Genomic DNA, 57,671 nt, shown 5'->3' with positions numbered 1-57,671 from the left:
CTTGAACGCGACCTTGAAAGTGAACTGGGTCGGCTGGGCCGATTACGGCACGCAATATCCGCTGCTTCTGGCTTCCGGCGAACCGATCGACTTGATTTACGCTTCGACGTGGACGAACTTCTATCAGAATGCCCGGAAGGGCGCGTTCATGGATATTAAAGACCTGGCGAAGAAATACGCGCCGAAGAGTCTTGCCCAGATCACTCCGGATTTCTACAAGCAGACGGAAGTGGACGGCCATCTCTTTGCGATGCCTTCGGAGTTCTATCAGTATGGCGATATGGGCTATATCGTCCGAGGCGATTTAATGAAGAAATACGGACTGACATCCATCGACAGCATCGATGATTACGGGAAATTCATGGATGCGGTCGTGAAGAACGATCCGCAGCTCGATCCAAGCGGCGATATCAGCTCATCCGGCGGTCTGGAGTCGTATTATGCGAATGCGCAAGGCTATTACGGGATCCTGTCGAGCCAGTTTTCCCCGTTCTATATCAACATGGACGATGCCAATCCGAAGATCTTTAACTTGTACGAGACGGACGGCATCCTGGATTACTTCAAGAAAATGAAAGAGTGGGGAGACAAGGGCTACTGGTCGAAATCGATTCTCTCCAACAAAGACGATAAAATGTTAACGGAAGGGAAGGCCGCGTCCAAACTGCACAATCAAGATTCCTGGAGCGGCGTATACATGGAGCATCCGGATTGGGACGTCCAATTCTATCTGAACAGCAAGTACACGTATAAAACGCAAGCGATGCAGGACGGCATGGCGGTACCGGCTTCGTCCAAAAATCCGGAACGCGCGCTGATGCTCCTTGAATTGCTGCGCACGGATCGCAGCTACAACAATCTCCTGACGTACGGCATCGAGGGCAAGCATTATGAAATTACGGCCGACAATAAGCTGAAACCGCTGGATCTGGACGGCTTCGCGCCGGATGGCTATTGCTCGTGGGGCTTTAAGGCGCCGGAGCTCCGCTATGATGTCGTCGGTACGCCGCCGACCAACGCCGAAGTGCGTCAGAAGCTGGCGGACCGGGCGAGAGAGAACCCGTACGCGCTCTTCACGCCGGACTTCGAGCCGGTCAAGAACGAGATGGCCGCCGTCACCAATATCGTGCAGCAGTATTCGTTCCCGCTCAACTACGGGTACGTGAAGAATCCGGAAGAAGGACTGAAGACGCTCCAATCCAAAGTCAAAGCCGCGGGCTCGGAGAAGATCATGGCCGAAATGCAGAAGCAGCTGGACGCGTTCCTGGCGGCCAACAAGTAAATCCGTTCAACCGATCGGAAGGTTCAGGAGGGATGACATCCCTCCTGAGCCTTTTGTTTACCGGAAGCGATCCGGGATCCGGATCTCGACGGACGTGCCGTTGCCCGGCGACGAGCGGTAGGCAAGCCCGTATTCCTGGCCGTAGCAGAGCTTGATCCGGTGGTCGACGTTGCGGACGCCGTAGCCTTGGACTTCCTCGCCGGCGTTCCCGTTCGCAAGCAGGCGCTCGGCCTGTTCCGAAGGCATGCCCACGCCGTCGTCCGCGACCGTCAAGACGATCTCGCCCATCTCGGGATAGCCGGTAATCGCAATGGTGCCTTCCTTGCCGTCCCTGGCCTCGAGGATGCCGTGGATGATGGCATTTTCAACGAGGGGCTGGAGGATCAGCTTCAGGATATCGCGGCCGTACAAGGCGGGGTCGATCTGAACGTCCAGCTTGATTTTATTGTCGAACCGCAAATTCTGAATTTGCACATAGGCGCGAATATGATTGATTTCGTCTTCGATGCTGACGATGTCCCTGCCCTTGTTCAGGCTGAGCTTATAGAACTTGGCGAGCGATTGCGAGATGACCGCGATGTCGGGCACGCCGTTGTCGATGGCTTTCCAGTTGATCATCTCGAGCGTGTTGTACAGAAAATGCGGGTTGATCTGCGCCTGGAGCGCTTTGAGCTCGAGATTCTTGATTTCCTTGCCGTTCTGGTACTGCTCTTCGACGAGCAGCCGGATGCGTTTGACCATGTGGTTGAAGCTGTCGGTGAGCTCGCCGATCTCGTCCCGACTCGCGGACTGCGCTTCCACGTTCAGCACGCCTTCTTGCACCAAGCGCATTTTTTTCTTGAGCAGCAGGATGCGCTTGACCGTCGCGCCGGCAATCAAGTAGGCCAATCCGTAGGAGATCAGGCCGCAGACGAGCATCAAGACGAGCATAAGGTCCCGGATTCGGATGCTTTGCGTCAGGATATCGGTCATTGGAATCGCCGTCACCATCGTCCAATCCGTATTCTCGACCGCTCTGGTCTTGATGACGTAATCGCTGCCGCCGATGGCGGCGTTTCTCCATGCCGGGCCGTCGGTTTGCGCGTCTTGAATCAGCGCCGGATCCGGGTTGATCCGCCGGAAATTGTCCATGTTGGAGCAGCTTACGATCGCGCCGTTCGCGTTTTGAAGATAGACGGCGCCGTCATTCGCGATATTCGCTTTCCGCAGGATATCTTCGATCAATTCCTTGAGAATGTTCAGTTCGATAATGCCGATGATTTCCGTCGTCTGCTCGCTGTTGCGGATCTTGCGGAGCAGCGAGATGACCGGTACCGGGTCGAGATTGCTGTTGTTGTTGGTGATCGCATGTTCCGGCAGCCAGCTGACCTTATCCTTGGAAGCCAGCAGCGCCCGGTAGCTCCCGGTTTGGGAGAAGGCGTCCATGTCGAAGAAGTTGAAGTTCTGTCCCGCGTACATCAGCCACCCCGGCACGTACAGACTGGCCCGGTAGACGTCTTCCGCATTCTGAAAGCTGTTCAAGAATGATTCCAGCTTCTGTCTGTCGATATTCTGCTGGACGTAATCGTCTCCGAACGCCTGCTTGTCCCGGGTCAGCATCGTCTGCACGTCGGCGTTGAAGTAGATGACGTCGGAGGCTTTGATCAGCGTGTTCACCTTATAGCTCAGGAACGTGTAGGCCTGGTCGAACGACAGATCGGCGGAGTGAAGGATCTGCTTCTCGTAATCGCGGGATACGTTCTTGTACGAGAACGAAGTCATCAGCGCAAGCGGCAGGAAGATGAGGATGAAATAGGAGATCAGGAGCTTGCCCCGAATATGCAGGTTCGTGAACAAGCCGGTTATCGTCCGCAGCGGGTTTCTCACGGCTTATGTTTTCTCCTGAATTGCGTAGGCGTCATGCCGGTGATTTTCTTGAAGGCCTTCGCGAAATAATTGGCGTCGTTGTAGCCCGACAGATCCGCGACCTCGTACAGCTTGGATTGCGGCTCCATCAGCAAGTCCGCGGAACGCGCGATGCGGACCTCCGCGATATATTCGCTGATCGTCTTGCCCGTCTCTTTCCGAAACAGCGACGACAGATAGGTCGGCGTCAGGTGGACGTGATCGGCCAGCATATGCACGGTAATTTCCTTGTCGCTGTAGTTGCCCCGGATATACTTCTTCACGTCCAGCACGGCTCTGCAGTTGGATTCCAGATTCGCGATGCGGTCGAGGAGAACGGCCGCCCTGCGCAGAAAGTAGTCCTTCAGCTGCTTGAACGTGCCGATCTTGGACATGACCGCCCAGTCGTATTCCTCCTGCCCGGCGCCGGACGGGCTCAGGAGCAGGCCACGCTTCTCGCCTTGCTCCGCGAGCAGGCGCAGCATGCGGTAGAACAGGCTTCTGACATCGTCGGCCGGCGTGCCGGTCTTGGTTCGCATGGCCTGATACAGCTGCTCCGCAAACGACAGGATCGCCTCTTTGTTCAGCTCCTGCAGCAGCTTCTCGTACGCATGAAGGAGTTCGAGCGTGATCGGGTACGCGGCGGTCGGCTTCTCCATGGCATCGACCATCGTGCCGAAGCCGTAGTAGAACAGCCGGCTCAGAAACCCGGCCGCCGTCTCGTAGGAAGCGCGGATTCCCGCCCAACCGGGAGAAGTCATGCCGACGATCCAGGACACCTTGGGGGAAGGCGGGTACTGGCTCAGATGCTCCGCAAGCAGCGGGTAGACCGCCGCCAGCTCGTTCCGGCGTTCCGGCCGATGGGCGGAGATCACGACGATGCGGGCGGAATCCTGGATGGCCGCCAGGTGCGTGAAGCCGTTCGAAGCCCGATGCAGATAGTCGACGATCCGGTTGAGGCCGCGCAGGTCGATCGCGTTCGGTTCGCCGTCCTCATGGGCGGGGACGAGGATGGAAACCGTATAGGAGCTGCCGGGGGCAAAGGTGACGCCGGCAAGCTGCAGGCTGCGTTTCAGTTCGTCGTCGTCGATCGGGCCGCGAATGAGCCCGCTAACGATCGTCTGCCTGATGAACGGCAGGCTCTCGGACAATGCCAGGTTCAGATGGTCGGCTTTCAGATGCTCCAGGCACAGCTGCACGGCCTTGGCGATCACCTCCTGCAGCTCGTCGAGATTGATCGGTTTCTCCACGTAACTGACCGCGTTGATGCGAATGGCGGCTTTCAGGTATTCCTTGTCGGAATGCCCGCTCAAATAAATGATTTTGCAGGCGGGAAACCGTTCGCGGACCGAGGCGGTAAAGTCGATGCCGTTCATGCCGGGCATGCGGATATCCGATACGACGATATCGGGCCGCAGGCGGCTCGCCGCTTCGAGCCCTTCAATGCCGTCCTTGGCCTCTTCGACGACCCCGATGCCCAGCTCATGCCACTTGATATGTTTCATCAGGCCTTGCCGAGTAGCGGTCTCGTCTTCGACGAGCAGAAGCTTAATCATGCGATTTCACTCCCGATTAGGTAGTAGCGGCCGGACGCCTGCCGCGCGAGGGAACCATGCCGCGGCGAACGACGCGGTATTCCGCATTGTCGTCCCCTCATTTGAAAACGATTACATCTAAGGAAATTATACGTGATCCCGTCGGATATTCACAGGGACGGGGAAGGGCAATCCGCAAGATTCGAAGAAGTAGAGGAGTAAGAGGTGATGACGATGGAAGAATCGCTTGCGCGCATGAAGCATAAGCACGGAAGATTAATCGACGGAAGGCGGCATTACTGGGACGTGGAGAAGCTGTGGGCGCTATCGAAGGACCTGCCCGTTCAGAGGGTCAAGCTTGAATCCATCCGGGAGCTCGATCAGGATTGTTGGTTTGCGGATAGCGGGAGCAGACCGGTCCCGACGATTCGCAACGTCGCGTTTCATTGCGCTCGGATTATCGGCGCGAACCTGGCGTACCCCGTCTTGTTATGCGCCGAGGGCCAATTGATTGACGGGGGACATCGGATCGCAAAGGCGTTGATCGAAGAAAAAAGCGAGATCGAGGCCGTCTATCTGACGCTGCCGCCGGCGGATGCGATTCTATGATCGGGTAAGGCGTGTTGATGCAGTTTTGTCTTATCGTTGTTTGGCGTGCGAGGGATAATAGAAGGCCAGCCGGTCGCTCGCGACCGGCTGGCCTTCTTCGTTTGATTGTTTGAATAGCCCCGTGCGAACGGTCCGCCGGCGCGGCGTCTACACGAGTCCGCGTTCCATGGCCTTGACGATGAGGGCGGCGAACAGACTGTTGGACCACGCGAACCAGGGCCGGGTGAAGACGGCCGGGTCATCCGGGTGGAAGCCCTCGTGCATGTAGCCGGTGTCGGCGTCGGTATTCGCCAGCATGTCGATCAGCTCGCGGATCTCGTCGTCGTCGTCGGAGGTCAGGGCCTGCATGGACAATGCCATATGCCAGACGTAGCCTTTCGGCGTGTGCGGGCTGCCGATGCCGCGCGCATGCGTCCCTTGGAAGTAATACGGATTGTCGCCGCTTAGCGCGAAGCGCCTGGTGTTCCGGTAGACGGGATCGTCGGGTCCGGCATACCCGATATACGGGATGGAGACGAGCCCCGGCGTGCCGGCATCGTCCATGAGGCAGTAGTTGCCGAAGCCGTCCGTCTCGTACGCGTAGATGCGCCCGTACGCGGGATGGTTCACGATCCCGTAGGCCCGGATGCCGAAGTCGATCTCCCGGCGCAGCTTCTCGGCCCGCTCGGCCAGCCGCTTGTCCTTGTAGATGTCGCGGGCGATGGTGCGGATATGGCCGAGTACGACGACGGCGAACATGTTGTTCGGGATGTTGTAGCCGAACAGGCAGGCGTCGTCGCTCGGACGGAAGCCGGACCATGTCATGCCGGTGTAGTTGACGGGAAGTCCGCGGCCGTCGTTCTGAAGCGTCTCGGTTTCCTTGTCGGTGTCGCGGACGAACCGGTACGGCGACCGCTCCATATGCCGCTGCTCGGTTATCATGACGTTCACGATCGACGTGAGCGCGCGGTAGCAGGTGTCGGTGAACGCGTCGACGCGGCCGGTCTCCTGCCAATAGCTATACAGCAGCTGCACCGGGAAACAGAGGGAGTCGAGCTCGTATTTGCGCTCCCACATCCACGGATTGAGGCCGCAATCGTCGCTTGCGCGGTAGTGGGCGTCGCTGGGCGTCTCGTTGAACGCATTGGTATACGGGTCGATCGTCAGATAGAACATCTGCCGGGCGATCAGGCCGCTTAAGAGGCGCTGGAGCTCCTCGTCGTCTTTGGCGAGGAGCAAATAGTGGCGCACTTGCTCGGTGGAGTCGCGCAGCCACATCGCCGGGATGTCGCCGGTGAAGACGAAGGTCGTGCCGTCCTCGAGCGGCTTGGTCGTGGTCTCCAAGGTATTGGGAAAGCAGTTGCGGAACAGCCGCTGAAGCTTGGGCCGGTGGGCCAGGCGGCGATCGGCCTCATCCAGGAAACGGGATACGGAAGCAGGGACGGTCATGGGATGGACAAACCTCCTGTGGCGATGGATTCAAACTGCAGCAAGAATGTCACACCCGGCGGCCCTGCGCAATATGTATCCTTTGCGCGCGGATCGGCAGGTCAAATCCGACACATGCGCGACGACGAACGCTCGTCCAACCGCGGCCGTCGGCCCGCCGAAAGCCTTGTCATGCCTGGCGTGACGGGCTTTTCGGCGTGACAATTCAGATTCGACATATTTACGGTCGTCCGCCGAATTTCTTAGAATGTGTCGTATGAAGAGGGCAAGGCGAAAATGAATACGCTTGCTTAACGGAACATAACGGCCTTCCTGCGATACGGCGGAAGAGCCACGGAAAGGAGACGGTGCATATGAAAGCAAGCGAGGCGCTGACGTCCCGGACGCGGACGACCGGGCTCGAGAAGATCAAGAAAGGCTCCCTGCGAAAAAGAATCCTGCACAACTGGGAGCTGTACCTGTTTATGGTACCGTGCCTGCTGTATTTCATCGTATTTCATTATGTGCCCATGTACGGGGTTCAGATCGCGTTCAAAAACTTCCTGCCCTCCAAGGGCATCGCCGGCAGCAGCTGGGTCGGCTTCGACAACTTCGAACGGTTCTTCAATTCCTATTACTTCTGGGATCTCTTATGGAACACGTTCAGCCTCAGCCTGTACGAGCTGGCGGTCGGCTTCCCGCTGCCGATCCTGCTCGCGCTGGCGTTCAACGAGATCAAGAACGGGTTCTTCAAGCGCAGCGTGCAAACCGTCACCTATGCGCCGCACTTTATCTCCATCGTCGTCATGGCGGGCATGATCATCACGTTTTTGAGCCCGTCCTCCGGGATTCTGATTCGCATGATCGAGTGGGTCGGCCTGCAGCCGGCGTCCTTCCTGGAGGATCCGCGCTGGTTCAAGACGGTCTACGTGCTCTCGGGCGTGTGGCAGAGCGCCGGCTGGGGAACGATCATCTACCTGGCCGCGTTGTCCGGCGTCGACCCGCAGCTGCACGAAGCGGCGATCGTCGACGGCGCGAGCCGCCTGAAGCGCGTGATCCACATCAACATCCCGACGATCGTCCCGACGATCGCCATTCTCTTGATCTTGAACGTCGGCAACATCCTCGGCATCGGGTACGAGAAAATCCTGCTGCTGCAAAACTCGCTGAATATCGAATCCTCCGACGTAATATCGACCTTTGTCTATAAGTCGGGCTTGCTGAACAATCAGCTCAGCTTCTCGACGGCCGTCGGCTTGTTCAACTCCGCGATCAACGCCATTCTGCTTCTGACGGTTAACCGCATCGCCAAAAAAACCAGCGACAACAGTCTTTGGTAACGAGGAGGTCACAGCGATGGTATCGGCAATCAAAGAATCCAAAGGGGACAAGCTCTTTCTCGTCCTGGTTTATCTCTTTTTGGCGGCGGCGCTCGTCATCGTGCTCTATCCGCTCGTTTATATGATCAGCGCCTCGATCAGCACGCCGAAGTACGTGAACTCCGGGGAGATGTGGCTGCTGCCGAAGGGGATCACGCTCGAAGGCTACAAGCTCGTGTTCGGAAATTCCAAGATTTGGATGGGCTACCGCAACACGATTCTTTACACCTGCATCGGCACCTTGATCAATCTGGCGGTGACCCTGCCGGCTGCGTACGCGCTCAGCCGCGGCGATTTCGTCGGCCGGCAGTTCTTCATGATCCTGCTCTTAATTACGATGTTTTTCGGCGGCGGCTTGGTGCCGACGTATCTGGTCGTCAAGAATCTGGGCTTGATCAATTCGATGTGGGCGCTGATCCTGCCGGTCTCCGCATCCGTGTGGAACATCATCGTGGCGCGGACGTTCTTCCAGTCGACGATTCCGAAGGAGCTGCAGGAGGCGGCGCATATCGACGGCTGCACGAATTTGCGGCTGTTCGCCCGCATCGTGCTGCCGCTGTCGGCGCCGATTATCGCGGTCATGGCGCTGTTCTACGGCGTGGGGCACTGGAACAGCTATTTCTCCGCGCTGATCTACCTGAACGACGATACCAAGTTTCCGCTGCAGATGGTGCTTCGGCAGATCCTCGTGCTTCAGCAGATGGGCGCCGAGACGAACGGAGCGGTACTGAGCGGGGAAGCGGCCAGTCTGGCGGCCTCCAAGGCGGAGATCGCCTCCATGGTGAAGTACGCCGTGATCATCGTCTCCACGCTGCCCATCATCGCCGTCTATCCGTTCCTGCAGCGCTACTTCGTGCAAGGCGTCATGATCGGCTCGGTGAAAGGGTAACGGCGGGGGAATCGGCATGAATAACCGAAGCGCCGGCCCTTCCCCGGACGTTATGAACGGATTGACGCAGGCTTGCAGGGGCATTTCGTTTCAGGGAACCGGTCGTCTTCGTTTATTATAAATAACAACGGTAGGTTAACTAAGGGAGGAGCGCGTTATGAAGACAGGAAGAAAGAAGTTGAATTTGCTGCTTGCGGGCACCATGCTGGCGGGGGCGCTGGCCGGCTGCAGCTCGGCGGAAAAAGAGACGGAAAACAAGCCGAGCGCCGCCGCCGACAACGTGAACAAGGAAGGCTTCCCCGTGGTCAAGGAGCCGTTGACGCTCACCATGATGGGACCCGACGTGGGCATTCAGAATTGGGACAAGATGCCGCTGTTCCAAGAGATGGAGAAGAAGACGGGCATTCACATGACCTTCCAAAACGCGCCGAAGGATGCCTTCGAGACGAAGAAAAACCTGGTGTTCGTCAGCGGCACGTATCCCGACATTTTCTACGCGGCCGGATTGACGCCGGCGGAGCAAATGAATTACGGCGAGCAGGGCATTCTGCTCCCGCTCGAGGACCTGATCGAGGGCTACGCGCCGAACGTCAAGAAAATTCTCGACGACAATCCCGAGATTCGCAAATCGATCACCGCGCCCGACGGTCATATCTACGCGCTGCCGGTCATTGAATTCAACCAGCCGTGGTACCGGAACCCGCTGTGGTACAACGGCGATTACCTGAAAGCGCTCGGCGTGACCAAGCTGCCGGAGACGACCGAGGAGCTGTACGCGTACCTGAAGCGGGTCAAGACCGAAGACCCGAACAAGAACGGCCAGGCCGACGAAATTCCGCTGTCCTCCGCTTCGCCCGGCAACAGCCTGCGCGATATCCGGACGTGGCTGCTCGGCGCCTTCGGCATCTACGAGGAAGAGATTTACGTGGACGACAGCGACAAGGTGCACTATACCCCCATCGAAGCGGGATACAAGGACTATTTGACGTACCTGAACCGGCTGTGGAAGGAAGACCTGCTGGACCACGAGAGCTTCTCGCAAACGAGCGAGCAGCGCGAGGCGAAAGCGCGCAACAACCAGCTCGGCTTGTTCTCGGCTTGGACGGCGTTCCAGATGATGGGCGAAGAGCCGAACACCGACGATCCGATGTTCAGCCCGGTGAAGAGCGATTCCGTCGATAAGCCGGCCATCGCCAAGAACAAAGGCATCAACACCGGTGCCTTCGCCATCTCGAAGACGAATCCGTCGCCGGAAGCGTCCATGCGCTGGGTCGATTACGCCTACTCCGTGGAAGGCGCGACCATGTTCAACAAAGGACCGGAAGGCATTCTGTGGAAGTACACGGACAAGGCCAACTTCGTGAAGGAATACCTGCCCGTGCCGGACGGCGGCGACCGCGAGGAATACCGCTCGAGAATTACGCCGAACTACGGGATTCCCGCGCCGACGATCAACCTGCCGGAGATCGACAAGGGGCTGCTGGGCGACGTGGATGCCTGGGTCGCCAACGAGACCAAGACGAAGCTGCTCGACCGCGGCGCCCGCATTCCGTTCCCGGTGCTGTTCCTGACGCCGGAAGAGCAGGCGGACGTGACGGCGATGACGTCCGACCTCAATACGTACGTGCGTCAGATGGAAGCCAAGTTCGTGACCGGCGCCGAGCCGCTGACGAACTGGGACGGTTATGTCGCGACCATTAAGAAGATGGGCGGCGAACGCATGGCCGAAATCTACCAAACCGCCTATGACCGCTGGAAAAGCAACTAATTGAATTCGCACCCGGCGCGCGGCCGACGAGGCCGCGGCGCCGGCAACGGAAGGGACGGGCCTGCGGCGGAATCGCGGCAGGCCGTGCTTTCTTCCCGCGTTGCAACGACAAGCAATCATTAATCGCAGACGCCTGCATTGGAGGAAGAGTCCCATGAAAATCACCCGGCATCCCGCCAATCCCATCGTGGTTCCCGGCAAATACGAATGGCGGAAAGCGACGGTCTTCAATCCGGCTGTCATTCTCGAAGACGATACCTTCTACATGATCGAGCGGACCGCCGGTTCGCTGACCCCTTGCAAAAACTACCTCGGTCTGCTGCGCAGCGACGACGGGGTGCATTTCACCCACGTGAAGGACGAACCCGTGCTGACGCCGGACGAGCTGGGCTTCCCGTACGGCAGCGTCCAGGATCCGCGCGTCGTCAAGCTCGACGGCGTGTTCTACATGAACTACGCGCTGCGTCCCTGCGCGATGAACTACTATCCGACGAACACGGGCGTCCCGGAACGCTCCCTTCCGAAGTACCCGGACGGCTGGGGCGAACAGGAAGGGCATTGGCTGACCCGCTCGTCCATCGCGAAATCGCAGAACCTCGTCGACTGGGAATTCGTCGCGGATACGACGGAATTGACGATTAACGACCGGGACAACATCTTGTTCCCGGAGAAGATCAACGGCAAGTATGTCCTGCTGCGGCGCCCGGAGGAGTATGTGGGCGAAGCGTACGGTACGGACAAGGCGGCGATGTGGATCGCCTACTCCGAGGACCTGATCCACTGGGAAGCGCCGAAGCTCTTGGCCAAAGCCGAGAACATGGCCTGGGAATCCCGCAAGATCGGGGGCTCGACGCCGCCGATCAAGACGGACAAGGGCTGGCTCGTGCTGTACCACGGCGTGGACGACCGGATCGTCTACCGGGTCGGCGCGCTGCTGCTCGACCTCGAGAATCCGGAGAAGGTGATTGCCCGGACGCATCGCTTCATCATGGAGCCGGAGACGTATTACGAGAAGTTCGGCTATCAGATCCCGAACGTCATCTTCCCGACCGGCAACGTGGTGAAGGACGGGCTGCTGTACATCTATTACGGCGTGACGGATACGGCGATCGCTCTGGCGACCGTCCCGCTCGACGAGCTGGTGGATTACGTCCTGAATGAGCCGAGGGAGTAGACGAGGCGGATCTTACCGCGGCAAGGAAAGCGGATAGGAAAGCCGATAGGAACGCGGCAAGGAGCTGTATAACGTCCTCCATACGTTAAACAGCTCCTTGCGCGCGGTTGCCGATCCGTTACGAGTCCAGGGAGACGGGGCCGCCCGCGCCGTGCAGCTTGCGGTATTGGCCGGGCGTAACGCCGGTTTCCTTCTTGAATTTGCGGATGAAGTTCGGCGCGTCCAGATAGCCGACGCGCTCGATGATATCCTTGAGCGGCGCGCTGGTGTGCAGGAGCTGGCGCACCACTTCCTTGAGCCGGCATTGCCAGATGTATTCCGTGAAATTCGCGCCGATTTTCTCTTTGAAGCTGCGGCTGAGATAGGACGTGGAGGTGCCGTACTTGAGCGCGACATGCTCCAGGCTGAGCGTATAGTCGGCGTAGTTCTCTTCGACGTAGGCGACGATCTCGTCCATCAGCGTCGGCTGCGCCTCTTCGGTCCGGTTCGTAGCCGCGAGGCAGATGCGCATGGCGAGGGAGCGCAGCTTGCTCGCCAGTCCCTCGAGCGTCTCGAACGCGTGCAGCGACGAGATGTCGCCGTGCATGTCGTCGATGCCGAGCTCGGCGGCGGTCCGCAGCAAGGAGTTCAGGACGTCGAAGCACAGGCAGCGCAGCAGGCCGACCGGCAGCGCTTCCTGCTTGATCTTCTCCATCATGCTCGCGATCAGCTGGAGCGCCGTCGCTTCGTTGCCCTGCTTGAGGCTCTGCTCCAGCTTGAGCAGCCACTTCTTCGGAATCCAGTAGCTCTCGCCGGATACGGCCGAAGCGGACGGCTCCGCGAGCTCCTCGAAGTAAGCGATGCGCCCGCTGACCGTCAGCATCCGCTGCTCCAGCGCCGAAGCCGCTTCGAGGAACGACTGGTTCAGCCCGGACAAGCCGCCGTACACGGTGCCGACGCCCAGATTGGGCTGCCGGGGCAATTGGTCCGCGAGGCGGTTGTCGAGCTCGCCGAGGATGCCCCTTACGCGCTGCTCCTCGTCGTCTTCCTCCGTCGGCAGCAGCATGACCATGAGGGCGAGCCGGTGGGCGACGGAGAACTCGACGCCGTAGATGCGGGCATGCAGCTCCGGCAGATCCAGCCGATGGAGCAAAGCGCGCAGCGCTTGCTGGCGGGTCCACGACCGCTCGTCGCGCTGCTGCTCGTCCAAGCTGAGGATGATCGTGAAGCAGCGGGCGTTCTCGGGCAGCTCCAGCCCGGACTGGACGATCATCCGCTCGATCTCGGGATCGTCGGGCTTCCCGTGCTTGAACAGCAGCATGAGGCATTGGTTGCGCACGAACGGCTCCTGCATGTCGATGCGCGCGTTGTAGTCGTGGATGGTCTGCTTGATCCAGTCCCATTCGTTCCGGCTCCGGGGCGCGTCCTTCGCGCCGCGCTGCAGCGAAGCGAACTCCAGCAAATCGCGAATCGGGTGATACTGCCTTCTGGCGAGCAGCATGGCCACGATAATGCCGGTCAGCGCCGTGAAGGCGAAGACCAGCAGGATGATCGTGCGGATCTGGGCGACCTGTTCGAAGAACTGGTAGCTGGGAATGGCGGTCGCGTACGTCCAGCCGTTGATCTTGGACTTGACCGTGACGACCGAATAGCGTTCGCCGCCGAGCGCCATGCCGTGGATGCCGGGAGCGAGCGCGGTCAAGGAGGCCAAATCCTGCCCGCGAAGGGTGTCGCCCCGGTTGTTGGCCGTCAGCACTTCGCCCGTGCCCGAGAAGATGTAGCTGCTCCCGGAGAAATCGTTCAGGATGGAATCCATCACGCCGGTCAGCTGCGCTTCTTTAATGAGATACAGGATCGTCCCGTACGGGTAGGGATCGTTGGGCTTGATCGGCACGAGCATCGCCAGCATGGATTCGCTCCGCGAACGCACGACGACCGTCTCGGCCGGCCGAACGGTGTTGAACGCCGTTTGGTTCAGCGCCTGCTTGATCTCGCCCGGCTGCCAGCGTTCGAACCGGTAGATGTTCTTGAAGACGAGATCGAAATTCGACATCCCGAGACTGGAATACACGCGATCCTCGCCGCGGTAATAGAGAAACAAATCCTCGAGGACCGTGTTGTTGGTCTTGTAGCGCGCGAGCGAGGCGATAGCGTCGCGGCTGTAGTACGGGTGCGAGACCATGTACTTGGTGAGATGCTCGTCGAAGGAGATGTTGTTGGCCGTCTCGAGCAAATTGCTCATCTGATTGTCGATGGACAGCCGTACCTGGTTGAGCTGGTTGACATTCGACTGCTCGATCTCCGAGCGCAGGTTGCCCGTCGCGTTATGGTAGATGACGAAGGTGACGCCTGAAAGCGGAATCAAAAAAATCAAAATGTAAGACAGCGTATAAGTGAGGAGCAATTTGGATTTAAAGCGGTTCCAAGTGAAGCGAAAGCCCGACTTCTCGCGGGATGACTTAAGAAATGCGTTCACGGCGACCTCCCGGGGATAGCGATTCGATGAATGCGGATGATGAGTGCCATCGGCATGCCCTTTTTTATTTGTATGAACATTATAACGTTATGTTCAATTTATTGCTAGGATGTGTTAAGCTTTACTCGATTAAGCCGGGCATGCAGCCCGCCGGCACGGAAAGGAAGGATGCTCGGACCCATGGGAATTGTACTGCGCAGCATGAAACGGTTGAATGGACAAGTATCCGACATTGTCATCGACGAAGGCAAGATCGCCGCGATCGTTCCGCCGGGGACGGGCGAAGGCGAGGTCGTCGCCGAAGGCGGCTATATCTCCAGCGGCTGGATCGACATGCACGTGCATGCCTTTCCGACATTCAAGCCGTACGGAGACGCGATCGACGAGATCGGGGTGAAGCAAGGCGTGACGACGATCGTCGACGCCGGGAGCTGCGGCGCGGACCGGATCGGCGAGCTGCGGGAAGCCGGGAGCCGGTCGGTCACGCGGCTGCTGGCCTTCCTGAACGTCTCCCGGATCGGCCTCTCGCGCATCGACGAGCTGTCCCGGCCGGAGTGGATCGACGGGGCGGCGGTCCGGGAGGCGGCGCGGGCTTACCCGGACTTCATCGTCGGGCTCAAGGCGCGCATCAGTCGCAGCGTGGTGAAGGAGCTGGGCATCGAGCCGTTAAGGCTAGCCCGCCGGTTCTCCGCGGCGACGGGGCTGCCCCTCATGGTGCATATCGGCTCCGGGCCGCCGGCCATCGGCGACGTGATGGCGCTGCTTGCGCGCGGCGATATCGTCACGCACTATCTGAACGGCAAGGCCAACAACCTGTTCGACGCGCAAGGACGGCCCCTCCCCGCGCTGACGGACGCGGTGGCGCGCGGCGTGCATCTGGACGTCGGCCACGGGTCGGCGAGCTTCTCGTTCCGCGTGGCGGAGCAGGCCCGGGCGGCCGGCTTGGCGCCGCATACCATCAGCACGGACATTTACGAGCGCAATCGGCTCGAGGGGCCGGTCTTCAGCTTGGCCGACGTCATGAGCAAGTTTCTCGATCTCGGCTACGGCTTGCGGGAGATCGTCGATGCGGTGACGGTGAACGCGGCCGCCTGGCTGGGCCGGCCCGAGCTCGCCGAGCTGGGCGTCGGCGGGAACGCGAACCTGACGGTGTTCGAGGTCAAGCAGGGCGGCAAGACGCTGACGGATTCCGAAGGGGAGACGCGAACGGCGAACGCCTATATTCAAGCCAAGGGAGCAGTGATCCATGGATCGTACTTTGCATGCTAAATACGGATTGAAACGGGTCGTCAACGCCAGCGGGCGCATGAGCATTCTCGGCGTCTCCGCGCCGACCGACGGCGTCATGGCGGCGATGAAGACGGGCGGCCAAAGCTACGTCGAAATGGCGGATCTGGCGGACAAGTCCGGCGCGTACGCCGCGAAGCTGCTGAACGCCGAAGACGCGGTCATCGTCAACTCCGCCTCCAGCGGGATCGCGATGGCCGTCGCGGCCGTCGTCACCCGGGGCGACGAGCGGGCGAGCCTCAAGCTCCATCAGGAGCTGCCGGAGCGCAACGAGATCGTCCTCTTCAAGGGGCACAACGTCCAATACGGCGCCCCGGTCGAGACGATGGTCGCGCTCGGCGGCGGGAAGCTCGTCGAGGCCGGCTACGCCAACGAGGGGCGCAAAGCGCATCTCGAGATGGCGCTGGGCGCGCGGACGGCGGCCATTCTGTTCGTGCAATCGCATCATTGCGTCCAGAAGAACATGATCAAGGTCGAGGAGGCCTGGGAAGTGGCGCGGCGCCGCGGGGTGCCGCTGATCGTCGACGCCGCGGCCGAGGAGGATCTGCGCAAGTACCCGGCCTGCTCGGACCTGGTCATCTACAGCGGCTCCAAGGCGATCGAAGGCCCGACCTCCGGCATCGTGGCGGGCAAGGCGGACTGCGTGAGCTGGGTGAAGACGCAGCTGCACGGCATCGGACGGAGCATGAAGGTGGGGAAGGAGTCGATCTTCGGCCTGCTGCGGGCGCTGGACGAGTACTTCGAGAAGGGCGACGCAAGCGAGCAAGAGCGCGCCGCGCTCGCGGCGCTGGACGCGCTGGGCGCGCTTCCGGGCGTTGACGTTCGCATCGTCCAAGACGAGGCCGGCCGGGCGATCTTCCGCGGCCGGGTCAACATCGACGAAGCGGTGGCGGGCTTGTCCGCGCGGGCGGTCAACGACGCGCTTCGCGGCGGCGATATTGCCGTGTATACGCGGGATTACGGCGTGGCGCAGGGGTATTTCGACATCGATCCGCGCTCGCTGCAAGGCGACGATTTGGCGGTCATTATCGGCCGCATTCAAGACATTATCGGAGGGAAGCACTAATGGCGGACATTCGTTCCCGGTTATACAGAAACAAAGCGGCGCTTAACGTGCTGGCGGGCAGCATCGACAACGCGCGCGAGATCTACGAAGCGGCGGAAGGCCACGTGATCGTCGGCGTGCTCTCCAAGGCCTATCCCGACGCGCCGTCCGCCGTGGCGGCGATGAAGCAGTACGGCGCGGCCATCGACGACGCGGTATCGATCGGTCTAGGCGCGGGCGACAACCGCCAGGGCGCGGTCGTGGCCGAGATCGTCAAGTCGTACGCGGGCAGCCACGTCAATCAGATCTTTCCGGCCGTCGGCGCCACCAGCGCCAACCTGGGCGGCTGGGCGGGCTGGATCAACGCGCTGGTGTCGCCTTGCGGCCGGCCCGGTTACGTGAACGTCTCGACGGGCGTGTTCAGCGCGGCCGCCGCGGATCAAGCCGTCGTACCGGTCAAGGCCGCGATCGCGCTGGTCCGGGACATGGGCGGGCATGCGCTGAAATACTTCCCGATGCAGGGCTTGAAGCTGGAGGAGGAATACCGCGCCGTCGCCAAAGCCTGCGGAGAGGAAGGCTTCGCGCTGGAGCCTACCGGCGGCATCGACCCGGCCAACTTCGCGAGGATCTTGGAGATTGCCTTGGAAGCGGGCGTGCCGCAGGTCATTCCCCACGTCTATTCCTCGATTATCGATCCGGCGAGCGGCGATACGCGCGTGGAGGACGTGCGGACGCTGCTCGGCGAGCTGAAAGCGCTGGTCGACCGGCATGTCTAGCATCGCCGCGTTCGGCGAAGTGATGATGCGCCTGGAGACGCCCGGCTTCGCGACGCTGTCCCAGAGCGGCAGCCTGGCGTATTCGTTCTCGGGAACCGGGGTCAACGTCGCCTCGGCGCTGTCGCGCTTCGGCCATGAGACGTACCTGGCCAGCACGCTGCCGGACAATTCGCTCGGCGACGCCGCGCTGGCGCAGCTGCGCAAGCTGGGCATCGGGACGGCGTTCGTGAGCCGGGGAGGCCGGTACATCGGCATGTATTTCCTGGAGCACGGCTTCGGCCTCCGTCCGAGCCAGGTGACCTATACGGACCGGCTCGGCAGCAGCTTCAATACCGTTCCGCGCGACGCGGGGGATTGGGAGCGGATTGCCGACGCGGTAGACGCGGCGCATTTTTGCGGCATCACGCTGGCGATGAACGACCTCGCGCGCTCGCAAATGAAGCAATTGGCCACCGCGGTCAAGCGCCGCGGCGGCAAGGTGATTTTCGACTGCAATTACCGGCCGTCGCTCTGGGGCGAAGGCGGGCACGCGGCGGCCGCGCCGCATTATCGCGAGATGCTGGAGCTGGCGGATCTCGTCTTCATGAACGAGAAGGACGCGCTGCTCACGCTCGGCATGCCGAGCGGCGGCGCCGACCGCCTGGCGCAGCTGCGCGATTTGATCCCGCAAGTCGCGAAGACATACGGGATCGAAGCGATCGCCGGCACGCACCGGCAGGTAAACGGGGACAACACGCATACGCTGGCCGGTTATCTTTACCGGGAAGGGACGTTCCGGTTCGCCCGGCCGTCGACGTTCTCGGTGTACGACCGGGTCGGCGCCGGCGATGCGTACGCGAGCGGCATCATTCACGCGTGGCTGCGCGGCGACGATCCACAATACGCGGTCGATTTCGCGACCGCCGCGGCCGCGCTCGCGCACACGGTGCACGGGGATACGCCGCTGGCGTCGGAGGCGGACGTGGTGAAGGCGCTGGCCCGTACGGCCGGCGATATCGTGCGGTAACCAGGATGACGAAGAAAGAGGAGCCGGGATGACCATCACGCGCAAGAAGGGCCCGCTGTATTTGCAAATCAAGAAGATCGTCAAGGACCGCATCCTTCACGGGGTCTATCCGCTGGGCGGCCATATCCCGCCGGAGCCGCAGCTCGAGAAGGAATTCAACGTCAGCAAAATGACGGTGCGCAACGCGATCCGGGAACTGGCGGAGGAAGGCTACGTCGCGAAGAAAAGCGGCGTCGGCACCATCGTGCTCACCAACGTGTCGGTCTCCCGGCTCTCCAAGGGCAAGCGGTTCACCGAGCTGCTGGTGGAGGAGGGGCACCGCTTGGAGAAGCGGATGCTGTCCATGACCCGCGCGCGGCTGGAGCCGGGGACCGAGCTGCACGGCCTGCTGGGGCCGGAATCGATCCGCATCGAGCGGCTGTACGTGCTGGACGACCGCCCGTATCTTCACATCCGGCACGAGGTGGCCGCTGCCCTGCTGCCGAAGGCGGAGCGGGACGCCGGCGAGCCGGCGTTCGAATCGCTGTACGATTTGCTGGAGGAGCAGGGCGTCGCGCTGGACAACTTCCGCGACGCGTTCTCGGTCGGCACGGCCTCGGCGGAGACCGCGAGTCTGCTCGGGATTCCGGAGGGGTCGCCGCTGCTCGTGCGGCAGCGGCGCACGTACGACCTCGAAGGGCGGCTCATCGAGTACAGCATGGGCTATTACCAGACGGAGCTGCAGCCGTATCTGGTCCGTTACGACGCGTAAAGCCGGCACGGGGCCCCGTTTCCGCGCGCATGAAGAAGGACCGTCGGAGTTCGAGCTCCGACGGTCCTTCTTTTTCGTTAAATTACGCTATTCGAGCGATTGCGGCACGCGGCAATTCCGCGCGGTCAGTCGATCCGGTTTCCCGCTTGGAGCAAGCGGTACATGACTTTGGCGGCCGCTTCGCGCGTCGTCGCTTCGGCCGGCCGGAAGAAGCGGCCGTCTTGTGCTTCGACGCCGTTCATCAGGCCGGCTTCGGTGACGGCCCGGATCGCGTCGGCCGCATAGGCGCCGAACGTCCCCGCATCGGCGTAAACGATGCCGCCGCCCGCCGGCTTCGCATGCAGCAGCGTAAGCGAGCGGTTCAGCATGACGGCCATGTCTTGACGGCTCACGGGCGCGTTCGGAAGGAAGCGTCCGTTGTCGCCGGTTACCAATCCTGCCGCGTGCGCGGCGGCAACCTCGGCGGCGAACCAGTCGTTCTCGCGCACGTCCGCGAACGGCGCCGCTGCGTCAGAGATCTTCAGGCCGAGCGCTCTGACCAGCATCGAGGCGAGCTCGGCCCGCGTCACGCTGCGTTTCGGCGCGAAGGCGCCGGCGGACGTGCCGTTCATCACGAACTTGGCGGCGAGCTTCGAGATCTCGTCCTTCGCCCACGAAGACCCGATATCCGAGAACGCGACGCCGCGCACCGCCGCCGCATAGGTCGAGAAGCCCGGACGCGCCACGGTCACGATCGTGCCGCCGTGCTTGCCGGCCTTGAAGGTTGCGGCCGCCGGTCGTACGGCGCCGTCTTCTTCGTACAGAGCGCCGGCCGTCGCGGCGGGGACGTCTCCGTCGATCAGGAAGGCGCGCGTCACCGTGTCTTGGACGGAGAGCGGAATCGGTGTCTCGCGGCCGTCCTCGACGCCGCCCGCTTCGAAGGCGATCGGCGTGCCGACGACGCGGGCATCCGGATAAGCCGCCTCGAAGCGCTTGACGGCATCGCCGTCCTTCTCGATTCGAATGACAAGACCCGCGTCCTCCGAGAGGCCGCCGAGAGCGGAAAGCGGAAGCGCGACGGATGCGCCGTCCAATGCGAACACGACCGAGCTGCCCGTCGGCGCGGCTTTCAACCGCTGCGCTTGGGCCGGCGTGAAGCGCAGCGCCGCTTCGCCCTCGTCCGCGGAGGAGGCCGAGGCGACGAGCGCGACCGGTTTCGCCGCGTCTTCAAGCGCGCGGTCCAACGCGGCATCGTCAACGGTCGCGGTCAGCACGCCGTTAGCCGCGCTTGTTTTCGCGGCCAGCGATACCGGCGTTTGCGCGGCGCCGATAACCGATGCCGCGACGTCCACGCCGCTATCCGCCGGCGCCGCGTCCGGCGTTTGCGGCGTACCGGAGCCAGGCTGACCGCCGCCTCCCGGATTGCCGCCTCCCGGCTGACCGTCTCCCGGATTGCCGCCCCCCGGCTGACCGCCGCCGGCATAATCGTTGTCCACGTTGATCGTGATATTCGAGAAATGGACGGCCGATGTGAAGCCGTAGACGGAAAACGCCGTAACGGCGGAGAGCACGTACTGTCCGTCGGGCAGCGAAGGCAGATCGAAGATGCCGTTCGCGCCGCTTGATCCGTCCAGATAGCTTCCGTTAAAGTCTTCGATGACGTAATCGCCCTTCGACATATAGGAATCGAAGCCGTTCTTGGCGCTCCTCCAGTCCGCGAGCAGCCCGTAATACCGGCCGTCGTTGTCGAGCAGGGCGAGCTGCAGGACATTATAGCCGCCGCCGTTGTAATGCAAGGTAATGTCGATCGGCGATTGCGGAGATACGATCCTGTTCGTGACGTCGATGCCTCCGAACGCGTTCTCGTTATCGAGCGACTTCTTCCCGACGTGGAAGACGAACGGGAGGCGGAGGGTCGGAACGCCGTCGCTTTCCAGCACGACGGTCCCTTCGTACACGCCCGGCTTGGCGTCCGGCTTCGCTTCGACGGACAAGCCGAAGGTGCGGGCTTTCCCGGCGCCGACGGCGAGTTTGCCGTCCGCATCCAGTCCGGTCAGCTTGACGGAGACGCCGTCCCAGTCCGGGGTGCTGACGTATCCGGGCTTATTGGTGAACGTTTGGTGAAGCTCCGTCTTGGCGGCGTAAGTCACCGTCTTGCCGGTCACGCTCTTCAGCTGAAGCGTGCTCGCGGCTTTCGCGTCGCCGGCCGGATCCACGACGCCGAAAGCGACGCTGCTGGCTTCGCTCGGGAGCGTGACCGGCTTCATGTCCTTGTCCATGATCGTAATTTCGTCCAGCGATTTCAACAATGCCGCCGTATGCAGGGCATGGGTCAGATCGGCGCGCCCGGCGCCTTGCGAATAAGCATCGTACGGCGTGCCGTTCTCGTCCGCCAAGGGATCGGACGTATTCGCGAGCGCCGCCCGGATGTCCGAAGGCGTCCAATCCGGAAATTTATCCTTCAGCAGCAGCGCGAGGCCGGCGATATGCGGCGTCGCCATGCTGGTCCCGCTGTAACGCTCGTAAGCCTCGGAATAATCGGCATCCGGGTGCGCCGCGCCGTAGGCGGGGACCGACGACCGGATGAGGTGGCCGGGCGCGACGACGTCCGGTTTGATGCCCAATCTTCCATCCTGGTTCGGCCCGCGCGAGCTGAATTCCGCCATGGTATCGCCGGGCAGGGAGACGCTCTTGAAGGGCTTGCCGAACGTCAGGGTAACCGGCGCGTCCGGCTGCCGCAGCATGGCCCGAACCAAGGCGCGGCCTTCCTTGCCCGCGAGGTCGAAGGCGGGGATGAAGCCGTCGTATTCGCCTTGGAAGCCCATGTACCCGATCGGGCCGTCCCGTCCCGGAATCGATTCCGATAGATCGACGGTATTCGGCTGAAAGACGTCGCGGGAATCGTTGGTCGTGCCGTTGAAGATGACGACCGCCTTGGCGCCGTGCTGCTTGGCGGTGACGATTTGCCGGCCGTAAGGGAGGTGTTGGCTGTCGTGCGTCCGCGTGACGATGACGATTTTGCCCGCCACGTCTTTCCCCTCGTAATCGGCGTCCAAGCCGAAGCCGAGATAGACCGCCTCAATCGGATCCGTTCCGAGGATGGAGGCGAAATCCGTGCTTCCGGGCGCCCAGGCCATCGCGCGAAGCGCGTACCCCTGCCCCGTCAAGGAGCTGGCGGCGGCCGTCTCGTACGTGTCGATCCGGCTGGTGGCCGCGCCGACCGTAATGCCGAGCTCCGCCGTCGACGGGGAGCCGAGCGAATAATAGTAAGGCGCGTCCATGGCGGCGTTGCCTGCCGCGATGACGGGGACGACGCCGGCGAGCGCCGCGTTGTTGATGGCAACCGCCTCCGCGGAATACGGATCCTTCGTCGCATCGTCTCCGAGCGACAGGTTGATCACGTCCATGCCGTCCTTGACGGCGTGTTCGATGCCGTCAACGATCATGGCCGAGGTGCCGGTGCCCAGCACGCCGCCCAACACTTTATACGCGTATAAGTCCGCTTCGTAGGCGACGCCCTTCTGCAGGAAATGGCCGTCGGCGTTCGCCGCGCGTCCCGCGATCGTGCCGGAGACGTGGGTGCCATGGGCCGTACCCGCGACCAGCTCTTCCGGAATGGCAATGTCTTCATAAGGGTCGTCGTCGTTGTAGAAGGAATCGTGCCCGCCTTTGAACGCGTCCTTCAGGTCGGGATGCAAGTAATCGATGCCGGTATCGATGACGCCCACTTTGAGCCCTTTGCCGGTGTAGCCTTCCGCCCAGGCTTCGTCAACGCCCAATTGCCGCAGGGGCGTCATATCGATCCGCGGATCCTCCGCGTTCGCCTCGTAGGCTGGCGCCGGCTCCGATGCATAGGTCAAGTTCGGGTAGATCGCGCTCACGCCCGGAAGCTTCGCCAGTTGGGCGATGCGGGTGCCCGGCAGCGTGATCGCCATCCCGTTCAGCACCTGATTGTACCGATAGCCGACGTCAAGGGATAAGCCGCCGGCTTTGGCGGATTTCAAGAATGCGGCTTGCTCGGTCTGCACCGCTTTCGCGGTCGCTTCGGCCGCCAGCGTTTTATTCCCCTTGCCCGCGGCGTACTTGCCGATGGCGGCGGGCGGAGCGCTCAATTGCACGATGACGCTGACCGGCCCCGCGGAGGACGTGTCGATCTCCGGCGATATTAGGAGGTTGGCCGAAGCGCCGGGAGCGGAAGCCAAGCTGCGCTTCCAATCGTCCGCGAAGGTCTCGAACAGATTCAGGTCCGGGTCCGCCGAGGCGGAGGCCGGGATCAAGCCGTTCGGCGAAGCGCCGGCGGACGCGGAGTAGGCGGGCTGGAACAGGGAAGCCGCCAAGACGGTCGTGGAGATCACGATGGACGATACCTTAGGAATTCGCTTCTGCATGCTCTTCAAATCCAGGTCCCCATTTCTTAAAAGTTGTCGCTCTCGCATGGATGATTCACGATTCGATCTCGAAGGCGTCGATCGGGACGGCGGTGCCGGCGGAGCTCGCGTGCTTCCGGCCGCTGTTCACGACGCGCACGGTGTGCGTGCCCTCGGAGAGCGCCTCCGATTCGAAGACGACGGCTTCGTATTGGCGGGCCGGCCGGTACAGGTCCGCCGATGCCGCCAATTGCCCGTCGATGTAGATATCCGCGATGCCGCGGTTGCCGCCGACCGGCGCGAGGAGACGAACCTTCGTCCCGGCGAAGACGAACTCGGCATAGTCGTCTTTCGTGATGGACGTCGTCACGGACTGGCCCGAGTAAACCGTGCTGAAGCTTGTCGCCCACGTGCCTTCATAGCGCACCTCGGAGAAGTCGGCGTCTTGGACGAGATGTTTGACGAGGAACGCATCGACGTTCACGAACGCGGGATCGTCCTTCCGGGCTCTTGGGTCGGTCTTGCCCGTCCATTCGATCCGGATCGTATGCTTGTCGTAGGAGACCGTCTTCTTGAAGAGCGACTGACGCTTCGATTCGGCTTCGCCGTACAAGGACACGGCCGCGGCCAGCTTGCCGTCGAGGTAGACGTTGGCGATGCCTTGCCGCGGATTCTTGGTTCCGATCCATTCGACGTAGCTGCCCTCGAAGGCGAGCTCGGCGTGGCCCGGGGCGTCGATGCGTTTCGCGGTTCCGCCGGACAGCGCGTCGTCCGGTACGTTCTCCCAATCGCCGGCGTACGTCACGGCTTCCGAATCGTCCTCGTAGGTGCCGGAGGCGTTGGCGTGCCGCAGGCGCAGGGTGTAGCCGCCCGATCCCGCGAACGCGTAGACGTTCACGTAATAGGTGCCGGTTTGCTTCGCGAAATAGGAGAAGCCTTCGCCGGACGTTCCCGGATGCTCGGAAGCGGCGACGATGCCGGCCTTGCCGTGGACGGTAACGGCGGAAGGCGAGTAGAGGTAGAGATCGAAGTCGGTGCCATCGTCCCCGGTCAGCTCCGCCTGGATCGTTTCGCCGGCGTTCAGTTCGACGGCGTACACGCGGTCCGGATCGGACGCTTCGTCGAGACGCTCGCTCACTTCCGGCGCCTGGAGCGGAGTGCCGGGGATATCCTTGTCGGATACGGCCCGATAGACGTCGATCATCTTGCCGGACATGTTCTTGTCCGCCAGGGAGCTCACTTTCTTTCCGCTGTTCATCAGGCGTTGAATCGTCAGCTTCGCGTCGTAGCCCGGATTGACGCCAAGCACCACGGCAGCCGCGCCGGCGGCGTGCGCGATGGCCGGCGTACCGTAGTTTCCGGGAATATCGTAGTCCGGCTTATCCAGGAACAGGTTGGGTTGGGCGAAGGAATCCCGGGCAACGATGACGTCGCCGAGCGATTCATCCGGCATCGGAACGGATTGTCCGGCAAAGATGGTCCCGTCCGCGCCTTGCAAATCGTAATAGCCGAAATAGCCTTCGGTCACATAATCCAAGTGGAGCACGTCCTTCGCGAAAGGCGACGCTTCGCTTCCGAAGAGCGCGTCCCTGCCCGTAAGGAGCAGTCCCCCGCCCGCTTGCAGGTAATTCGTTAGATTTGCCTTGTCGGACTCGGTCAGCACCGAAGGGGCATCCGGATCCGGATTCATGCTCGCGTTGGCGTGACCGGTGAACCATACGACGATGTCGTAGGCTTGCATGGCTTCAAGCGAAGGGCCATCCCCGTTCTTGGCGACGGTCGCGACTTGGAACGTTCCGCGCGCATCGCCCTGCGGCATCCCGTCGGTCTCGTAGCCGGCGGACAGCAGGAAGCTCTTGTATAGCGCGAGGAAGCTTCGCTCCTCCTCGTTGCCCCCGGACGAGTTGTCGTCCTGGACGAGCAGGACCGACGGTTTGTCCGCGCCTTCGCCCAAGTAATCGAGCGCCGCACGGAAGGCATCGGTCTGGAACGGCGGAGCGAAATGCTCGAAGCCGAGTCCGTTATAGACCGCTCGGTACGCGCCGGTGTCGATTTGGGCGGCGTACGCCGGGTTTTCCGAAGGCATGGTCGTTAACGTATCGAGGGCCGGCGCGGCGATCTGAACGGTCTTTTTGCCGTAGCTCGTCGGCGTATTGCCGGCGCGTCCGATGCCGTTAACGGTCAGCACGTTGGGGAGCTTGTAGGAAGCCGGGTAGCTCGGGATGCGTTCCAGGTCGTCGCCGAAGTCGCCGGGCTGCGCGACGAACAGCATGTCGGAGTGCCGGAGCGCGTCCAGGACCAGGTCGCTCGGTTCCCAGGTCATGAAGTCCAGGACGGCGATGTCGGCACCCATCTGCCCGGCGTAGGCGATGCCCGCCGCGATTTGCGAGAACGTTCCGCTCCCCGACGTCGAGGAAAACGTCTTGACCGGCAGAATCTTCGCGTTCGGGGCCACGCCCGCGATCCCGACGCCGTTGTTGACGGAGGCGGCTACGATGCCCGCGATCACCGTCCCGTTCTTGGCCGGGTCGTTCAAGCCGTCGTCGGCATCGTTGTCGTCATGATTGAAGTCCCAGCCGTGAACGTCGTCGACAAAGCCGTTGCCGTCGTCGTCGATGCCGTTGCCCGGGATCTCTTTGGGATTGGTCCAGATGCTGTTCGCCAGATCCGGATGATCGCCATCCACGCCGTCGCTGATTACCGCCACGACGACGTCCTTGCCGGCGTCCTGCAGATACGGCCAGGCTTCCGGCGCGTTGAGGTCGATATCCAGGCCGTCGGCGTTATTCAAGGCCCACTGATTGGGAAATAAAGGATCGTTCGGGATGAGGGGTTGCGGCTCGGATGAAACGGATGCCGGCCCGTTCGCGGGGGGCATGCCGGCCGAAACGGAGGATGACGGTTGCGGTGCATGCAAGGCTTGTCCGGGATTCGGCGGAACGCTTGTGCCGGACGTCCCCGAATCGGAGGCGATGACCTGGGCGTCCGGCTCCGCGTACAGGACGGCCGGGTCGGCCTTGAGACGGGCGAGGACGGCGGCGATATCCGCGCCTTCGGGCAGCGTTAGGACCTCGGCACCGAGTCCCGGGAGCGTTCGCGACGGCGTTAGTCCGAGGTCTTCGGCCAACGCTTGCGGGCGGCTGCCCGTTTTGTATTTCACGATGATACGGTCGGCTTTCATGGCTTTATCGGCGCCGACCGGCCGGGAGAGAGGCTGCGAGCGAGGGGCATCCGGGACTTCGATGACCGTCTCCGACGCATTCGCGGCTTCCGGTCCCATCGTCTTCCGGAGCTTATCGGATGCGGCGGTTCCCTGCGCCAGCGCAAGGCCGCGGTCATGCTGGCCGAGATTCGGAACGAGGGAACCGGACAGGCAAACGAAAGATAACGAGATCAACAAGAACAACTTGCTCTTCGAGCGATGCTTCAAGGGTGTGTCTCCTCCCACCGTGTCGATAGATTCTGAACGTTCGTGCCACGCATCGGCTGCGATGGCTTGTCTCTGAATCGTGTCTCGTTCGGCCGGCAAAAAACGCGAGCGGCTCTTCCGGCGCGGCGGCGAACAAGGCATGTCCGCGGACATGCAAAGGCGGGGACTTCGTGAACAACCTCCTCGTTAAGTGGCCTGGGACATGCGTCCCGCTCGGTTGAATCGGCTTCTTCAGTCGGGAAATGGAGTGAATTCGAACAATATGTAAGGTTTTATGACGCAAATCGTCCGAAATTCTGAGAAAATTATATAATCCGCAAATTTAAGGCGTCAATAAGTTTATTTTTTTAAATTTTCAAAAGGAGATCAAATAGAATACGTAAGATTAAATGACATAATCTTCGCGAGCTGACGAATGCGATTGCTGCTTATTGGCGCGCCTGATCCGGTGCGGGCGACAACATGCAGGACAGGCTCGTTGCCGAAGCAGTCGCGGACCGCCGTACCCCTAACGAATCCTCGTGTTCACCAAGCTGCCACAATTTCTCAGGTTCAACCGTGCTTGCTTCCGTGTAAAGGATGTCATCCAACTAAAGTTAAGCGCTTTCACTGGCTTGACCGGCTGACGGATGCAGACGGGAGGGATTGAAAATGACCACGCGCGCGACGTTTTCGGCGCTGCTGACGGCGATTTTGGTCGCCGCCGTCATGCTGACGGGGTGCTCCGCGCAAGCGGCAGCCGACAAGAAGACCACGCTGACCATCTGGTACTGGAACCGCGGGCTCGACGACAAGCTCATCGAAGCGGCCCGGACCGAATTTCCGAACGTCCGGATCGTGGCGCAGAAGGTCGGCGGCGACTTCAAATCCAAGCTCAAGACGACGCTGGCCGCCGGCTCCGGCGGACCCGACATCGTGGCCTTCAACGACTGGGTCACGGAGATGTTCCCGAACGCCGACCGGTTCTACGACCTGTACGAACTCGGGGCGCGCGACATCGAGCCGGATTACTTGCCTTGGAAATGGCAGCTCGGCGTGACGCCGCAAGGCCGCATGGTCGCGCTGCCGATCGACACGGGGCCGACCGCGCTGTTCTATCGGGCCGACTTGTTCGAGAAGGCGGGCCTGCCGTCCGACCCCGAGGAGGTTCACAAGCTCATGGGAACCTGGGACGATTATCTCGCGGCCGGGAAGAAGCTGCAGGACGCGCTCGGCGACGGCGTGAAGCTGACGGACAATATCGGCACGATCTATACGCAGGTGAACGCGCAGAGCGAGACGATCTACTTCGACAAGCACGATAACTTCGTCGGCGGCGACCCGTCCTCTTCGGCGAAGCGGGCGTGGGAGCTTGCCGTGAAGGCTTCGTCCATGGGGCTGCTCGCGAACGCGAACGGCGGGACGCCGGAGTGGAGCGCCGCCATGAACACCGGCAAGATCGCTTCGTTCGTCGGCGCCGTGTGGAACAAGGAAGTCCTCCGGCAAGCCGCGCCCGACACCGCCGGCAAGTGGCGCGTCGCCCGGGCGCCGGGAGGAGACGGCAACAACGGCGGCTCGTTCCTGGCGATCATGCGAACGAGCAAGCATCCGGGCGAAGCGTTCCGGCTGATCAAATGGCTGCAAAGCCCGGACAATCAGGTGAAGAGCTTCGCCGACGTCAATCTGTTTCCTTCCGCCAAGACGGCGCTGGACGCGCCGGTGATGCGCCGGAAGGAGGATTTCTTCGGCGGCCAGGCGACGGGCGAGATTTTCACCGCTTCGGCGCTGCACGTGAAGCCGACGTACTTCGGGCCGCGGTACGTGAACGTCAACGGCATCGTGAACCGCCAGCTGCAATCGGTGGCGACGCAGGGCAAGAACCCGGACGACGCGTGGCGCGACGCCATGGCGCGCATCGGCAAGGAGCTGCTCCGCTAGCCCGCCGGCATCAAGCGGGCAAGGCAAGTCCGAATGAACGAACGAGGAGGCTGGGCCTATGAATCGCAGGTTAACCGCCGAACTATGGAAGCACCGCAAAGCGTACGCGGCTATCTCGCCCTTTTTTATCGTGTTCGCGATCTTCGGTCTGTTCCCGATCGCGTTCTCGATGTATCTCTCCTTCCAGAAGTGGGACGGCATCGGCGACATGACGTTCAACGGGCTGAACAATTACCGGTTCATGCTCGGCGATCCCGAATTCTGGCATGCGGTGGCCAACACCTTGCTCATCTGGATCTATTCCACGATTCCGATGCTCTTCTTGGCGCTCGTGCTGGCGTTCCTGCTGAACGCGTCGTTCGTAAAGGGCCGGACCTTCTTCCGGATCGGCTATTTCCTGCCGAACGTCACGTCGCTCGTGGCGGTCGCCATCGTGTTCAGCACGCTGTTCTCGGGCAATTACGGCTTGCTTAATTACGTGCTCCGTCTGTTCGGCCTGCAGTCCGTGGAATTCCTGCAGAAGACGTGGGGCATCCAATTCGCGATCTCCCTGATGATCGTCTGGCGCTGGGTCGGCTATAACGCCATCATCTTCCTCGCGGGGCTGCAGAGCATTCCTTCCGTCCTGTACGAGGCGGCGCGCATGGACGGCGCCACGGGCGCGCAGGCCTTCTTCCGCATCACGGTGCCGATTCTGCGGCCGATCATCCTGTTCACCGTCATCACGTCCACGATCGGCGGCATGCAGATCTTCACGGAGCCGCAGGTGCTCGTCGGCAACGACGGCGGGCCGGGAGGCGGCGGGCTGACCATCGTGCTCTATCTGTACCGGGAAGCGTTCATCAACAATTACTTCGGCTACGGCGCGGCGGTCGGCTGGGGGATGTTCGTGCTGATCGCGCTGTTCTCCATGCTGAACTGGCGGCTGGTCAAGGGCAGCCCGGATTGAAGCGGCCGGGAGCGAAACGAGGAGAGGAGTGTGTCCGATGGCGACGAGCAAATGGAAATCGGCATTCTTGCATGCGGTATTGATAGCGGGGTTCCTGCTGTCCGTTTTCCCCTTCTACTGGCTCACGGTCATGGCCACGCGCACGACGGGGGAGATCTACGGCTATCCGCCCAAATTAGGGTTCGGGACGCAGCTGCTCGACAATGTAAAGCGCGTGATCGACACGATCGATTTCTTCGGCGCGTTCGCCAATTCGCTGTTCGTGTCGGGGGCGGTCGCGCTGCTGGTCTTGTTCTTCGACTCGCTGGCCGGCGCGACGTTCGCGAAGTACGCGTTTCCGGGGAAAAAGTGGCTGTTCGTCCTGCTGCTGGCCACGATGATGGCGCCGGCGCAGCTGTCGCTCGTGCCCTCGTTCGTCATCATGGCGAAGTTCGGCTGGGTCGGCTCGTTCAAGGCGCTCATTATCCCCGGCATGGTCAATGCCTTCGGGATCTTCTGGATCCGCCAGTACGCCGAGGAGTCCATTCCGACGGAGCTGATCGAGGCCGGCCGCATCGACGGCTGCGGATTCTTCCGCATCTATTGGAGCCTCATGCTGCCGATCCTGCGGCCGGCGTTATCGTTCCTCGGGGCGTTCACCTTCATCGGGGTATGGAACGATTATCTGTGGCCGCTGATTATTTTGAATAACGAACGGAAGTTTACGCTGCAGGTCGCTTTGTCGTCCCTGAACGGAATCTACGTGACGGATTACGCGATGGTCATCGCGGGCACGCTGCTCGCGGTCCTGCCGCTCGTCGTGCTGTTCCTGTTCGTCAGCCGGCAGTTCATCTCGGATATCGCGGCCGGCGCGGTCAAGAGCTGAGGCGCGGCGCATGCGGAGGCAGCCGAACCCGGGGGGTTCGGCTGCTTTTTGTCGCGCGCGGACGTCCGGAAGGACCGCCGCGACGGGCGCCCGGCGCACATTCCGACTGCGCAAACGGCGGCGATACGGTATGATGGCAGTGCGGCCGAAGTCGCATCGTGCCCGAATCGGCCGCGGCGCGCAAGCCGTCATGCAAGCGCATTCACACATCGGGATCCGCCCGTTCACGGAAGGAGAAGACCATGTTCTATTCGCTTCGCAATCGGCTCATCGCGGTGTTCGTCCTGCTGTTCGTCCTCGCGTTCGGCGCCCTGTCCGTCCTGCTGTTCGACCAGTCCCGCTCCATCATCCGCTCCTATATCGAGTCTTCGGCGCTCGAGAAGATGGACGAGTACGGCTCCTATATTGACATGATGCAGACGCAGATCTACGACTTGGCCTCGCTCGTGTTCAACAGCGCCGCGACGGACGAATGGGACGACGCCGCCTCGGACAAGTCGCTGCCGGACGGCGAGAAGATGCTGGCCCACCTGAACATGAGCAAGTTCCTGACGCAGACGGCGACCAGCTACTCCAGCATTTCCTCGGTCGGGGTCTATCGCAGCGAAGGAACGCTGGTCAGCATGGGCAACCAGGTCGTCAAGGACCCGTCCTTTCTGGGACAGGAATGGTACAAGAACTTCAAGGCGCAGAGCGTCCGCTGGCTGGCGGCCCATACGGACGACGTCGAAATCCGGATCAACAACAACAATACCCATCCCGTCGTCAGCATGCTGATGCCGATCGGCACGTTCGAACCCTCGCTCGCCAAAAACGTGCTGAAGGTCAACGTCCGCGCGGACGATTTCCTCGAACCGCTGAACCGGATCCACCTCGGCACGAGCGGGACGATCTATTTGCTCGACCAGAACGGCAGCCCGCTGCTGTCCCAGGCCGATTACGGCGCGCGCGCGGACGCGTCGGGAGAGGTGAAGGCCGTTCGGGAGGACTGGCGGAAGCAGGGCGTCGTCTACTTCAAGAACGACCGCGGGGAAAACCAGATCATGGTCTACAAGAAGCTGACGCTGACCGGCTGGACGCTCGTCGGCTTCGTCTCCGAGCGGGACCTGTACGGCCGGCTGTTCAAGCTGCGGGACAGCATCATCCTGCTCGCCGCGCTCCTGCTGCTGCTGTCGGTGTTCATCGCCTTCTGGCTGTCGCACGGCATCACGAAGCCGCTCTCCCGGCTCATCTCGTCCATGCGCCACGTGCAGCGCGGGGACTTCGACAGCGCCGAGAGCCGGCTGCCGCCCGCGGGAGACGTGCGCAACGAGGTCGGGTTCGCGACGGCGACGTTCCGCAACATGATCGGCCGGCTCCGGCAGCACATCCGGACCGAATTCGAGCTGCGGCTGCTGCGGCAGCAGGCCGAGTACAAGGCGCTGCTCATGCAGATCAATCCCCATTTCATGTTCAACACGCTGGAGCTGATGAGCAGCCTGGCCATGCAGAAGCGGACCGACGACACGGTCGCGGTCATCGAATCGCTCGGCAAGATGCTCCGGTTCTCGCTGAAGATCGACGACGATCTCGTCGCGCTGCGGGAGGAGCTGAGGTACGTCCGCGATTACGCGGGCATTCTGCAGATCCGCTTCGGCGGCCGGCTCCGTCTCGCGATCGAGGAGGAAGGCGACCTCGCGCGCGTGACGGTCGTCAAGTTCATCCTGCAGCCGCTCATCGAGAACGCCGTCAAGTTCGCGTTCCTGCGGCAGGCGGAAGCGCGGGTGGACGTCCGGGTCGAGCGGGCGGACGGCCGCGTGCGCCTGACCGTCGCCGACAACGGCATCGGCATGAGCGATCTGCAGCGCCGCCGGCTGCTGGCGCGGTCCGACGCCGCGCGCACCCATCAGATTCTGGCCGGCGGCGACCGCCAGATCGGCCTCGGCAACGTGCTCGCGCGCTGCCGGCTGTATTACGGCTCGCTCTTCGAGGCGCGCATCGACTCCGCCGAAGGCGAGGGCACGCGCATCGAGCTGACTCTACCCGCACGGGAGGCGATCGCGCATGTACCGCTTGCTCATCGTGGATGACGAACCCGAGATCCGGCTCGGCCTGACGCTCAAAATCGACGCCGCAAGGCTCGGCCTCGAGCTGGCCGGCGAGGCGTCGAACGGGCTCGAGGCGCTCGAGCTGCTCGAGCAGACGCCCGTCGACATCGTCCTGACCGACATGAACATGCCGCTCATGGACGGCGTGTCGTTCCTCGAGGCCTGCCGGGAGCGGCATCCGGACGTGCGCCTCGTCGTCATTACCGGCTACGAGGACTTTCGGTACGCGCGGGCGGCGCTCCGGCATCACGCGTTCGACTACTTGCTGAAGCCGGTCGCCCGGGACGAGCTGGCCGCCGTGCTGGCGAGCATCGCGGCGGAGCTCGACGGGGCGCGCGAGGAGCTGGAGCGGGAAGCGCGGGCCCGCTGGGAGCTGTCCCGCTACTTCAAGGAGATGCGGGAGCATTTCGTCGTGCGGCTGATCAAGGGCGAGTCCGACCGGGAGAGCGCCGTGCTCGACCGGGCCGCCCGGTTCGGGATGGAGCCATGGGCCCGGCGGGAGGCGCGCTTCCTCTCCGTCGGCCTCCGGCCGCGGGCCGACGGAGACGCGCCCGAGGCCGCGGCGGAACGGACGCCGGACCGGTTCCTTCTCCCGTTCGAGCTGCTCTGCCGGGAGAAGGAAGAGACGTCCGGCGCGGCCGTCGTGGCGTTCCGGGACGCCAATTATCCCGGCCTGATCCATTTCGCGACGACGGAGGACGAAGCGTGGCTGCGCGGCTTCGCCGCGGAGCTGGACGAGCTGGCGCGCGGCATGCTCGGCTTCGGGCTCGCGCTCGGCGCCGGCCGGCCCGTGACCGGCTTCGGGCAGTGGAAGGAAGGCTACCTGTCCGCGCTGCTCGCCTGGAACTGGTCCGAAAGCGGGGCGGCGGAGGACGAGCGGGGGCCGGCCGACGGCCAGGCGGCGCTGTCCGCGGAAGAGATCAGCGTCATCGAACGGTGCTTGGCGCGGGGCGACCTGGCGTCGTTCGAGCGGGCCGCGCGGCAGTCGCTGCAGGCGGCGTTCGCGGCGTCGCGCGCCCGCTTCGTGCGGGCGATCTTCCGGCTGTACCTGCTGCTCGAGCCGCTGGCGCACGAAGCCCGCGCGCCGCTCGGGAGCGCGGAGCAGCTGTGGCTCCGGCCGGAGATGGCGCTGGCCCTCGACACGGTCGACCGGGCGGCCGGCTTCCTCGCGGGCATCGCGGGCAAAATCGCCGCGGCGCGCCGCAGCGAGGCGGCGGACGGGGACGCGCCGCTCATGGACGCCGTGCTCCGGCATATCGGCGAGAACTACATGTCCGATCTGAACCTGACGCAGATCGCGGAGAAATTCAATTACAATCCGTCCTATTTCTCGGAGCTGTTCAAGTCCAAGGTCGGCAAGACGTTCATTCAATACTTGACCGAGGCGAGGATGGCCCAGGCGGTTCGCCTGCTCGAAGGAACGCAGCTCGGCCTGTGGGACATCGCGGAGCTGACCGGCTTCGCGAGCGCCAGCTACTTCAGCGCCAAGTTCAAGCGGATGTTCGGCCTGTCGCCCTCGGACTACCGGCAGCGGGGCGCCGGGCAAGGCGAGCCGCAGGAAGGCTGACGGATGCGGCGCCGCGCCCGGCGCGACGGGCGCGCACCTAAAAAATTCAAAAGCCAACAGCCGAAGAAATCGCATTCAGCCGCGGGGGCGGTCCGCTTATGATGGAGCTATTCCACCATGACCAGAGGAGGACTCCCGATGCGAACCGTCCGCAGGCCGCTTGCCCGAACCCACAACCGAACAGCGTATTTGTTTTTGCTGCCGTGGCTTGTCGGGTTTTTTTGCCTGACGCTGGGCCCGATGATCGGCTCGCTCTACCTGTCGTTCACCAAGTATAACCTGCTGGCCGCGCCGAACTGGACCGGGCTCGAGAACTACAAGCAGATCTTCGGGGACGACGCCACGTTCGGCCATTCCTTGAAGCTGACGTTCACTTACGTGCTGCTGTCCGTGCCGCTTCGCCTCGTCTTCGCGCTGCTCGTCGCCATGGCGCTGAACAAGGGCATCCGGGCGCTCGGCGTTTACCGGACCGTCTATTACGTCCCGTCGCTGCTCGGCGGCAGCATCGCCATTTCGATCGTGTGGCGGCAAATATTCGACGGCGACGGCGTCGTCAACCGGGCGCTCGGCTGGTTCGGCATCGACGGCCCGTCGTGGATCGCCCATCCCGACTATCTCCTCTATCCCATCGTCGCGCTGTCCGTCTGGCAGTTCGGCTCCGCGATGGTCATCTTCCTGGCCGGGCTGAAGCAAATTCCCGCCGATCTGTACGAAGCGTCGCAGGTCGACGGCGCGGGCAAGGCGCGGCGGTTCTTCAGCATTTCGCTGCCGATGCTGACGCCCGTGATTTTCTTCAACCTGATCATGAGCATCATCAATTCGTTCCAGGCGTTCACGCCCGCCTACGTCATCGGCGACGGGCGCGGCGGTCCGCTCGACGCGTCAATGTTCTACACGCTGTACCTGTACCTGAAGGGCTTCGCGTACTTCGACATGGGCTACGCGTCCGCGCTGGCGTGGATCATGCTGCTCATCATCGCCGCGTTCACCGGCCTCGTCTTCGCGACCTCGCGGTTCTGGGTGTTCTACGGCGACGGCAAGGAAGGGAGGTAGACGGCCATGTCCATGAGAAAAGGAGCGTACGCCGGCGCGGTCCGGCATCTCGCCATCGTCGCGGTCGGACTCGCCATGCTGTATCCCGTGCTGTGGCTGCTCGCGAGCTCGTTCAAGCCGAATCAGGAAATCTTCGCCGGCGGCGGCCTCTGGCCCCATACGTTCACGCTCGACAACTACCGCAACGGCTGGAGAGGCTTCCAGGGCATCTCGTTCGCCCGCTTCTTCGGCAATTCGGCACTGATCTCGACGCTCAGCGTGCTCGGCAATATCGCGACCTGCTCGCTCGCCGCCTTCGCCTTCGCCAGGCTGGAGTTCGGCTTGAAGAAGCTGTGGTTCGGGCTCATGCTCGTCACGATCATGCTGCCGTACCACGTCACGCTCGTGCCGCAGTACATCATTTACAGCCAGCTGCACTGGATCAACACGTATTTCCCGCTGTTCCTGCCGAAATGGCTGGCGCACGACTCGTTCTTCATCCTGCTGATGGTGCAGTTCATCCGCGGCATCCCGCGGGAGCTCGACGAGAGCGCGACGATCGACGGCTGCAGCCAGCCGATGCTGTACGCCCGGATCATCATGCCGCTGCTGCTGCCGGCGCTGATCACCACGGCGATCTTCACGTTCATCTGGTCGTGGGACGACTTCTTCAGCCAGATGATCTATCTGAGCGATATCAAGCTGTTCACGGTCCAGCTCGGCATCCGCGCGCTGTTCGATCCGTCCGGTTCGTCGGACTGGGGGGCGCTGCTCGCGATTTCGGTGCTGTCGCTGCTGCCGATCACGCTGATCTTCCTGATCTTCCAGCGGTATTTCCTCGACGGCATCGCCACGACGGGGCTGAAATGAGGCAAGGCGCGCGGGACGGGGAGGCCTGCGTTCGCGGCCGGCGCGGCGCTGGCGGCATTCTTGACGGGACCGGGGCCAGCGCGTCCGCCCGAAAAAATGACACGCGAACAGCCGAAGGAATCGCATTCCGGCCGAATCGGCAATCCGGTAGGATGGTTGTTGCAAGCGCTTGGCATTTCATCAGAAGGGGAGAAGAAACGATGAAAAAGAAGGTACTCTTGTTCGGCTTGGCGGCCCTGACGGCCATCTCGCTGTCGGCTTGCGGCAACTCCGGCGGGCCTAACGCGGCGAACGAAGGCGGGGCGGCGGGGAACGCCGGCACGAACGCGAACGCTCCGGCGGCAACGCCGGACAACGGCGGCCGGGAGCAGGTCGAGCTGCGGATGATGTGGTGGGGCGACCAGAACCGCGCGGACTTGACGAACAAGGCGATCGACCTGTTCGAGCAGAAGAACCCGAACATCAAGATCACGGGCGAGTTCGGCCCGTCGGACGGCTACTTCGACAAGCTGAACACGCAGCTCGCGTCGGGCACGGCGCCGGATATTTTCTTCCTCGGCGGCAACGTCGTCGACTACGCCGACAAAGGCGTACTGCTCGACCTCGGCCCATACGTCGGCAAGGGGTTGAAGCTCGACGACATGGATCCGGCGATGAAAGAGTACGGCACGCTGGGCGGCAAGCTGATCCATCTCTCCGCGGGAGCCAACGCCCGGGGCATCGTCGTCAACAAGACGATGTTCGACAAGGCCGGCCTTCCGGTGCCGCAGGACGGCTGGACCTGGGACGATTACGCCCGCATCAGCAAGGAGATCGCCGACAAGCTGGGCAAAGGCTACTACGGCACGTACAATTTCACGACGGACGGCCACGATATTTACCTGAAGCAGAACGGCAAGCAGCTGTACGACATGGCGAACGGCAAGCTCGGCTTCGAGGAAGCGGATATCCTGCCTTGGTTCCGGTATTGGGATAAGACGGCCAAAGCCGGCGGCGTCGTACCGGCCGAGCTGCAGGTATCCAATCCTCCGGCGGACGCGAGCAAATCGCTGATCGTGACGGGCAAGGCGGCGATGACGCTGCTGCCGTCGAACCTGCTCGGCTCGTTCCAGAGCGCGACGAAGGACGAACTGATCATGGTGCAGGTGCCGCGCGGCGCGAAGGGCACGGGCGTCGTGTTCGAATCGAGCCAGGGGCTGTCGGGCTACGTGAAGACGAAGCATCCGAGCGAAGTCGCCAAGCTGATGGACTTCTGGATCAACGATCCGGACGCGGCCAAGATACTCGGCAACAACCGCGGCGTGCCGGTCACCTCGGCAAACCGCGCGGTGCTGGAGGGCAGCGCGAGCGAGACGGACAAAATCGTCTACTACTTCACGAGCCGCGTCTCCGAGGCGACGAAGAAGGAGCCGTTCGCGGTCAGCTACAACCCTCCGGGCAACGCGGAGTTCATCAAGCTGTCGGACAACACGGTGCAGCTCATCGGCTTCGGCAAGGAAAGCGTGGACAAGGCGGTCAAGGCGTTCTACGACGGCACGGTCAAAATATTCGAAAGCAACAAGCAGCCGTAACCCGGCGATGGCGGAAAGCGAGGATGGACGATGAGCGAAGGCGCGCTGCTTCATAAACTGCGGACGCTGCGGACCGAGGAACGTCTCGGCCCGCTCGGCAAGCCCTCGGACGGGGCCGTGCTGAAGGAATGGCTCGGCGCCGGCATCCGGTTCGCGGCGTCGGAGGGACGGCTCGAGGACGTCTATTACCGGGCCTTGCGCACGCTGTTCGATTGCATCGTGCCGATGGCCGGCGAGGCGCCGACGCTGCAGGAGGGCGGCGTCTATCTCGGCTGCTGGCTGGAGAGCACGGGCACGATCAACGCGGAGCTGCTGTCGCGGTTCCTGCCGCGGGTGTCCGAGGCGACCTACCGGTCGTTCGCGGCGCATCAGCGGACGGACGGCCTGCTGCCGTACAAGATCACGGAGCAGGGGCCGGCCTTCCGCCAGATCCAGCTCGTGACGCCGCTCGCCCGCAGCGTCTGGAACCATTACGCGCTGCACGGGCGCGACCGGGCGTTCCTGGCCCGGATGTACGGGGCGATGGCGCGGTACGACGGCTGGCTCGCCGCGAACCGGGACACGCGCGGCACCGGCTGCGTCGAGGCGTTCGGCGCCTACGACACCGGGCATGACTTGTCGCCGCGGTTTTGGCACGTCCCCGACGCGCCGCATCGCGGCGACGCGTCGCGCTGCGATCCGGATTCGCCGGTGCTGCCGTTCCTCGCGCCGGACCTGACGGCGAACGTCTACTGCCAGCGGCTGTACTTGGCGCGCATGGCCGAGGAGCTCGGCGAGAGCGGGGAGGCTTGGCGCGCCAAGGCGCAGGCCAGCCTGGACAGCCTGATGCGCCACTGCTACGACGAGGCGGACGCGTTCTTCTACGACCGGGACCGCCACGGCCGGTTCGTGCGGGTGCAGTCCGACGTGCTGCTGCGCGTCCTGGCGTGCGAGGTCGGCGACCGGACGTTCTTCGACGAAGCGCTGCGGCGGTATCTGCTGAACACGCGGAAGTTTTTCGCGAAGTATCCGTTCACGTCGATCGCGCTGGACGATCCGCGCTTCGATCCGTTCTCCAGCTACAACAGCTGGGCGGGGCCGTCCAATTACCTCAGCCTGATCCGCGCGCCGCACGCGTTCGAGCATCACGGCCGGCACGTCGAGCTGACGTGGGCGATGCAGCCGATCCTGTCGTCGTTCGCCCGGGCGGAGCGCTTCGCGCAGGCGGTCGGCCCGTGGACGGGGGAGGAAGGCTTCACGAAGGCGTACTCGCCGGCCATCCTCTGCCTGCTCGACTTCGTCGAGCGGCTGTGCGGCGTGCTGCCGACGCCGGACGGCGAGCTGTGGTTCACCGGGCTCGCGCCAGACGCCCGGGACCACGGCGCCGAGGTCGCCGCGGAGACGGCGTACGCCCGCACGGTCGACGGCGTGGCGTTCGAGCTGCTCAATCTGCGCGGCGGGTCCGAGCTGTACCGCGGCGGCGCGCCGTGGATGGCGTTCCCGTCCGGCGTCCGCGTGATCACGGACCGGCGGGGCCGGCTTCGCGGCGTGCTCGGCATGAGCGCGCGGCCGGTGGAAGGGACGCTTGTCTGGGAAGGGCGCGCGCTTCCGTTCGCCGTGCGGGGCAACGAGCTGCTGCGGTACGAAGCCGGGCAATGGCGGCGCGAACGGGAGATCGGGCTGATTTATCCGACGTACGAGTAAGGGAGGGGGAGGCCGCCGATGAGCAACGAGGACTTGGCGCATTCGGAACGGGAAGACGTCCGGAGCCGGAAACGCGAGGACTGCTCTCAATCGGAACGGATCGCGACGCGGAGTTGGAAGCGCGAAGACATTCAGCTCCGCGATCCGTTCGTGCTGCCCTCCGAGGCGGAAGGCGTTTATTACTTGTACGGCAGCACGGATGCCGACATTTGGGGACCCGGCACCGGCTTCGACGCCTACGTCAGCCGGAATCTGGACGACTGGGAAGGGCCGTTCCCTGTCTTCCGGCCGCCGGCGGATTTCTTCTCCGACACCAACTTCTGGGCGCCGGAGGTGTACGCGCGGGACGGACGCTTCTACATGTTCGCGACGTTCCGGCGCAAGGACAACGGGCGGCTCGGCACGGCGGCGCTCGCGGCGGACGGACCGCTCGGACCGTTCCTGCCGCATAGCGCGGGGCCTGTGACGCCGGAGGGCTGGAGCTCGCTCGACGGGAGCTTGTTCGTCGACGAAGCCGGCGCGCCGTGGATGGTATTTTGCCACGAATGGCAGCAGATCGGGGACGGCGAGGTTTGCGCGGTCCGGCTTAGCGCCGATCTGCGGGAAGCGGTCGGCGAGCCGGAGACGCTGTTCCGTGCGTCGGAAGCGCCGTGGACGACGCCGTACGTATCGCCCCGTTATCCGGATGCGGCCAATTACGTCACGGACGGGCCGTTTCTGTTCCGGGGCGGCGCGGGCGCGCTGTACCTGCTGTGGGCGAGCTTCATCGCCAACACGTACGCGCTCGGCGTCGCGCGGTCGGAATCGGGCGGGCTCGCCGGTCCGTGGACGCATCAGCCGGAGGCGCTGTATCGCAGCGACGGCGGGCACGGCATGATCTTCCGCGCTTTCGACGGCCGGCTGCTGCTCGCGATCCACGCGCCGAACCGGACGCCCGACGAGCGGCCGCTGTTCTTGGAGATCGCGGAGCGCGGCGGCGCGATCCGGCTCGACGGACGGGAGCGGGAGTATGCGTGCAGGCGAACCGCTCGCGGCTTTCGCGATTCATGCGCCGCATCGACGCCAGACTCATAACGAAAACAAAGGGACTGTCCCAGCGGATCCGCTTGCCGGATGCGGGGACGGTCTCGTTTTGTTGTGTTAGTTGGCGAGGACGGGAGGACGGGTGCGCGTTTACGCGGTAAGAGTCACGGGAAGGACTGACGAAGCAATGTTACGGCGGGGCGAGCATCGATGGGGAGCATGCGGGCGATGTGAAGTTTGACGGCCATGAGCGCCGCTATTTTGCGGTTTCCTGGCAAATAGTCGAGTTAGCCGGACACCAGAGCCGCTATTGGCTTGAAAAGCCGCCGAAAACGCGGATCGGCATGGCAATAGCGGAACGTATGTCCGCGTAGCTGCAATAAAGGCCCGAATGACGCAAATAGCGGAACGTGTGTCCGCTTGGACGGCCCCGCCGCGGCCCTCGGCCTCGCCGCGCCCTGCCGGCCTCGCCGCGCGCCGTCGGCCTCGCCGCGGCGAAAAAAAAGAAGCGGCGCCTCAATCAGACGCCGCTTCCCTTCATCTTCGACAAAAACGCCGATATCGCGTAATACGCCGCTCCGCGCACCGCCGATTTCTCGCCCTGCTCCGCGAACAGCACGCGCAGCCGGCGCCGGTGATGAGCCAGCGCCCGTTCGGCGACGGTGCGCTGCATCGCTTCGCCGAGCCAGGCCTCCGCGCGCCGCAGCTCGTTGCCGACGATGACGACGTCGGGATTGAACACGTTGACGATGTTCGCGATGCCGACGCCGAGCGCTTCGCCGATCCGCTCGAACAGCCGCAGCACCCCGGCCTCGCCGCGGCCGGCCGCCTCCAGCAGGCCGTCGAGGTCGCGGTAGCCGAGCGCGGCCGCCTGCTCCAGCAGCGCGTTCTCCGACGCGTACAGCTCCCAGCAGCCGCGGTTGCCGCAGCGGCACGGCTTGCCGTCCGCCCGGATGGACAGGTGGCCGAGCTCGCCCGAGAAGCCGCCGGCCCCTTTGTACAGCTCCTTGTTCAAAATCATGCCCGTGCCGATGCCGATGCCCGCGCTGACGTAGATCTGATTGGCGACGCCCCGGCCCGCGCCGTAGCGCTGCTCGCCCTGGGCGCCGGCGTTCGCCTCGTTGTCGATCGTGACCGGCACGCCGAAGCGCTCTTCGACGATGGCGCGCAGCGGCACGTCCGTCCAGTCCAGGTTCGGCGCGTACAGAATGGCGCCTTCCTCGTTGACGAGGCCCGGCACGCCGATGCCGACGCCGACGGTGCCGTACGGGCAGGGCGGGATTTCCGCCTGCAGCGACGCGATGCAGTCCAGCAGCCGCGGGAGGACGTACGCCGCGTCGTGCGCCGTCAGCGTCAGCCGCCGTTCCGCCAGCACCACGCCCTCGAGGTCCGTCAGGATGCCGCGGATATAATTGACGCCGAGATCGATGCCGACCGCGAAGCCGGTGCGCGCCCGGAATTGGAGCAGGTTCGGCTTGCGGCCGCCGCTCGATTCCCCGGGGCCGATGTCGATGACGAGATGATGCTCGATCAGGTCCTGCACGAGACTCGACACGGTCGCCTTGTTCAGCCCCGTCCGCTCCGAGATTTGAGCCCGCGAGAGGGGCGCGTAGCGCAGCACGGCGTCCAGCACGATGGCGGTATTCATTTTTTTGACGAGCGCCAAATCTCCGGTTTGCTTCATAATTTCCCAATTGCCTCCGCTTGTCCCGATGTATGGGAACGATTGTACCATGGGTTTCGCGGCGATGCCATAGGAAGCGGGCGGTTCCGAAAAACTTTCTTTGTTTACTAGACAAACAAAGTTTTGCGATGCTAGAATAGCCGTAAGAACGTTTTCATCATGGCGTTTCATCATAACCCCGCCGCGTGAAGCGGACACCATTTTGGAGGGATTTCATTCCATGGCGTATTTCAAGAACATCGGCAAAATCGCGTACGAGGGCAAAGGCTCCGACAACCCGCTCGCATTCAAACATTATAATCCGCAAGAAGTCGTGCTCGGCAAAACGATGGAGGAGCACCTGCGCTTCGCCGTCGCCTACTGGCACACGTTCACGGCATCCGGCGCCGATCCGTTCGGCGTGGGCACGGCGGTCCGCGGCTGGGACAGCGCGAACGAGATGGACCAGGCGAAGATGCGCGTCGAAGCGAACTTCGAATTCCTGAACAAGATCGGCATTCCGTTCTACTGCTTCCATGACCGCGACATCGCGCCGGAAGGCGCTTCGCTCGCCGAGACGAACAAGAACCTCGACGTCATCGTCGACCTGCTGGAGCAGGGCATGAAGGACACCGGCGCCAAGCTGCTCTGGAACACGGCGAACATGTTCACGAATCCGCGCTTCGTGCACGGCGCGGGCACGACGTCCAACGCCGACGTCTACGCTTACGCCGGCGCGCAGCTGAAGAAGAGCCTCGAGATCGGCAAGCGCCTCGGCGCCGAGAACTACGTCTTCTGGGGCGGCCGCGAAGGCTACGAGACGCTGCTCAACACCGACATGGCGCTCGAGCTCGACAACCTGGCCCGCCTGTTCCACATGGCCGTCGCGTACGCGAACGAAATCGGCTTCGGCGCGCAGTTCCTGATCGAGCCTAAGCCGAAGGAGCCGACGAAGCACCAGTACGACTTCGACGCGGCGACGACGATCGCGTTCCTGCAGAAGTACGGCCTGAAGGATTACTTCAAGCTGAACCTCGAAGCGAACCACGCGACGCTGGCCGGCCACACGTTCGAGCACGAAATCCGCGTGGCGGCGATCAACGGCATGCTGGGCTCGCTCGACGCGAACCAAGGCGACCTGCTGCTCGGCTGGGACACGGACGAATTCCCGACCGACCTGTTCTCCACGACGCTGACGATGTACGAAGTGCTGAAGGCCGGCGGCATCGGCAAGGGCGGCGTCAACTTCGACGCGAAAGTGCGCCGCGGCTCGTTCGAGGACGAGGATCTCTTCCTCGCGCACATCGCGGGCATGGACACGTACGCTTGGGGCCTGAAGGCGGCCGCGAAGCTGATCGATACGAACCTGATCGACGGCTTCGTCGAGAACCGTTACCGCAGCTTCAAGGAAGGCATCGGCGCCGAGATCGTCGCCGGCCGCGCCACGCTGGCGTCGCTGGAGCAATACGCGCTGCAAAACAACGCCATCAAGAACGAATCCGGCCGTCTGGAACGGATCAAACTGCAGCTGAACGAAATCATTTACAGCGTTTAAGAGGGAGGCTTTCCATTCCATGTCTTACGTCATCGGCGTCGACTTAGGCACGAGCGCGGTGAAGGCGCTGCTCCTGGACCGGAGCGGCGCGGTCGCCGCGGAGGCCTCCCGCGACTACCCGCTGTTTCACGAGCATTCCGGCTGGAGCGAGCAGCGGCCGGACGATTGGGTGACCGGCACGCTCGAAGCGATCCGGGAGCTCGTCGCGGAAGCCGGCGTTCCCGCCGGCGAGATCGAAGGGCTCAGCTTCTCGGGCCAAATGCACGGCCTCGTCCTGCTGGACGCGGACGGCAATCCCGTCCGCAACGCGATCCTGTGGAACGACACGCGCACGACCGCGGAATGCCGCGAGATCGAGACGCTGGTCGGCAAGGACCGGCTGCTCACGATCACCCGCAATCCGGCGCTCGAAGGCTTCACCCTGCCGAAAATCCTCTGGGTGCGCAAGCACGAGCCCGACGTCTTCGCGCGGGCCGCGTCGTTCCTGCTGCCGAAGGACTACGTCCGCTACCGGCTGACGGGCGCCCGGCACATGGATTACTCCGACGCGGCGGGCACACTGCTGCTCGACGTGGCGAACAAGCGCTGGAGCGGCGAGATGCTGGAAGCCGTCTCGCTCCCGGCCTCGTTCGCGCCGCCGCTCGTGGAATCCCACGCGCTCACGGGCACGCTGCTGCCGAATCAAGCGGCGGAGGCCGGGCTGGTCGAGGGCACGAAGGTGTTCGCCGGCGGGGCGGACAATGCCTGCGGCGCCATCGGCTCCGGCATCCTGCAGGAAGGGCTGACGATGTGCAGCATCGGCACGTCGGGCGTCATCCTGTCCTATGAGAAGGACGGCGGCAACGACTTCCGCGGCAAGGTGCATTTCTTCAACCACGGCAAGGAGGACGCCTTCTACGCCATGGGCGTCACGCTCGCGGCGGGCTACAGCCTGAGCTGGTTCAAGAACGCGTTCGCGAAGGGCGAATCGTTCGACGAGCTGCTGCAGGGCGTCGGCGACGTGAAGCCGGGCGCGAAAGGGCTGCTCTTCACGCCGTACCTCGTCGGCGAACGGACGCCGCACGCGGATTCCGTCATCCGCGGCAGCTTCGTCGGCATCGACGGCTCGCACGAGCGGGTGCATTTCGCCCGGGCGGTCATGGAAGGCATCACGTTCTCGCTGAACGAATCGGTCGCGATGTTCCGCGAAGCCGGCAAGACGGTCGGCACGATCGTCTCGATCGGCGGCGGCGCGTCCAATCCGGTGTGGCTGCAGATGCAGGCGGACATCTTCAACGCCGACGTCGTGTCCCTGGAGAACGAGCAGGGGCCGGGGCTCGGGGCGGCCATGCTGGCGGCATACGGCTGCGGCTGGTTCGACAGTCTCGAGGCGTGCGCGGAGCGGTTCGTCAAGCGCGCGTCCGTCTACAAACCGGAACCGTCCGCCGTCGAAGCGTACGAAGGCTTGTTCCGCGTCTACCGGGACGTCTACGCGTCGACGCGGGCGCTGAACGAAGGGCTTCAGGCTTACCGGTAACGCGCTCGCAGCATCAAGGCAGCTTGGGCTCCACGCAAGACCGCAAGACCGCAAGACCGTCACTGGCTGAATCGCCGTTCCCTCGCAAGCGGGGGAACGGTTTTTTGTGCCGTCCTCGGGCGATAGGGCTCAGGTTAGCGGCGTGAGAGAAAAGCTAACGTAAATAGGTGTCGAGTAATGGTAATATAGCCCGAGAAAATTGCAGCGAAACGGAGAGAAGGCGAGAAAGTTTAATTATTTAGCTTAATATCCCACAAAAACGTCCGGAATTCGGCGAAATACGAGCTGTTTCTTCCTGGTATTCACCCCGTATACTAGATATGGAAACCAAGTTGACATCAAACTATCGACAACAGGGGCGGGAATCGGATGGGGAACGCAAAACGCAAATGGACGGTCGGCGCCAAACTGATGGCGTCATTCTTGAGCGTGCTGCTGCTGCTCGCCGCGAACGGCGCCGTCAGCTACGCGATGATGGCCAAGATGAAGCAAACGAACGGCGACCTGGCCGGCAAATGGGTGGTCGGCGCGGAGACGATCAACCGGATCAACTATTTGACGGAGCATGTGATGAACCTGCAGTACCGGCTGCTGTCCGAGCCGAACGCCGCATTGAAGAAGCAGTACGCCGGCGACGCCCGGACGGCGATGGCGAGCATCCATGAGAGCTTCGACACCTACCGTTCGGTGCTGGGACCGGACGACGAGACGGAGAAGGAGCTGTTCGACAAGCTCGTCGCCGCGTGGAAGGCTTTCGAGGTCGATTACAACGACGCGGCCGCGCAAGCGGACGCGAACCGGCTGACGGGCGAGCAAGCGGACGCGCTGCGGAAGGAATCCGAGGGCTCCTTCGCGGCGCTGCAGTCCAATCTGGATTATCTGGTGCGGAACAACCACGGCGGCGCGGACGAGGCGAAGCGGCAGAGCGCCAAGCTGAGCGCGCGGTCCGGCGCCGCGGTGCTGATCGCGGTGGCCGCCGGCATCGTGCTCGTCGCGCTGCTGACCGTCTACGTGCGCCAAGCGATCGCGAAGCCGATCCGGCTCGCGGCGCGGGTCGTGGACGAGGTGGCCGGCGGCAGCCTGACGGCGGACGTGCCCGCGGTGCGCAACCGCGACGAGATCGGCGGACTGTTCGCCTCGCTGCGGACGATGGTCGCGCAGCTTCGCGCGGCCATGCTGGGCGTGCAGGAGGCTTCCGCCGGCATCGCGTCGTCGTCGCGGCAGATGTTGGCCGTCTCCGAAGAGAACGCCAGCTCCTCGCATCAGGCGGCCCAGGCGGTGCAAAGCATGGCGGAAGGCGCCGAGCGCGCCTTCGCGCAGTTCGCGGACGCGAGCCGGACGACCGGCGAGCTCGGCGCGGGGATCGATCGGATCGCCGATTCGACGGCGGTCGTCGCGTCGCTGTCGGCGGACGCGAGCCGGCTCGCGTTGTCCGGGCGGGAAGCGGTGAACGACGCCGTCGCCCGGATGGTCGCGGTGAACGACAGCGTCCGGCTCGCGGCCGACCGGGTCGGTCTGCTGGAGACGCATTCGCAGAGCATCGGCGCCATCTCGAAGCTGATCGGCACGATTTCGAAGCAGACGAACCTCCTGGCGCTGAACGCGGCGATCGAAGCGGCCCGCGCGGGCGAGCACGGCAAGGGCTTTGCCGTCGTCGCGGACGAGGTGCGCAAGCTGGCGCGGCAGACGACGGAAGCCGTCTCCGAGATCGGCTTCGTCGTCGGACGGATCGCGGGCGACACGCGCGAGACCGCCATGCGGATGCGCGCGAGCGCGCAGGAAGCGGAAGCGGGGATGAGCGCGGTCCAGGCGGCCGGCGCGTCGTTCGCCGAAATCGCGGAGGCGTCGGAGCGGGTGTCGGGCCAGGTGCGGGAAGTCGCCGCCGCCTCCGAGCGGATGGCCGACGGCTCGCGGCAGCTCGTGCGCGCCATGCAGCTCCTGGAGCGCTACGCCAAGCAGAGCGCGGAGACCGCCGCGACCGTGGCCGCGACGTCAGAGGAGCAGACGGCCTCGGCCGAGCAGATCGCGCTGTCGTCCCGTTCGCTGAGCGGCATCGCCCTCGAAATGAACGAGCTGGCGGCGGGCTTCAAGCTGTAAAGCATGCTTCAAGCTGTAAAGCATGCTTCAAGCTGTAAAGCATGCTTCAAGCCGTAAAGCATGCGAAAACCTCCGCTTCCCGCGGTCAACGCCGGGAGGCGGAGGTTTTTTTTTGGCGTGGCCGCGCGCCTTGCTCGCCCCTGCTTATCGGTCGCCCGCGCTTATCTATAGGCGCTCCAGATGTCCGACGGCGCGACGCCGAGCTGGCTCGCGATCAGCTCCGCCGTGAGCCGCTGGGGCTTTTTGATTTTGCCGTTGCGGATGTTGGAGATGGTCGTGAGCGAGATGTTCGTGTTCTCGGCCAGCTGGGTGACGGACAGCCGCTTCTCCAGCATGAGCAGCCGCAGCTTATAGGACGAATCGGTCGGCTCGCCGCGTCCGGGCACCGCCGCATCGGCGGTTCCGGCGGGCGGAGCCGCTTGCGCGAACGCGCCTTTGACGGGCAGCATGTCCACGACGAGGATGGCGAAGCACTTGAACGACCCGTCCCCGCGATAGAACGGCTTGACGAGCGAATGGACCTGGAACCGGTCGCGGAACAGCTGCAGCGTGAACCGGAATTCGCCGGTTTTGCGGTCGTCCTGCAGCTCCCGGAGCCCATCGCGCACGCGCGCGCGGTCCTGCCGGACGACGAAGCGGCTGCTTTCGGTCCGCGACAGCTCCAGCCGGTCGTAGTGAATGGGGCCGCGGTAGCTGCGCAGCGAGACGATCGTGCCGGCGGTCGTCAGCAGCATGGAGACGAACGGGTCGCGTTCGTAGGCCGCGTCCTCGATCCATTTATGCTCCGACCGGTCGCGGATCGTAATCATGGCGAAGCTTTCGTCGTCCGTCGCTTTCATGCGCTTCGCATGCAGTTCGCCGAAGAGCGGCGCGTGCTCCGACAGCGAGAACGGCGATTCTGCAAACGCTTCCGGATTGCGCCGCGTCAAGGATGCGCACAGCCGCTCGACGATGGGCCACAGCGGGTTCGTCCCCGCGAGCGGCAGCGACGCCAGCTCGAGCCCGATCAGGCGCTCGCTCTTGAAGCCGGTCAGCGTCTGGAAGGCTTCGTTGCACGCGTAGACGAAGCGTTTGTTGCGGAACGTGCGGACAATCAGGACCGCGTCGGGAGCATGCGCGAATACATCCACCATTATCATCAGCACCTTAGCTCGAATTGTCGTTCTATTATAGCACAGCCCTTCGGTTTCGCATCCATAAATAGGACCGGGCGCGGCGCCGGCATGGCCGGTATGGACGGCGGGGGAACGGGGCACGCTATGCGGGTTGGAACATTTAACCGATAAGGGTGAATCCGCTATGCAAAATGATACCGCGTTGTTGTTTCAATTCGCCGATTCCCGCACCGCGTCGCTCGCGCGCGGCACGTACGAAGAGCTGGGCTACGATCCCGTCGTCCAGCAGGGAAACGAGGTGCACATCCATATGCTGGGAGACGACCTGACCTCCGCGCTGGAAATCGCGCAGGCGCACGGCGGGCAGCTCGCCGTGCAGTCCACGATTCCGGACATCGAGCTGACGAACGACGCATACCGGATGGAGAATATCACGATTCCGGCGCATGTCGTGAACGAAGACTGGATCGCCCGGGAGGAAGGGCAGGAGCTCGCCAACCGCGACGACGATGCGCCCGCGGAGGACGAATTCTTCCCGGACGACGGCTCGTACGGGTACTTCTCCGGCGACGTGCACCTGTAATGAAGCGCGCGGCGCGCGAAAAAGGCTGACGGGCGGACGATCCGCCGGTCAGCCTTTTTATTCGCGCGCCGCGGCATGGCTGCCCGCGGCGTAGCCCGTCGAGAACGCGGCCGTAATGTTGTAGCCCCCGGTATACCCGTGCACGTCCAGCACCTCGCCGCAAAAATACAACCCCCGCATCAGCTTCGACGCCATGGTCTTCGGATCGATTTCCTTCAGATTCACCCCGCCGCCGGTGACGAACGCATCCTCCAGCTTGAGCGTGCCGTACGCCCGCATCGGGAACGCCTTGATCAGCTTCGCGAGCCCGAGCCACGCCTGCTTCGGGATATTGTCGTACGTCAGCTGCCCGTCGAGATCGCTTTCCTTCAATAATAAGGGGACCATGCGCTCCGGCACGTAGCCCTTCAGCACGTTCTTGACCGCCTTCCGGGCATCCTCGCGGGCAAGCCGCAGCGACTCCTCGTATACGTCGTTCGCGCTCGCGTCCGGCAGCAGATCGATCGTGAGCAGGACGTTCCGCGCGCCGCTCTTCTTCAACTCCTTGACGACGAACTGGCTGCAGCGCAGCGCGATCGGGCCGGAGATGCCGAAATGGGTGAACAGCAGGTCGCCCCGATGCTCGACGATCCGCTTGCCCTTCGCGTTCCAGACGGAGAGGCCGACGCCGCGCAGCGAGAGGCCCTGCAGCTCCTTGCTCTGAATGTACGGCTCGTTGGACGTGATCGGCACCTCCGTCGGGAACAGCTCCGTCACCGTATGGCCGGCTTTCTCCGCCCACGGGTAACCGTCCCCGGTCGAGCCGGTATGGGGCACGGATTTGCCGCCCGTCGCGACGACGACGCTGCGCGCGCCGATCGTCTCGCCCGTCTTCAGCGCGACGCCCCGAACGCGGCCGTCTTCATAGAGGACGCGGGCGACCGGCGCGTTCACCCGGATCTCGACCCCCAGCTTCCGCACCTGGCTCACGAGGGCGTCCACAACGGTCTTCGCTTTGTCCGAGACGGGGAACATCCGTCCGTTGTCCTCTTCCTTGAGCCGTATCCCGAGCCCCTCGAAGAAGGCGACGATCTCGCGGTTGCCGAAGCTCGTCAAGGCGCTGTACAGGAAGCGGCCGTTGCCCGGGATATGCGCGATCAGCTCGTCCATGTCCTTGTTGTTGGTCACGTTGCACCGGCCGCCGCCGGAGATGCCGAGCTTGCGGCCCAGCTTGTCGCCTTTGTCCAGCAGCAGCGTCTTCGCGCCGCGCCTGCCGGCGGCGATGCCGGCCATCAAGCCGGCCGAGCCGCCGCCGATGATAATGACGTCGTAGTTCACTTGATAATCTCCCCGATTAATCCTCGTCGTATGGCGAAGGAATAAGGCCTTCGCCGCCGTTACCTATCATACTATCCAGTTCCGAGAGCGTCTACACGGCGCGTTCGGAGGAGATCGGCAATCGAGCATTAATGGAATAATATGACAAATTTTATAGAACGCGCGAACCTCGTCGAAAGTCGTTGTAAAAACAATAGACCTGTGATTTAATCGGATTAACGGGTAATTCGGATAACCATTAACTGGGTTTCTTCTGAAGGGTGGGACTCATTTTAGTGTGGAAGCTTATTCTTTTGCAATTCTTTCTCGCATTTCTACCGGTATTTATTTTTCAATTCTGGTATGACTACTCGAAACCACGCAAAAGAGTACCTTACCTCCTAATCGTGTTTTGCGGCGCCAGCATGCTGCTCGGCATCGCGGCTTGCGTCGAAGTGAAAGGGTTCGGCCTGGACTACCTGTACGCGCAGTTGATGCTCGGTTCCCTCTACGGGGGAGGCTGGGTAACCTTGGCGCTGACCATCGTCTATCTCGCCGCCGAGCAGCTGATGATGGAGGGAAGCTGGGGCTGGATCGAAATCACCGGCACGCTGCTGTTCATCATCCCGATCGTCTCGCTTTACAATCATCGCTTCGTGCAGTTGAAGCAAAGGACGAAGTATGCGGTCGTGCTCGGCCTGACGGGGCTCCTGCTGCTCATTCGGTTCTGCGCGTTCATTAATTATAGCTACGTTTCGCATCCCGGCCTGTCGATGGCCGATTACGCGTGGATGCTCGCGCATGAGCTGGGCTATTTCGTTATTATGCCGCTCGGGCTCGCCTGCTCGGAGCATTTCGTCCGGCATCAGAACGTCAACCGCCGGCTGCATCACATCTCCGACAGCTTCCGCATCGAGGTGCAGAAGCTGCAGCAATTCATCGAGGAGACGCCGCTCGGCGTCATATTCGTCGACGCGTCGGGCACGATCACGCACATCAACGAGATGGCGATCCACCTGCTCCGGGACAAGGTCGGCGCCAAGCAGCGCCACGAGCTGATCGGCCAGCCGTTCACGATCATGTACGACCACATCGAGAAGGACGTGCTCGGCCGTCTGTTATATCAGGCGCTGAACGGCCACAAGATGACGACGGAATACGTGCAGGAGATGGGCAAGATCTACGTAAACACCGGCGTCTGCGTGCGCGACATCCAGAACGGCGAAATCATCGGCGCGGCGATCATCGCCCACGACATGACGGAGCTGAGCCGGCTGCGCGACGAAATCGGACGGATGGAGCGGCTCAGCCTCGTCGGACAGATGGCCGCCAGCATCACGCACGAGATCCGCAATCCGATGGCGGTCATTCGCGGCTTCGTGCAGCTGATGCGCGAGCGCAGCCCGGACCATCAGAAGGAATATTACCGCATCGTGATGGACGAGCTCGACCGGGCCAACAGCATCATCAGCGACTTTCTGTCGCTGGCCCAGAACCGGGTCATCGAGAAGGACAGCCAGTCGCTGCACGACATCATCAACGAGATTTTGCCGCTGCTGTGGGCGGACGCGAACATGCGCGGCCAATCGCTGGAGCTGAAGCTCGCCGAAGACGTCCCGAAGCTGCTGCTGAACGAGAAGGAAATGAAGCAGCTGATTCTGAACCTGGCCCGCAACGGCATGGAAGCCATGGACCAGCACGGCGTGCTGGCATTGGAAACGTATACATACGAGCAATTCGTGGAGCTTCGGGTGATCGATAACGGCAGCGGCATTCCGCAAGAGAAGCTGGAGCACATGTTCGAGCCCTTCTATACGACGAAATCGCACGGCACGGGCCTCGGATTGCCGCTGTGCCTCAGCATCATGGAGCGCCATGGCGGCGTCATCCAGGTGGAGTCGCAGGAAGGCGTCGGCACGACCTTCTACGTGCGGTTCGACCGCAACCGCAACGCCCTCGAAGCGGCGGCGGCGCTTAGCCGCTCCTGACTCCGATTCGAGCCGGCGCAACCGGACGGCATCGGCCATGCCTCTACATAAGCGTTCCGCCGCGCGCGCATACTACCCTTGGAAGGGGGTGCCAGCAATGGAACGCAATTCGCAGTCCGGCAGTGCTTCCGGGAAGGCGGCGGCCGGCAAGAAGAAGCAGAGCGCCAAAGCGCCGGAATCGGAAGGCTACGACAAGAAATTAGACGGCCCCAATCGCCCTTCCATTTAAGGAAGGAGAATGGGCATGAACGAGAACGAGCAGCGGCCGCAAGCGCCGGCGATCGGCGCGGACGATCCGGATCTGGATCCGTACGAAATCGAATTCCTCCCCGAGTTCCGCGCCGGCCGCGGTCCGCGGGGGCCGTTCGTCAACGGCAGCGGCGTCGTGATCGGCGACCATATGTACGAGTCGCCGCAGTCGCCGCTGTCGAATTGGACGGAGGAGACCGATCCCGCCGTCATGGCGGGGGACGAGTGGGTGCATCCGTTCAAGGACGTCGGCTTCCTGACGAGCGAGAACCGGGATTATTTCGAACGGGGCATTCCGCCGAAGGGCGGCATCTTCGCGCATCCCGACAAGGATGCCGCTTACGGGGCGGCGGGAGACGGCGTCTCCGGCGAGGAGCCGTAAATCCGGCAGCGAAGCAATCGGGCTCAGGTCCGATTGCTTTTTCTTTGCTTTCGATACGATCGGGGGGTATAATAGGAATTAAAATCATCATTACCATCCCTATCAATAACGCTTAAGGAGCGATGACAGATGTCGATGTCTTTCGAACGATACATGCTGGATATGATTCAACCGATGCGGGACGATCTGACCCGTCTCGGCATCGAGGAGCTGCGCACGCCGGAAGCGGTGGAAGAGAAGCTGCCGGGCGCCCAAGGCACCGCGCTCGTGGTCGTTAACTCCGTCTGCGGCTGCGCCGCCGGCCAATGCCGCCCGGGCGTCGCGCAGGCGCTGCAGTCCGACCTGAAGCCGGACCACCTGTTCACGGTCTTCGCCGGCCAGGACAAGGAAGCCACGGCCAAGGCGCGCGAATATTTCGCGCCGTATCCGCCGTCCTCCCCGTCCATCGCGCTGATGAAGGACGGCGAGCTCGTGCACTTCATCGAGCGCCACCAGATCGAAAACCGTTCGGCCGCCGAAATCGCGGCGGATCTGACTTCCGCGTTCGAGCGGTACTGCCAATAATAGAGGTGATGGGATGAGCTTGCAGCAACAGATCATTCAAGAGCTTGGCGTCAAACCGGAGATCGATCCGAAGCAGGAGATTCGCAAGCGCGTCGATTTCCTCAAAGACTATGTCCGCAAATCGGGCACGACCGGCCTGCTGATCGCGATCAGCGGCGGCATCGACAGCGCGGTCGCCACGGGCCTGTGCAAGCTGGCGACCGACGAGCTGAGCGAGGAGAGCGGCAAGGAGTATATGACGCTCGGCGTGTTCCAGCCGTACGGCGAGCAGGTCGACATCTCCGACAGCTACGCGGTGGCGGAAGCGTTCAACCTGAAGCACCGCGTCGAGACGAACATCCAGGAAGCGGTCGACGAAATCGCGCTCGAGGTCGAGCACGGCTTGAAGGCGATCGGCATCTCGCGCCATCTAAGCCGCGGCGGCAAAGGCAACGTCAAGGCGCGCACCCGGATGGTCACGCAGTACGCGCTCGCGTTCGAACTGAACCTGCTCGTCGTCGGCACCGACCACGCGTCCGAAGCGATCACCGGCTTCTACACGAAGTGGGGCGACGGCGCGGTGGACATCACGCCGCTCAGCACGCTGAACAAGCGGCAGGTTCGTCTCATCGCCGCGGAGCTCGGCGTGCCGGGCGCGGTCGTGACGAAGGCGCCGACCGCCGGGCTGTGGGAAGGCCAGACCGACGAGGACGAGCTCGGCATCACGTACGACGAGAACAGCGATTACCTCGAGGGCAAGCCCGTCAGCGACGCGGCCCGCGAGAAGCTCGAGAAGCAGTACCTCAAGACCGCCCACAAGCGGAACACGATTCCGGGCATTTAACGGCCAGCGATGACCGTTTGTCCGCCGCCCTTCGGCCATAGCCGGAGGGCGGTTTGATTTCGGCGGAACGCCGCCGATAAGGCGGAAGCAAGCGATTATGGACGGCGGCGCCGGGCGCCGCCGCCGAAGAAGGCGGAGGAAGCGCGATGATACATGGAATCGGGCATGACCTCGCGTCGCTGGAGCGGATCGAGCGGATCCTGCTCGGCGAAGCGGGCCAGCGGTTCCGCGAACGGATCTTGACGGCGCGCGAGCGGGAGCTCGCCGCGTCGTACGGCGGGACGCGGCTGATCGAATTCGTCGGCGGCCGGTTCGCCGCCAAGGAAGCGGTCTCCAAAGCGTTCGGCTGCGGCATCGGGGGCACGCTGCGGTTTCACGATATCGAGATCGACCGGGCGCCGGGCGGGAAGCCGCTCTGCCGCTTGACCGCGAGCGCCTGGGAGCGGCTCGGCCTGCGGGCGGCGGACATGACGATTCACGTGTCCGTCACGCATGACCGGGCGCTGGCGTCCGCCTATGTCGTCGCGGAGCGCCGCGCGTCATCCACGTCTGCATAACTCCGCATAACGCCGTCACCCTTTGCCCATAATGGGAATAGATAGTAGAAACAAGACGGGCAGGGGGCGCGTACGGCGATGAGAACGGAATGGCTGGCGAAGCGGATGTTCAGAAGCGGGAAGCAGGTGCCGCTCGACGGAGAATACGGCGATCTATGGGGAACCCGGTTGGCCCTGTTCAAGGGCGATCTGTTCCCGTTCCACCCGCAGATGGGCGAGTCCCGATGGTCGTACAGAGGCCCCCTCGGAATGGGCATGCCCGCCTGGAAGGGTCCAGGCGGTGCAGGGCGGCTGACGGGAGAGCGGTGATCTGACGTTCCGGTCGGCCGGGCCGCTGGCGGAAGCGCTCCTTGCCAAGCGCGGCCTGAGGGGAGCGCGACCGAGATGCCGGGCGGCCCGAGACGGGCACGGCCCAAGCAATGAAGAAGACCCTTGCGGGATGCGCGATTCGCGCCCCGCAAGGGTCTTCGTTTTATTTTTTGGCGCTTAGCCAGGAAGCGAGCTCGTCGATCTGCGCGTCGGACAGCCTGCCGTTAAAGGCCGGCATCCCGCCGCCGCCCTGCTTGATTTGCTTCTCGATTTGGTCCTTCGTCATGCGTTTGCCGACCTTCGTCAAATTGGTGGACGCGCCCATGCGTCCCTGCAGGTCCGTGCCGTGGCACGAGACGCAGTTGGACTTGAAGACTTGCGGCGTATCGGCGGATCCGATGGTCGTCTTCGCCGACGAACCGCAGCCGCCGAGCAGCAGGAGCGCGGCCGGCGCGAGGACGAGCAAGAGGCGGGCGGCTCCGCGAGGGGCGAGTAGAGTGGCAGCAATTGGCATGTGATGCGTCAGCCTCCATCGTTTGGATGTATGTTCCAGTATAGGCCTTATTAGGTACGTAAAGCAACCGGATGCGGTGTGGCTTTATCGGGATAAAGTGCGTTATAATAGTACGGACTTGTATACAAGATATCGAGCCAGCGAATAAACATTTTTGATGATTGGGAGCCGCAATGAAACTGACCTACAAGACGATCATTCAAAATTATTTTCACCGCTTTCACGCGGAAGTATCCATGGCGGCGTTCACGCGCACGAATCCGGGGATCCGGGATCAATCGACGCCCGAATTTTACCGCTTCTGGATGATACAAGAGGGCGGAGGCCGGCTGCAGATCGGAGGGCGCTGCCTCGATTTGCAGCCGGGACAGCTGCTGCTCGTCCCGCCGGGCACGCGCCAGTCCTTTACCGCGGAGAACGACGAGACCGTCGGGCTGTATTGGTGCCATTTTCGCGCCTCCATCGGAGATATGGACATGTTCGAGCTGCTCCAGCTGCCGATCTCCGTCGTTCCGTCGGAACCGGAGCGCGTCGCGGGGCTGTTCTGCCGGCTGATCGACGCCTGCCATTCCACCGCCTTGACGAGAGAGCTGCACATCCGCTCCGCGATGTTCGAGCTGCTTGCCTGCTACTTGGAGTACGGGGGCTTCAGCGAATCGTCGCTGCGCGAAAACGAGCCGCTCGACAAGATCGATCATGTGCTACAATACATTGAAGAGCATCTGTCCGGTCCGATCGCCGTGGAAGACATGGCCCGTCTGGCTTATTTGCACCCGAACTATTTTATCGGTTATTTCAAAAACCTGATCGGCTACGCACCGGCCCAGTACGTCCTCTACCGGAGGTTGGAGCGCGCCAAGGAGCTGCTGGAACGAAAGGACGCCAGCATCTCCGACGTCGCGCGGGCGGTCGGCATGCAGAACCATTACTTATCGCGGATGTTCAGGCATTACACGGGCCTGACGCCGAGCCGGTACAGACAGATCTATCATCAAACCGCTGCCCATTGCGAGCAAGCCGCGGACAAGGAGGACAACGAGTGGTAACGACGGAGGCGGCGGCTTATTTCAGCGAGGAGCTGCTGCATTGGTATTTGGCGAATAAACGGGACCTTCCCTGGCGGATGAACCGGGATCCTTACCGCGTCTGGGTGTCGGAAATCATGCTGCAGCAGACGCGGGTGGACACCGTCATTCCGTATTACGAACGGTTCATGGCGAAATTCCCGACGGCGGCCGCCCTGGCGGAGGCGCCGGAGCCGGAAGTGCTGAAGTGCTGGGAGGGCCTCGGCTATTATTCGCGCGCCCGCAATTTGCAGGCGGGGGCCAAGGAAGTGGTCGCCCGCCACGGCGGCGCCGTGCCGGACGACCGCGACGCCGTCGCCGCGCTGCGCGGCGTCGGGCCGTATACGACGGGCGCGATCATGAGCATCGCGTTCAACCGCCCGGAGCCGGCGGTGGACGGCAACGTGATGCGCGTGCTGTCGCGCTACTTCTGCCTCGAGGAGGACATCGCGAAGCCTTCGACCCGCGTCGGCATCGAGAAGCTGGCCGCGTCGCTCATACCGGAAGGCGCGGCGGGCGACTTCAACCAGGCGCTCATGGAGCTCGGCGCGCTCGTCTGCACGCCGAAGTCGCCGGGCTGCTTGACCTGCCCGGTTATGCGGCATTGCGAAGGACGCATGGCCGGCAAGGAACATGAGCTGCCGGTCAAGTCGAAAGCGAAGCCGCCGCGCCGCGAGACGCGCATCGCCGCGCTCGTCGCCGGCAGCGGCGCGAATGCCGGCAAGCTGCTCGTCCGCCGGCGGCCGGACAGCGGGCTGCTCGCGCAGATGTGGGAGCTGCCGCATGTGCTGGCGCCGGAGGCGCCCGGG

At 63.0% G+C, this 57,671-nt stretch carries 44 protein-coding genes (1 of these 44 running past the window's edge); 34 read left to right on the top strand and 10 right to left on the bottom strand.

Features of this window, described 5'->3' with window-relative positions; translation table 11 throughout:
• Positions 1 to 1,282 carry the 3' portion of an ABC transporter substrate-binding protein gene (locus tag I8J29_RS06100; protein WP_208846799.1) on the top strand. Its footprint begins 302 nt before the window's first position, so the window shows 1,282 of its 1,584 coding nt (coding positions 303–1,584); the start codon falls outside the window, past its left edge; the stop codon is at positions 1,280 to 1,282.
• A 57-nt stretch (positions 1,283 to 1,339) separates the two neighbouring features.
• Here I8J29_RS06100 and I8J29_RS06095 read toward each other — a convergent pair whose 3' ends face one another.
• Together I8J29_RS06095 and I8J29_RS06090 are read right to left on the bottom strand one after the other, a co-directional pair.
• Complete coding sequence (locus tag I8J29_RS06095; RefSeq protein WP_208846798.1) at positions 1,340 to 3,148, bottom strand: cache domain-containing sensor histidine kinase; 1,809 nt, start codon at positions 3,146 to 3,148, stop codon at positions 1,340 to 1,342.
• The gene (locus I8J29_RS06090) at positions 3,145 to 4,722 is read right to left on the bottom strand and encodes a response regulator transcription factor (protein WP_208846797.1); all 1,578 of its coding nucleotides are present in this window, start codon (positions 4,720 to 4,722) and stop codon (positions 3,145 to 3,147) included. The genes I8J29_RS06095 and I8J29_RS06090 overlap by 4 nt, the downstream gene beginning before the upstream one ends.
• Before the next feature lie 207 nt (positions 4,723 to 4,929).
• On the opposite strand from I8J29_RS06090, the gene I8J29_RS06085 reads away from it, so the two are divergent.
• A complete protein-coding gene (locus tag I8J29_RS06085; RefSeq protein ID WP_208846796.1) occupies positions 4,930 to 5,310 on the top strand; it encodes a hypothetical protein in 381 nt (126 codons plus the stop codon).
• Between the two features lie 147 nt (positions 5,311 to 5,457).
• On the opposite strand, the gene I8J29_RS06080 is transcribed toward I8J29_RS06085, so the two are convergent.
• Positions 5,458 to 6,738, bottom strand: coding sequence for a glycoside hydrolase family 125 protein (locus I8J29_RS06080; protein ID WP_208846795.1), 1,281 nt, complete (start codon positions 6,736 to 6,738; stop codon positions 5,458 to 5,460).
• Positions 6,739 to 7,091: 353 nt separating this feature from the next.
• Between I8J29_RS06080 and I8J29_RS06075 the strand changes: the two genes are divergently transcribed.
• The 4 genes from I8J29_RS06075 (at position 7,092) to I8J29_RS06060 (ending at position 11,927) form a co-directional block, all read left to right on the top strand.
• Positions 7,092 to 8,057, top strand: coding sequence for an ABC transporter permease (locus I8J29_RS06075; RefSeq protein ID WP_208846794.1), 966 nt, complete (start codon positions 7,092 to 7,094; stop codon positions 8,055 to 8,057).
• 16 nt (positions 8,058 to 8,073) lie between these two features.
• Positions 8,074 to 8,985, top strand: a complete 912-nt coding sequence (locus I8J29_RS06070) for a carbohydrate ABC transporter permease (protein WP_208846793.1) — start codon at positions 8,074 to 8,076, stop codon at positions 8,983 to 8,985.
• Positions 8,986 to 9,142: 157 nt separating this feature from the next.
• The gene (locus tag I8J29_RS06065) at positions 9,143 to 10,753 is read left to right on the top strand and encodes an extracellular solute-binding protein (RefSeq protein WP_208846792.1); all 1,611 of its coding nucleotides are present in this window, start codon (positions 9,143 to 9,145) and stop codon (positions 10,751 to 10,753) included.
• Between the two features lie 154 nt (positions 10,754 to 10,907).
• Positions 10,908 to 11,927, top strand: a complete 1,020-nt coding sequence (locus I8J29_RS06060; RefSeq protein ID WP_208846791.1) for a glycoside hydrolase family 130 protein — start codon at positions 10,908 to 10,910, stop codon at positions 11,925 to 11,927.
• 118 nt (positions 11,928 to 12,045) lie between these two features.
• Here I8J29_RS06060 and I8J29_RS06055 read toward each other — a convergent pair whose 3' ends face one another.
• On the bottom strand, positions 12,046 to 14,382 hold the full coding sequence (locus I8J29_RS06055) for a helix-turn-helix domain-containing protein (RefSeq protein WP_208846790.1): 2,337 nt from the start codon (positions 14,380 to 14,382) through the stop codon (positions 12,046 to 12,048).
• Between the two features lie 180 nt (positions 14,383 to 14,562).
• Here I8J29_RS06055 and I8J29_RS06050 point away from each other — a divergent pair, with 180 nt between their 5' ends.
• Genes I8J29_RS06050 through I8J29_RS06030 form a run of 5 tightly spaced genes read left to right on the top strand, consistent with a single transcriptional unit; the run spans position 14,563 to position 19,247 of the window.
• The gene (locus I8J29_RS06050) at positions 14,563 to 15,651 is read left to right on the top strand and encodes an amidohydrolase/deacetylase family metallohydrolase (protein WP_208846789.1); all 1,089 of its coding nucleotides are present in this window, start codon (positions 14,563 to 14,565) and stop codon (positions 15,649 to 15,651) included.
• Entirely contained in the window at positions 15,629 to 16,735 is a 1,107-nt protein-coding gene (locus I8J29_RS06045; RefSeq protein WP_208846788.1) for a DgaE family pyridoxal phosphate-dependent ammonia lyase, read from the top strand. The genes I8J29_RS06050 and I8J29_RS06045 overlap by 23 nt, the downstream gene beginning before the upstream one ends.
• Entirely contained in the window at positions 16,735 to 17,490 is a 756-nt protein-coding gene (gene dagF / locus I8J29_RS06040) for a 2-dehydro-3-deoxy-phosphogluconate aldolase (protein ID WP_208846787.1), read from the top strand. Before I8J29_RS06045 ends, dagF begins: the two co-directional genes overlap by 1 nt.
• Entirely contained in the window at positions 17,483 to 18,496 is a 1,014-nt protein-coding gene (locus I8J29_RS06035) for a sugar kinase (protein ID WP_208846786.1), read from the top strand. Before dagF ends, I8J29_RS06035 begins: the two co-directional genes overlap by 8 nt.
• 28 nt (positions 18,497 to 18,524) lie before the next feature.
• Positions 18,525 to 19,247, top strand: a complete 723-nt coding sequence (locus I8J29_RS06030; protein ID WP_208846785.1) for a GntR family transcriptional regulator — start codon at positions 18,525 to 18,527, stop codon at positions 19,245 to 19,247.
• A gap of 125 nt (positions 19,248 to 19,372) precedes the next feature.
• Here the strand turns inward: I8J29_RS06030 and I8J29_RS06025 are convergent, their stop codons facing one another.
• Both I8J29_RS06025 and I8J29_RS06020 read right to left on the bottom strand, forming a co-directional pair.
• Positions 19,373 to 23,614 carry a S8 family serine peptidase gene (locus I8J29_RS06025; protein ID WP_208846784.1) on the bottom strand — a complete coding sequence of 1,414 codons (4,242 nt, stop codon included), beginning with the start codon at positions 23,612 to 23,614 and terminating at the stop codon, positions 19,373 to 19,375.
• 55 nt (positions 23,615 to 23,669) lie between these two features.
• On the bottom strand, positions 23,670 to 27,023 hold the full coding sequence (locus I8J29_RS06020) for a S8 family serine peptidase (RefSeq protein ID WP_208846783.1): 3,354 nt from the start codon (positions 27,021 to 27,023) through the stop codon (positions 23,670 to 23,672).
• 651 nt (positions 27,024 to 27,674) lie between these two features.
• On the opposite strand from I8J29_RS06020, the gene I8J29_RS06015 reads away from it, so the two are divergent.
• The 10 genes from I8J29_RS06015 to I8J29_RS05970 all read left to right on the top strand — a co-directional run bounded on the left by I8J29_RS06015 (position 27,675) and on the right by I8J29_RS05970 (position 40,638).
• Positions 27,675 to 28,940 (top strand): ABC transporter substrate-binding protein, encoded by a 1,266-nt coding sequence (locus I8J29_RS06015; RefSeq protein WP_208846782.1) that lies wholly within the window; start codon positions 27,675 to 27,677, stop codon positions 28,938 to 28,940.
• Between the two features lie 58 nt (positions 28,941 to 28,998).
• The gene (locus I8J29_RS06010) at positions 28,999 to 29,889 is read left to right on the top strand and encodes a carbohydrate ABC transporter permease (RefSeq protein ID WP_208846781.1); all 891 of its coding nucleotides are present in this window, start codon (positions 28,999 to 29,001) and stop codon (positions 29,887 to 29,889) included.
• A gap of 37 nt (positions 29,890 to 29,926) precedes the next feature.
• Positions 29,927 to 30,754 carry a carbohydrate ABC transporter permease gene (locus tag I8J29_RS06005; protein WP_208846780.1) on the top strand — a complete coding sequence of 276 codons (828 nt, stop codon included), beginning with the start codon at positions 29,927 to 29,929 and terminating at the stop codon, positions 30,752 to 30,754.
• 242 nt (positions 30,755 to 30,996) lie between these two features.
• Positions 30,997 to 32,823, top strand: a complete 1,827-nt coding sequence (locus I8J29_RS06000; protein ID WP_208846779.1) for a cache domain-containing sensor histidine kinase — start codon at positions 30,997 to 30,999, stop codon at positions 32,821 to 32,823.
• A complete protein-coding gene (locus I8J29_RS05995) occupies positions 32,798 to 34,408 on the top strand; it encodes a response regulator (RefSeq protein ID WP_208846778.1) in 1,611 nt (536 codons plus the stop codon). Before I8J29_RS06000 ends, I8J29_RS05995 begins: the two co-directional genes overlap by 26 nt.
• 138 nt (positions 34,409 to 34,546) lie before the next feature.
• Positions 34,547 to 35,461 (top strand): carbohydrate ABC transporter permease, encoded by a 915-nt coding sequence (locus I8J29_RS05990; protein ID WP_208846777.1) that lies wholly within the window; start codon positions 34,547 to 34,549, stop codon positions 35,459 to 35,461.
• 12 nt (positions 35,462 to 35,473) lie between these two features.
• Entirely contained in the window at positions 35,474 to 36,310 is an 837-nt protein-coding gene (locus I8J29_RS05985; RefSeq protein ID WP_420831102.1) for a carbohydrate ABC transporter permease, read from the top strand.
• Between the two features lie 200 nt (positions 36,311 to 36,510).
• A complete protein-coding gene (locus I8J29_RS05980; RefSeq protein ID WP_208846775.1) occupies positions 36,511 to 37,881 on the top strand; it encodes an ABC transporter substrate-binding protein in 1,371 nt (456 codons plus the stop codon).
• Between the two features lie 30 nt (positions 37,882 to 37,911).
• Positions 37,912 to 39,564, top strand: a complete 1,653-nt coding sequence (locus I8J29_RS05975) for an MGH1-like glycoside hydrolase domain-containing protein (RefSeq protein ID WP_208846774.1) — start codon at positions 37,912 to 37,914, stop codon at positions 39,562 to 39,564.
• An 18-nt stretch (positions 39,565 to 39,582) separates the two neighbouring features.
• Entirely contained in the window at positions 39,583 to 40,638 is a 1,056-nt protein-coding gene (locus I8J29_RS05970; RefSeq protein ID WP_208846773.1) for a glycoside hydrolase family 43 protein, read from the top strand.
• Between the two features lie 469 nt (positions 40,639 to 41,107).
• On the opposite strand, the gene I8J29_RS05965 is transcribed toward I8J29_RS05970, so the two are convergent.
• On the bottom strand, positions 41,108 to 42,271 hold the full coding sequence (locus I8J29_RS05965; protein WP_208846772.1) for an ROK family transcriptional regulator: 1,164 nt from the start codon (positions 42,269 to 42,271) through the stop codon (positions 41,108 to 41,110).
• Between the two features lie 220 nt (positions 42,272 to 42,491).
• Here I8J29_RS05965 and xylA point away from each other — a divergent pair, with 220 nt between their 5' ends.
• The 3 genes from xylA to I8J29_RS05950 all read left to right on the top strand — a co-directional run bounded on the left by xylA (position 42,492) and on the right by I8J29_RS05950 (position 47,418).
• Complete coding sequence (xylA, locus tag I8J29_RS05960; RefSeq protein ID WP_208846771.1) at positions 42,492 to 43,805, top strand: xylose isomerase; 1,314 nt, start codon at positions 42,492 to 42,494, stop codon at positions 43,803 to 43,805.
• A gap of 19 nt (positions 43,806 to 43,824) precedes the next feature.
• Positions 43,825 to 45,321: a xylulokinase gene (gene xylB, locus I8J29_RS05955; protein ID WP_208846770.1), complete on the top strand. Its 1,497-nt coding sequence runs from the start codon at positions 43,825 to 43,827 to the stop codon at positions 45,319 to 45,321.
• A gap of 369 nt (positions 45,322 to 45,690) precedes the next feature.
• A complete protein-coding gene (locus tag I8J29_RS05950) occupies positions 45,691 to 47,418 on the top strand; it encodes a methyl-accepting chemotaxis protein (RefSeq protein ID WP_208846769.1) in 1,728 nt (575 codons plus the stop codon).
• 161 nt (positions 47,419 to 47,579) lie between these two features.
• On the opposite strand, the gene I8J29_RS05945 is transcribed toward I8J29_RS05950, so the two are convergent.
• The gene (locus I8J29_RS05945) at positions 47,580 to 48,551 is read right to left on the bottom strand and encodes a helix-turn-helix domain-containing protein (protein WP_208846768.1); all 972 of its coding nucleotides are present in this window, start codon (positions 48,549 to 48,551) and stop codon (positions 47,580 to 47,582) included.
• 166 nt (positions 48,552 to 48,717) lie between these two features.
• On the opposite strand from I8J29_RS05945, the gene I8J29_RS05940 reads away from it, so the two are divergent.
• The gene (locus I8J29_RS05940) at positions 48,718 to 49,116 is read left to right on the top strand and encodes a hypothetical protein (protein ID WP_208846767.1); all 399 of its coding nucleotides are present in this window, start codon (positions 48,718 to 48,720) and stop codon (positions 49,114 to 49,116) included.
• A gap of 57 nt (positions 49,117 to 49,173) precedes the next feature.
• Here the strand turns inward: I8J29_RS05940 and I8J29_RS05935 are convergent, their stop codons facing one another.
• Complete coding sequence (locus I8J29_RS05935) at positions 49,174 to 50,433, bottom strand: BaiN/RdsA family NAD(P)/FAD-dependent oxidoreductase (protein WP_208846766.1); 1,260 nt, start codon at positions 50,431 to 50,433, stop codon at positions 49,174 to 49,176.
• Positions 50,434 to 50,837: 404 nt separating this feature from the next.
• On the opposite strand from I8J29_RS05935, the gene I8J29_RS05930 reads away from it, so the two are divergent.
• From I8J29_RS05930 to I8J29_RS05905, 7 genes are all read left to right on the top strand, one after another.
• Positions 50,838 to 52,400 (top strand): ATP-binding protein, encoded by a 1,563-nt coding sequence (locus I8J29_RS05930; protein WP_208846765.1) that lies wholly within the window; start codon positions 50,838 to 50,840, stop codon positions 52,398 to 52,400.
• A gap of 97 nt (positions 52,401 to 52,497) precedes the next feature.
• Entirely contained in the window at positions 52,498 to 52,629 is a 132-nt protein-coding gene (locus I8J29_RS34150) for a hypothetical protein (RefSeq protein ID WP_276316258.1), read from the top strand.
• Between the two features lie 15 nt (positions 52,630 to 52,644).
• Entirely contained in the window at positions 52,645 to 53,031 is a 387-nt protein-coding gene (locus I8J29_RS05925; RefSeq protein WP_240545952.1) for a DUF3905 domain-containing protein, read from the top strand.
• Positions 53,032 to 53,160: 129 nt separating this feature from the next.
• Positions 53,161 to 53,595: a BrxA/BrxB family bacilliredoxin gene (locus I8J29_RS05920; protein WP_090644525.1), complete on the top strand. Its 435-nt coding sequence runs from the start codon at positions 53,161 to 53,163 to the stop codon at positions 53,593 to 53,595.
• 13 nt (positions 53,596 to 53,608) lie between these two features.
• Positions 53,609 to 54,418 carry an ammonia-dependent NAD(+) synthetase gene (gene nadE, locus I8J29_RS05915; protein WP_208846763.1) on the top strand — a complete coding sequence of 270 codons (810 nt, stop codon included), beginning with the start codon at positions 53,609 to 53,611 and terminating at the stop codon, positions 54,416 to 54,418.
• Positions 54,419 to 54,564: 146 nt separating this feature from the next.
• Positions 54,565 to 54,975, top strand: a complete 411-nt coding sequence (acpS, locus tag I8J29_RS05910; protein ID WP_208846762.1) for a holo-ACP synthase — start codon at positions 54,565 to 54,567, stop codon at positions 54,973 to 54,975.
• Positions 54,976 to 55,053: 78 nt separating this feature from the next.
• Entirely contained in the window at positions 55,054 to 55,284 is a 231-nt protein-coding gene (locus I8J29_RS05905) for a hypothetical protein (RefSeq protein WP_208846761.1), read from the top strand.
• 163 nt (positions 55,285 to 55,447) lie between these two features.
• Here the strand turns inward: I8J29_RS05905 and I8J29_RS05900 are convergent, their stop codons facing one another.
• The gene (locus tag I8J29_RS05900) at positions 55,448 to 55,798 is read right to left on the bottom strand and encodes a c-type cytochrome (RefSeq protein WP_208846760.1); all 351 of its coding nucleotides are present in this window, start codon (positions 55,796 to 55,798) and stop codon (positions 55,448 to 55,450) included.
• Between the two features lie 173 nt (positions 55,799 to 55,971).
• On the opposite strand from I8J29_RS05900, the gene I8J29_RS05895 reads away from it, so the two are divergent.
• Positions 55,972 to 56,844, top strand: coding sequence for an AraC family transcriptional regulator (locus I8J29_RS05895; RefSeq protein ID WP_208846759.1), 873 nt, complete (start codon positions 55,972 to 55,974; stop codon positions 56,842 to 56,844).
• On the top strand, positions 56,838 to 57,671 hold an 834-nt coding region (mutY, locus tag I8J29_RS05890), incomplete at its 3' end, for an A/G-specific adenine glycosylase (protein WP_208846758.1). The genes I8J29_RS05895 and mutY, both read left to right, overlap by 7 nt.

Origin of the sequence: Paenibacillus artemisiicola (genome assembly GCF_017652985.1) — a bacterium.
Lineage (GTDB): Bacteria > Bacillota > Bacilli > Paenibacillales > Paenibacillaceae > Paenibacillus_Z > Paenibacillus_Z artemisiicola.
The sequence above is the reverse complement of the archived record's forward strand: the minus strand, read 5'-3'. Positions and strand labels throughout refer to the sequence as shown.

Excerpts from the sequence above, each read along its gene's own strand:
- I8J29_RS06090 (WP_208846797.1), bottom strand. The coding sequence starts at position 4,722 with ATGATTAAGCTTCTGCTCGTCGAAGACGAGACCGCTACTCGGCAAGGC.
- I8J29_RS06085 (WP_208846796.1), top strand. The coding sequence starts at position 4,930 with ATGACGATGGAAGAATCGCTTGCGCGCATGAAGCATAAGCACGGAAGA.
- I8J29_RS06080 (WP_208846795.1), bottom strand. The coding sequence starts at position 6,738 with ATGACCGTCCCTGCTTCCGTATCCCGTTTCCTGGATGAGGCCGATCGC.
- I8J29_RS06075 (WP_208846794.1), top strand. The coding sequence starts at position 7,092 with ATGAAAGCAAGCGAGGCGCTGACGTCCCGGACGCGGACGACCGGGCTC.
- I8J29_RS06070 (WP_208846793.1), top strand. The coding sequence starts at position 8,074 with ATGGTATCGGCAATCAAAGAATCCAAAGGGGACAAGCTCTTTCTCGTC.
- I8J29_RS06065 (WP_208846792.1), top strand. The coding sequence starts at position 9,143 with ATGAAGACAGGAAGAAAGAAGTTGAATTTGCTGCTTGCGGGCACCATG.
- I8J29_RS06060 (WP_208846791.1), top strand. The coding sequence starts at position 10,908 with ATGAAAATCACCCGGCATCCCGCCAATCCCATCGTGGTTCCCGGCAAA.
- I8J29_RS06050 (WP_208846789.1), top strand. The coding sequence starts at position 14,563 with ATGGGAATTGTACTGCGCAGCATGAAACGGTTGAATGGACAAGTATCC.
- I8J29_RS06045 (WP_208846788.1), top strand. The coding sequence starts at position 15,629 with ATGGATCGTACTTTGCATGCTAAATACGGATTGAAACGGGTCGTCAAC.
- dagF (WP_208846787.1), top strand. The coding sequence starts at position 16,735 with ATGGCGGACATTCGTTCCCGGTTATACAGAAACAAAGCGGCGCTTAAC.
- I8J29_RS06035 (WP_208846786.1), top strand. The coding sequence starts at position 17,483 with ATGTCTAGCATCGCCGCGTTCGGCGAAGTGATGATGCGCCTGGAGACG.
- I8J29_RS06030 (WP_208846785.1), top strand. The coding sequence starts at position 18,525 with ATGACCATCACGCGCAAGAAGGGCCCGCTGTATTTGCAAATCAAGAAG.
- I8J29_RS06025 (WP_208846784.1), bottom strand. The coding sequence starts at position 23,614 with ATGCAGAAGCGAATTCCTAAGGTATCGTCCATCGTGATCTCCACGACC.
- I8J29_RS06015 (WP_208846782.1), top strand. The coding sequence starts at position 27,675 with ATGACCACGCGCGCGACGTTTTCGGCGCTGCTGACGGCGATTTTGGTC.
- I8J29_RS06010 (WP_208846781.1), top strand. The coding sequence starts at position 28,999 with ATGAATCGCAGGTTAACCGCCGAACTATGGAAGCACCGCAAAGCGTAC.
- I8J29_RS06005 (WP_208846780.1), top strand. The coding sequence starts at position 29,927 with ATGGCGACGAGCAAATGGAAATCGGCATTCTTGCATGCGGTATTGATA.
- I8J29_RS06000 (WP_208846779.1), top strand. The coding sequence starts at position 30,997 with ATGTTCTATTCGCTTCGCAATCGGCTCATCGCGGTGTTCGTCCTGCTG.
- I8J29_RS05995 (WP_208846778.1), top strand. The coding sequence starts at position 32,798 with ATGTACCGCTTGCTCATCGTGGATGACGAACCCGAGATCCGGCTCGGC.
- I8J29_RS05990 (WP_208846777.1), top strand. The coding sequence starts at position 34,547 with ATGCGAACCGTCCGCAGGCCGCTTGCCCGAACCCACAACCGAACAGCG.
- I8J29_RS05985 (WP_420831102.1), top strand. The coding sequence starts at position 35,474 with ATGAGAAAAGGAGCGTACGCCGGCGCGGTCCGGCATCTCGCCATCGTC.
- I8J29_RS05980 (WP_208846775.1), top strand. The coding sequence starts at position 36,511 with ATGAAAAAGAAGGTACTCTTGTTCGGCTTGGCGGCCCTGACGGCCATC.
- I8J29_RS05975 (WP_208846774.1), top strand. The coding sequence starts at position 37,912 with ATGAGCGAAGGCGCGCTGCTTCATAAACTGCGGACGCTGCGGACCGAG.
- I8J29_RS05970 (WP_208846773.1), top strand. The coding sequence starts at position 39,583 with ATGAGCAACGAGGACTTGGCGCATTCGGAACGGGAAGACGTCCGGAGC.
- I8J29_RS05965 (WP_208846772.1), bottom strand. The coding sequence starts at position 42,271 with ATGAAGCAAACCGGAGATTTGGCGCTCGTCAAAAAAATGAATACCGCC.
- xylA (WP_208846771.1), top strand. The coding sequence starts at position 42,492 with ATGGCGTATTTCAAGAACATCGGCAAAATCGCGTACGAGGGCAAAGGC.
- xylB (WP_208846770.1), top strand. The coding sequence starts at position 43,825 with ATGTCTTACGTCATCGGCGTCGACTTAGGCACGAGCGCGGTGAAGGCG.
- I8J29_RS05950 (WP_208846769.1), top strand. The coding sequence starts at position 45,691 with ATGGGGAACGCAAAACGCAAATGGACGGTCGGCGCCAAACTGATGGCG.
- I8J29_RS05945 (WP_208846768.1), bottom strand. The coding sequence starts at position 48,551 with ATGGTGGATGTATTCGCGCATGCTCCCGACGCGGTCCTGATTGTCCGC.
- I8J29_RS05940 (WP_208846767.1), top strand. The coding sequence starts at position 48,718 with ATGCAAAATGATACCGCGTTGTTGTTTCAATTCGCCGATTCCCGCACC.
- I8J29_RS05930 (WP_208846765.1), top strand. The coding sequence starts at position 50,838 with ATGCTGCTCGGCATCGCGGCTTGCGTCGAAGTGAAAGGGTTCGGCCTG.
- I8J29_RS34150 (WP_276316258.1), top strand. The coding sequence starts at position 52,498 with ATGGAACGCAATTCGCAGTCCGGCAGTGCTTCCGGGAAGGCGGCGGCC.
- I8J29_RS05925 (WP_240545952.1), top strand. The coding sequence starts at position 52,645 with ATGAACGAGAACGAGCAGCGGCCGCAAGCGCCGGCGATCGGCGCGGAC.
- I8J29_RS05920 (WP_090644525.1), top strand. The coding sequence starts at position 53,161 with ATGTCGATGTCTTTCGAACGATACATGCTGGATATGATTCAACCGATG.
- nadE (WP_208846763.1), top strand. The coding sequence starts at position 53,609 with ATGAGCTTGCAGCAACAGATCATTCAAGAGCTTGGCGTCAAACCGGAG.
- acpS (WP_208846762.1), top strand. The coding sequence starts at position 54,565 with ATGATACATGGAATCGGGCATGACCTCGCGTCGCTGGAGCGGATCGAG.
- I8J29_RS05905 (WP_208846761.1), top strand. The coding sequence starts at position 55,054 with ATGAGAACGGAATGGCTGGCGAAGCGGATGTTCAGAAGCGGGAAGCAG.
- I8J29_RS05900 (WP_208846760.1), bottom strand. The coding sequence starts at position 55,798 with ATGCCAATTGCTGCCACTCTACTCGCCCCTCGCGGAGCCGCCCGCCTC.
- I8J29_RS05895 (WP_208846759.1), top strand. The coding sequence starts at position 55,972 with ATGAAACTGACCTACAAGACGATCATTCAAAATTATTTTCACCGCTTT.